Annotated in this window: 37 protein-coding genes (2 of these 37 only partly in view); 19 read left to right on the forward strand and 18 right to left on the reverse strand. The window is 67.8% G+C overall.

Annotated features, from left to right (window positions below; all coding sequences use genetic code 11):
* Positions 1-91, forward strand: partial view of a DUF3892 domain-containing protein gene (locus tag OZ403_RS11410; protein WP_174258717.1) — the 3' portion only. It extends 170 nt beyond the left edge of the window; 91 of the gene's 261 nt are visible here — the last part of the coding sequence; its start codon lies beyond the left edge, outside the window; it ends in the stop codon at positions 89-91.
* A gap of 7 nt (positions 92-98) precedes the next feature.
* Here the strand turns inward: OZ403_RS11410 and OZ403_RS11415 are convergent, their stop codons facing one another.
* A complete protein-coding gene (locus OZ403_RS11415; RefSeq protein WP_237078208.1) occupies positions 99-1181 on the reverse strand; it encodes a helix-turn-helix transcriptional regulator in 1083 nt (360 codons plus the stop codon).
* 473 nt (positions 1182-1654) lie between these two features.
* On the opposite strand from OZ403_RS11415, the gene OZ403_RS11420 reads away from it, so the two are divergent.
* On the forward strand, positions 1655-2971 hold the full coding sequence (locus OZ403_RS11420) for a ferritin-like domain-containing protein (protein ID WP_237081118.1): 1317 nt from the start codon (positions 1655-1657) through the stop codon (positions 2969-2971).
* Positions 2972-3160: 189 nt separating this feature from the next.
* Positions 3161-4186 carry a pirin family protein gene (locus OZ403_RS11425; RefSeq protein ID WP_140853679.1) on the forward strand — a complete coding sequence of 342 codons (1026 nt, stop codon included), beginning with the start codon at positions 3161-3163 and terminating at the stop codon, positions 4184-4186.
* A 23-nt stretch (positions 4187-4209) separates the two neighbouring features.
* Here the strand turns inward: OZ403_RS11425 and OZ403_RS11430 are convergent, their stop codons facing one another.
* Positions 4210-5475, reverse strand: a complete 1266-nt coding sequence (locus OZ403_RS11430; RefSeq protein WP_140789438.1) for an MFS transporter — start codon at positions 5473-5475, stop codon at positions 4210-4212.
* A 6-nt stretch (positions 5476-5481) separates the two neighbouring features.
* Positions 5482-6030, reverse strand: coding sequence for a TetR/AcrR family transcriptional regulator (locus OZ403_RS11435; protein ID WP_140789440.1), 549 nt, complete (start codon positions 6028-6030; stop codon positions 5482-5484).
* Positions 6031-6321: 291 nt separating this feature from the next.
* On the opposite strand from OZ403_RS11435, the gene OZ403_RS11440 reads away from it, so the two are divergent.
* Both OZ403_RS11440 and OZ403_RS11445 read left to right on the forward strand, forming a co-directional pair.
* The gene (locus tag OZ403_RS11440; protein ID WP_268784203.1) at positions 6322-7071 is read left to right on the forward strand and encodes a sulfite exporter TauE/SafE family protein; all 750 of its coding nucleotides are present in this window, start codon (positions 6322-6324) and stop codon (positions 7069-7071) included.
* A gap of 126 nt (positions 7072-7197) precedes the next feature.
* Positions 7198-9129, forward strand: coding sequence for a bifunctional metallophosphatase/5'-nucleotidase (locus tag OZ403_RS11445; protein WP_268784204.1), 1932 nt, complete (start codon positions 7198-7200; stop codon positions 9127-9129).
* An 85-nt stretch (positions 9130-9214) separates the two neighbouring features.
* On the opposite strand, the gene OZ403_RS11450 is transcribed toward OZ403_RS11445, so the two are convergent.
* The gene (locus tag OZ403_RS11450) at positions 9215-9577 is read right to left on the reverse strand and encodes a sulfurtransferase (protein ID WP_268784205.1); all 363 of its coding nucleotides are present in this window, start codon (positions 9575-9577) and stop codon (positions 9215-9217) included.
* Between the two features lie 317 nt (positions 9578-9894).
* On the opposite strand from OZ403_RS11450, the gene OZ403_RS11455 reads away from it, so the two are divergent.
* Positions 9895-10872 (forward strand): NADP-dependent oxidoreductase, encoded by a 978-nt coding sequence (locus OZ403_RS11455; RefSeq protein WP_268784206.1) that lies wholly within the window; start codon positions 9895-9897, stop codon positions 10870-10872.
* A gap of 122 nt (positions 10873-10994) precedes the next feature.
* On the opposite strand, the gene OZ403_RS11460 is transcribed toward OZ403_RS11455, so the two are convergent.
* Positions 10995-12035 (reverse strand): linear amide C-N hydrolase, encoded by a 1041-nt coding sequence (locus tag OZ403_RS11460; protein WP_140797816.1) that lies wholly within the window; start codon positions 12033-12035, stop codon positions 10995-10997.
* Between the two features lie 172 nt (positions 12036-12207).
* On the opposite strand from OZ403_RS11460, the gene OZ403_RS11465 reads away from it, so the two are divergent.
* Positions 12208-12456, forward strand: a complete 249-nt coding sequence (locus OZ403_RS11465; protein ID WP_268784207.1) for a hypothetical protein — start codon at positions 12208-12210, stop codon at positions 12454-12456.
* A gap of 76 nt (positions 12457-12532) precedes the next feature.
* Positions 12533-15001 carry a helicase-related protein gene (locus OZ403_RS11470; RefSeq protein WP_268784208.1) on the forward strand — a complete coding sequence of 823 codons (2469 nt, stop codon included), beginning with the start codon at positions 12533-12535 and terminating at the stop codon, positions 14999-15001.
* Positions 15002-15140: 139 nt separating this feature from the next.
* Here OZ403_RS11470 and OZ403_RS11475 read toward each other — a convergent pair whose 3' ends face one another.
* The 5 genes from OZ403_RS11475 to OZ403_RS11495 all read right to left on the reverse strand — a co-directional run bounded on the left by OZ403_RS11475 (position 15141) and on the right by OZ403_RS11495 (position 23047).
* Complete coding sequence (locus tag OZ403_RS11475) at positions 15141-16661, reverse strand: Vgb family protein (protein ID WP_268784209.1); 1521 nt, start codon at positions 16659-16661, stop codon at positions 15141-15143.
* Positions 16662-17151: 490 nt separating this feature from the next.
* Positions 17152-17880, reverse strand: coding sequence for a class I SAM-dependent methyltransferase (locus OZ403_RS11480; protein WP_140789451.1), 729 nt, complete (start codon positions 17878-17880; stop codon positions 17152-17154).
* An 81-nt stretch (positions 17881-17961) separates the two neighbouring features.
* Positions 17962-20136: a methyl-accepting chemotaxis protein gene (locus OZ403_RS11485; RefSeq protein ID WP_328285522.1), complete on the reverse strand. Its 2175-nt coding sequence runs from the start codon at positions 20134-20136 to the stop codon at positions 17962-17964.
* A gap of 229 nt (positions 20137-20365) precedes the next feature.
* Entirely contained in the window at positions 20366-21592 is a 1227-nt protein-coding gene (locus OZ403_RS11490) for a methyltransferase (RefSeq protein WP_268784211.1), read from the reverse strand.
* 99 nt (positions 21593-21691) lie between these two features.
* Positions 21692-23047 carry an FAD-binding oxidoreductase gene (locus tag OZ403_RS11495; RefSeq protein WP_268784212.1) on the reverse strand — a complete coding sequence of 452 codons (1356 nt, stop codon included), beginning with the start codon at positions 23045-23047 and terminating at the stop codon, positions 21692-21694.
* A 444-nt stretch (positions 23048-23491) separates the two neighbouring features.
* Between OZ403_RS11495 and OZ403_RS11500 the strand changes: the two genes are divergently transcribed.
* Both OZ403_RS11500 and OZ403_RS11505 read left to right on the forward strand, forming a co-directional pair.
* The gene (locus OZ403_RS11500; RefSeq protein ID WP_268784213.1) at positions 23492-25828 is read left to right on the forward strand and encodes a TonB-dependent receptor; all 2337 of its coding nucleotides are present in this window, start codon (positions 23492-23494) and stop codon (positions 25826-25828) included.
* A 287-nt stretch (positions 25829-26115) separates the two neighbouring features.
* Positions 26116-28197: a WD40 repeat domain-containing protein gene (locus OZ403_RS11505; RefSeq protein WP_268784214.1), complete on the forward strand. Its 2082-nt coding sequence runs from the start codon at positions 26116-26118 to the stop codon at positions 28195-28197.
* 101 nt (positions 28198-28298) lie between these two features.
* Here OZ403_RS11505 and OZ403_RS11510 read toward each other — a convergent pair whose 3' ends face one another.
* The gene (locus tag OZ403_RS11510) at positions 28299-28775 is read right to left on the reverse strand and encodes a hypothetical protein (protein ID WP_268784215.1); all 477 of its coding nucleotides are present in this window, start codon (positions 28773-28775) and stop codon (positions 28299-28301) included.
* Positions 28776-30189: 1414 nt separating this feature from the next.
* Here OZ403_RS11510 and OZ403_RS11515 point away from each other — a divergent pair.
* The 4 genes from OZ403_RS11515 to OZ403_RS11530 are packed head-to-tail and all read left to right on the forward strand — an operon-like array spanning position 30190 to position 34238.
* Positions 30190-31284: a hypothetical protein gene (locus OZ403_RS11515; RefSeq protein WP_174260149.1), complete on the forward strand. Its 1095-nt coding sequence runs from the start codon at positions 30190-30192 to the stop codon at positions 31282-31284.
* 8 nt (positions 31285-31292) lie between these two features.
* Entirely contained in the window at positions 31293-32477 is a 1185-nt protein-coding gene (locus OZ403_RS11520; RefSeq protein ID WP_268784216.1) for a quaternary amine ABC transporter ATP-binding protein, read from the forward strand.
* Between the two features lies 1 nt (position 32478).
* Complete coding sequence (locus OZ403_RS11525) at positions 32479-33312, forward strand: ABC transporter permease (protein WP_140789467.1); 834 nt, start codon at positions 32479-32481, stop codon at positions 33310-33312.
* A 14-nt stretch (positions 33313-33326) separates the two neighbouring features.
* Positions 33327-34238 carry a glycine betaine ABC transporter substrate-binding protein gene (locus OZ403_RS11530; protein WP_268784217.1) on the forward strand — a complete coding sequence of 304 codons (912 nt, stop codon included), beginning with the start codon at positions 33327-33329 and terminating at the stop codon, positions 34236-34238.
* A 27-nt stretch (positions 34239-34265) separates the two neighbouring features.
* On the opposite strand, the gene OZ403_RS11535 is transcribed toward OZ403_RS11530, so the two are convergent.
* Positions 34266-35291: a phosphagen kinase gene (locus OZ403_RS11535; RefSeq protein WP_268784218.1), complete on the reverse strand. Its 1026-nt coding sequence runs from the start codon at positions 35289-35291 to the stop codon at positions 34266-34268.
* Between the two features lie 235 nt (positions 35292-35526).
* A complete protein-coding gene (locus tag OZ403_RS11540) occupies positions 35527-37416 on the reverse strand; it encodes a S28 family serine protease (protein WP_268784219.1) in 1890 nt (629 codons plus the stop codon).
* 218 nt (positions 37417-37634) lie between these two features.
* Here OZ403_RS11540 and OZ403_RS11545 point away from each other — a divergent pair, with 218 nt between their 5' ends.
* Entirely contained in the window at positions 37635-39209 is a 1575-nt protein-coding gene (locus tag OZ403_RS11545; RefSeq protein ID WP_268784220.1) for a DUF4419 domain-containing protein, read from the forward strand.
* On the opposite strand, the gene OZ403_RS11550 is transcribed toward OZ403_RS11545, so the two are convergent.
* Positions 39155-40711, reverse strand: coding sequence for a serine/threonine-protein kinase (locus OZ403_RS11550; RefSeq protein WP_268784221.1), 1557 nt, complete (start codon positions 40709-40711; stop codon positions 39155-39157). The genes OZ403_RS11545 and OZ403_RS11550 overlap by 55 nt on opposite strands.
* A 512-nt stretch (positions 40712-41223) precedes the next feature.
* On the opposite strand from OZ403_RS11550, the gene trxA reads away from it, so the two are divergent.
* Both trxA and OZ403_RS11560 read left to right on the forward strand, forming a co-directional pair.
* Positions 41224-43521, forward strand: a complete 2298-nt coding sequence (gene trxA, locus OZ403_RS11555; protein WP_140874147.1) for a thioredoxin — start codon at positions 41224-41226, stop codon at positions 43519-43521.
* Positions 43522-43523: 2 nt separating this feature from the next.
* The gene (locus tag OZ403_RS11560; protein ID WP_140874149.1) at positions 43524-44888 is read left to right on the forward strand and encodes an FHA domain-containing protein; all 1365 of its coding nucleotides are present in this window, start codon (positions 43524-43526) and stop codon (positions 44886-44888) included.
* 178 nt (positions 44889-45066) lie between these two features.
* Here the strand turns inward: OZ403_RS11560 and OZ403_RS11565 are convergent, their stop codons facing one another.
* Positions 45067-48087 carry a DEAD/DEAH box helicase gene (locus tag OZ403_RS11565; RefSeq protein WP_268784222.1) on the reverse strand — a complete coding sequence of 1007 codons (3021 nt, stop codon included), beginning with the start codon at positions 48085-48087 and terminating at the stop codon, positions 45067-45069.
* A 91-nt stretch (positions 48088-48178) separates the two neighbouring features.
* Complete coding sequence (locus tag OZ403_RS11570; RefSeq protein WP_237078220.1) at positions 48179-49840, reverse strand: hypothetical protein; 1662 nt, start codon at positions 49838-49840, stop codon at positions 48179-48181.
* 315 nt (positions 49841-50155) lie between these two features.
* Here OZ403_RS11570 and ybaL point away from each other — a divergent pair, with 315 nt between their 5' ends.
* Positions 50156-51907: a YbaL family putative K(+) efflux transporter gene (gene ybaL, locus OZ403_RS11575; protein WP_268784223.1), complete on the forward strand. Its 1752-nt coding sequence runs from the start codon at positions 50156-50158 to the stop codon at positions 51905-51907.
* 169 nt (positions 51908-52076) lie between these two features.
* Entirely contained in the window at positions 52077-53876 is a 1800-nt protein-coding gene (locus OZ403_RS11580) for a DUF4215 domain-containing protein (RefSeq protein ID WP_268784224.1), read from the forward strand.
* A gap of 94 nt (positions 53877-53970) precedes the next feature.
* Here OZ403_RS11580 and OZ403_RS11585 read toward each other — a convergent pair whose 3' ends face one another.
* Positions 53971-57438, reverse strand: coding sequence for a methylmalonyl-CoA mutase family protein (locus OZ403_RS11585; protein WP_268784225.1), 3468 nt, complete (start codon positions 57436-57438; stop codon positions 53971-53973).
* A 76-nt stretch (positions 57439-57514) separates the two neighbouring features.
* Positions 57515-57671 carry the 3' portion of a methylmalonyl Co-A mutase-associated GTPase MeaB gene (gene meaB / locus OZ403_RS11590; protein ID WP_268784226.1) on the reverse strand. 827 nt of this gene lie beyond the right edge of the window, so the window shows 157 of its 984 coding nt (coding positions 828-984); its start codon lies beyond the right edge, outside the window; the stop codon is at positions 57515-57517.

The raw sequence follows: 57671 nt of genomic DNA on the forward strand, positions 1-57671 counted from the left end.
GGTCGAGGTCGTCGACGCCAGGCCTCCGTACCTGCGCACGAAGGCCAATGGCATCCTCACGGACAACCTGCTGGAGCTGCCGCGCTTCTGACGTTGCTTCAGACGGGCTTGTTGAGGTGGGCCGCCTGATAGAGGAAGTCCATCCGGTTGTCGATCTTCAGCCGGCGGAAGATGTCGCGCACGTGCGTCTTCACGGTGTCCTCGGAGAGGCCCAGCTCGCTGGCGATCTGCTCGTTGGACCAGTTCCGGAGCATGCCCCGCGCGATGTCGACTTGCCGGGCCGTGAGCTGCACGCGCATGGTTTCGGGGAGCGGAATCGACAAGGGAATTTCGTTCAGAATCAGGGCCCACTGACGCGGGCCCTCGGATTCAGGGAGCTCGACGAACCGCACCACCTGGTACGCATCCCCGTGGAGGGATACCCAGAGGTCGCACTGGAGCCGTGCGTCCGGCGTCATCCGCGTCAAGGCCTCCAGCCGCTCCATGAGGACGAGCGGAATCCCCGAGGAATGAAGGTCCGAGGGCTTGAACCACCGCTCCAGCAGTGTGGCGGCCCGGCGTGAGCGCAGCACCTCGTGCGAGGGCGGCGCCACCACGACGTAGGCGGCGTCGGGCCGGCTGTAGAGCTCCTCCAGGAGGCGGGAGCCCGTCGAGGCCGTCTGCATGTCGCGGCAGTTGCGCACCGCGTTCAGCAGGTGGGGTGTGAGGCTCGTCAGGAAGGCGGCGTCCTTCTCCGAGAAAGCCAGCCGGCGGTCCCGGTAGAGCGTGAAGGCGCCCAGGAGCTGGGGATAGACAGGCAGGAGCACCGCCATGACGTGCTCCAGGCTCAGGTCCAGTTCCTTGCTTCGCTGGTAGAGCGCGCTGCGCTCCAACTCCTTGCGGGTAATCATCTCCGAGTCCCGGAGGACCACACTCGGCTGGGCGAAGATGGGTGCCCGCACGAAGTCGGAGTCGACCCACTTGGAATACTCATCCAGGAGGGCCAGCCGGTAGCCGGGGACCAGCCATTGGAATTCGACGATGGGGCCCAGGTTGATGAGACACAGGCCCACGTAGTCGGCGGGCGTCAGCTCCAGCAGGGGCGCCCGGGCGGATTCGAGCGCTTTGGGGAGGGACAAGGTGCTGTTGAGTGCCGCGATGACTTTGTCCCGGAGCAAGAATTCATGGGAGGAGAGGTTCATCGACGCGAGCTTCCTTCCTGCCTGGTCAGGCAACCCTGCGGGTCAGTTTCTGTGTCAGGCCATTCAATAGGCTCCGACTGAAAGGCTGTCCCTCACCCTCCAGTGGTAGGCCCCGAGCTTGACAGGAGGTTCCCTCGCCTGCCGGTGGTCATGCAAGGGGCTGTCGATGGCTTGACAAGACGCGGCCAGCCTCAGCAGCCGTTCCTTGAAAGGCGTCCTGCGCTTGAATGGCGTCCAGGGATTCGCGGCGGGCGTTCAGCTCACGCACCGCTTGGTTTTTGTTTCGCTCCTCTGGCCGGGAATGGCGCTCTTGAGGTCACCCAAGCCGAGAGGAACCACCCCCTCAGGTTTCTGAGCAGGGCAGGCAGAAAACGTCGGCATTTCGCGACACCTGTCAGGCGCTCCCTGACGTGCAGGTGTTGGCATCTTCATTGCTGAAGTGCGGGTTCCCAATCGCAGGAGGCTTTGCACCCATGGATTCGAATCGCTTGCGTCTGCTCTTCTCCCGGGCCCTTCGCGCCTCACTCTTGTCGCCCCTGACGCTGGCCGGATGTGACGGTGAGGTGGACCTGACGGGTTATTCGCCACCCGCATGCGACAATGGCGAGCTGGCCATGACAGGATTGTCGCCTGCGGCCGCGCCGGACTTCGTGCAACTGCGGAGCTTCCATGCGGCGGGCGAGCCCGTGGCAACGAGCCCTGTCACCTCCGCGGGAACACCTTGCGCGACGGCGACCCAGACCCAGGCATGTCTGTCAGAGCTCGAGGCATTGGCGCCTGCCCGTGGGTTCCGCGACGCCTGCGGTTTCATCTGCACCGACTATTTCCTCGCGACGACCCGGGGCGACGTGGTGTCTGCCATCTCCTCGCTGGAGGCCCTGAAGTCGTTCCTGGGGCCGATTGATACGGCGCAGGAGGCCGCGCTGACTGCCTTTGCCGCGGGCTACGAAGTGCGCTGTGGCGGGCTCAAGTATGGGGCGGTGAAGGAGTTGGGCGACGGTGCGTTCGGCGTCGTCGGCACCAAGGGCATGGCGTGTGGTAAGGGGACGGCGTTGACGCAGTATGCCCTGCGCGTGTCGTCAACGGGCGAGGTGGTGGAGGAGGAGCGCAAGGTGTTGGAGCGGGGCACGGACAACTGTTCCGTGGGGCGCAGGCCCGAAGGACTGCGCTCACAAGGCTCGGTGGCGTGTGGCGATGTGCTGGGAAAGCACTTCGCCGCCATTGCCCACCTGGAGGCCGCGTCCATCCAGGCCTTCCTGCTGCTCCGGGAGGAACTGGCCGCGCATGGCGCGGACCTCGCGCTGCAGGACGCGGCGCTGATGAGCGCCCTGGAGGAGGTCATGCACACGGAGGTCAGCGCCCGCCTGGCGGGGCGGCACGGCGCGACGCCCCAGGCTCCCCGGGTGGACGCGGCGGCGCCCCGTTCCCTGTTCGCGGTGGCGCTGGACAACGCGGTGGAGGGCTGTGTGCGGGAGACGTTCGGCGCGCTGGTGGCTCGGCACCAGTCGCTTCATGCCCAGGACGCCGAGGTGCGCACCTCCATGGCCCGCATCGCGGAGGACGAGACGCGGCACGCGGAGCTCTCGTGGAAGATTGATGCCTGGGCGCAGGCGCGGCTGTCGGAGGGGGAGCGCGAGGTGCTCCGGCTGGCGAAGCAGCGGGCCGCGGCGGCCCTGCGCGAGGAGGCCTCCGTGCCGGTGAATCCCGTGCTCGTGTCCGAGGCCGGGCTGCCCCCGCCCGAGGTCGCCGTGGCGATGGTGGACACGCTCGCTCAGGAGCTGTGGGCCTGAGGCTCGTGGGACGGTGGGGCAGGTGACGTGCCCCACTCGCCGCGCCCGCTGTGCGCCCAGCGGGCGGCCCGGCATTCGGACGGAGGCCCTATGGGGCAAGCGGCGAGGGGGGCTCGTTGTTACGCTCAGCGGAGGGAGTCCCGGCGCAGGGAATCTTCATGGGGCTCGGGAAGGGATGAGGCGTAGGAGATGAGTCAGCAGCCAGAAGCCGTCCTTCGTGTGGAGCCGCTCGGGATGCCGTGGCGGACCCCGGATCCATTTCTTTTTTGCGTCCACCACGACGACAAGTACCCCGTGGGGAACGAGCGCCTCGGGCCGTCCGCCTCGCTGGCGGGCCGCAACCTGGGCCAGGACTTCGATGGGCGGGATGGCTGGAACATGTATCACGGCACCGTGGTGCCCGGTTTTCCCCAGCACCCGCACCGAGGGTTCGAGACAGTCACGGTGGTGCGTAGCGGGCTGCTCGACCACGCGGATTCCCTGGGGGCGGCGGCGCGCTTCGGCGGTGGGGATGTGCAGTGGCTCACCGCGGGCGCGGGCATCAACCATTCCGAGATGTTCCCGCTGCTCCATCGCGACCAACCCAACCCGGTGGAGCTTTTTCAAATCTGGCTCAACCTGCCGCGGGCGAACAAGCTCGTGGAGCCGCACTTCTCCATGATGTGGAACCACGTCATCCCGCGGCACGTCGCCCGGGACGCGGAAGGGCGCGCCACGGAAGTCACGGTGGTGGCCGGAAGCCTGGGAGACGTGAAGGCGCCACCGCCGCCGCCCAAGTCGTGGGCCGCGCAGGCAGCGGCGGACGTGGCCATCTGGACGCTCAAGCTGGCCCCGGGCGCGCGGTGGACGCTGCCAGCGGCGGCCCGTGGCAGCAACCGGATGCTCTACTTCTTCCTCGGCTCCAGCCTGCGCGTGGCGGGGCGTGCCATCCCGCCGTCGCATGGCATCGAGCTGCGGGCGGACGTCGCGGTGGAGCTGGAGAACGGCGCGGACGAGGCGGAGTTGTTGATGTTGCAGGGCCGTCCGATTGGAGAGCCCGTCGTGCAGTACGGCCCGTTCGTGATGAACTCGCGGCAGGAGATTCAGGATGCCTTCGCGGACTACCAGCGCACGGGCTTCGGGGGCTGGCCCTGGCCGGCCAATGGACCGGTCCATCCGCGAGAGGAAGGGCGCTTCGCCCGGCACGCGGATGGACGCATCGAACGTCCGGCCTGAGGAGGAACGGCTGGCCTATCGCATCAATGGGTCTGCGGGAGTGAGGGGTCTTGGCCACACTGCGCGGTGGCGTGGGCGCGGACGGTGGCCAGGACTCCAGAGAGCAGCACGACGATGGTCCCCGCGAGCGGCACCACGAGCAGTCCCACACGCAAGCCCACGGCGTCGGCGACGAGCCCGACGAGCGGGGGCGACGCGAGGAACCCCAGGCGCATCAGCCAGCTGACGACGGTGAGCCCTGTTCCCGGTCTCAGGCCGGGCAGCTCATCGGCGCCGTGCATGGCGGCGGGGACCAGCGTGGCGACGCCGAATCCCGCGAGCGCGAAGCCCGCGATGGTGCCCGGTATCGAGGGATACAGGAGCGCCGCGCTCATGCCCACCGCCGTGGTGGCCCCGCCCGCCCGAGCGACGGCGCGCTGACCGAACCGGTCCACCAGTCCATCGCCCAGCATCCGGCCCACGAACTGCGCGCCCACCAGGGCGACGAACCCGAACGAAGCGACGGCGGCCGTGGCGCCGAGTGTTCCGGAGAGGTAGACGGCTGCCCACGTCATGCCCGCGTCCTCGACGAGCGTGCCGCCGACGGCAATCAAGACCAGCGCGGCAATCATCAGCCAGATGCGCCCGCGCCCCGTCGGCTGGCGCCGCGCGGGAACGCTGTCCAGGTGCGCCGCCGCAGGCTCGGGCTCGACGGTGACGATGGGCTCGGGGCCGGGGAGCGTGTAGCGCAGCGCCATCAAGGACACCCCGGCGAAGAGCAGGGCGGAGAATCCCAGATGCAGGCCCCGGTGCACGTTCAGTCCCGCAGCGAGCCCACCCATGAGTCCGCCGACCACCGCGCCGACGCTCCAGACCGCGTGGAAGGAGTTGAGGATGGACCGGCCATAGAGCCGTTGCACCCGCAGCGCGTGGGAGTTCTGCGCCACGTCGGTGATGGCGTCCATGCCGCCCGCGAAGAAGAGCGAAACGGCGAGCACCCACCATGACGACGCGAGGCCCGCGACCAGCACGCCCAGGCTCGTCAGCAGCGTGCCGGCGACGGCGACCCGTGAGGAGCGGAAGCGGCGGATGAGCGCTCCGGCGGCGAGCCCCGCCACCATCGCGCCACTGGGGAACGCGGCGACCGCCAGCCCGTATTGAGCGTTGCTGAGGCCCAGATCGGCTTTGATCTGCGGATAGCGCGGCAGGAGGTTGGCGAGGATGGCGCCGTTGGTGAGGAACAGCGCCGCGACGGCCGCGCGGGCCGCCCGGTACTCGCGGGGGGCCAGTCGAGGGGAGGTGAAGGGCATGGCAGGTCAGGGGGAGCGCGAGAGAAGGCGGCGCAGGGCGTCCCGGGTCAGGTCGCGGCTGCGTGGGGCGGGGTCGAGGCTGATGTGGATGAACAGCCCCTCAATCAAGGCGTCGAGCTCGTGCGCCATCCTGGCGTCGACGAACCGTTCCAGCACTGCGCGGCTGCGGCGCATCCAGTCGTGGGTGATTTGCCGGAAAGCCCGTTGGCGCGCCGCGAGCGTGTAGAGCTCGAGCGTGAGCACGAGCTCGTCCTGGCCCGCCGCGAGGTCGTCGTGCACGATGTGGACGATGGCGGAGACCAGCGAGTCAAGGTCGGTGGCCGCGGCGATTCGCTCGGCGAACCGCTCGCTGATGCGCTGGGCGAAGCGGCTGAACGCCTCGTGCAGCAGTTCGTCCATGCTCGTGAAGTGGTAGGTCATCGAGCCCAGGGGCACGCCCGCGCGCTCGGCGACCCGGCGGTGCGACGTGCCGGCAACGCCCCCTTCGGCGATGACCGCCAGCGCGGCATCGATGATGCGATCCCTTCGCTCGGGGTCGTGTCTACGCGTGGCCACGTGGGTCTCCGGGGATGCGGCAGGAGGCATGAGGCCTCGATGTGCCGCTGGCGATATGTACGATCGTACATATCCCATTATTCCACCGGGCCGTGGCGCTTCCCTGGTGGGTCACCGCGCTAGCGGTTCGGGGGCCACGGCGCGGTCTTCCCGCAGTGCGCCTTGGTGGCAGGTTGCACGCTGCCTCAGGTTGGGCCTGAGGCGGCAGCGGGCAATTCCGAATTTTCAGTCCGGAGGGCGGCACCCAGAATCAATGCGTCGCGTGCCTCTCTCCCGCTCGGAGCTTCCCTCATGCCATCGTCCGACAGCCTTCTGGTGACTGTTGCCGTCTTCGTGCTCGCGGGCCTGGTCAAGGGCGTGGTGGGGCTGGGCCTGCCCACCATCGCCATGGCGCTGCTGGCCCTGGTGATGCCTCCCGCCCGAGCGGCGGTCCTGCTTATCGTGCCCTCCCTGGTCACCAATGTCTGGCAACTCCGGCCCTGGTCGACCTTGGGGCCTCTGCTGCGGCGACTGGCGCCGATGCAGGTGGGCGTTTGCGCCGGCACGCTCGTCGGAGCGTGGCTGCTGGGCGCGCCCATGGGCGCGTGGGCCACGGTGTCCCTGGGCGTGGCGTTGGTGGCCTATGCGGCCTGGGGGCTCAGTGGGGCCCGACTCATGGTGGGCCCGGTGGCGGAGGCGCGCCTGGGGCCTTGGGTGGGCGCGCTCACCGGCTTCGTGACGGCGGCGACGGGCGTCTTCGTCATCCCCGCGGTGCCGTATCTGCAAGCGTTGGGCTTCGAGCGAGAGGAGCTGATTCAGGCCATGGGTATCTCGTTCACGGTGTCCACGCTGGCCCTGGCGGCGGGGCTCTATGTCAACGCCGCTGGCGTGGGGACGCAGCTGAGCCAGTCTCTCCTGATGTTGCTGCCGGCGCTCGTCGGGATGCAGATGGGGCAGTGGCTGCGCCAGAAGCTCTCACCCGTGCTGTTCCGGGCGTGTTTCCTGGTCAGCTTGATGCTCCTCGGAATGCACATGGTTGCCCGCGAAATGCTGGCGGGGTGAAGGTGCTGGGTCCTGGGGCTCGGACAATCGCCATGAAAGTGTCACCGGCCGCGTAGGAAGGCGTAACCGGGCTGTCATTCACGCCCGACACCATGCCGCCTTCCGAAAGGCACCTGGGAGCGGTTCATGCGATTGAAGACGGAGAAGGAAGTGCGCAGGGGTGCGCGTTCGTCGAGCCGGACGCGCTGGTTGACGGTGACGTGGATGGCGGCCAGCGTGCTGTCCGCGTGTGGTGATGACGATGACGTCGACCCTGGCGAGCTGCCCGCGCCGCTGGACCTGACCATCCTCCACATCAACGATCACCACTCGCACCTGGCAGGCTCCAGCCTGGAGCTGAACGTGACGAACGCCGCGGGTGACACCGTGGCCGCGGAGGTTGAATCCTCGGGTTTCGCGCGTGTGACGTCCGCGATGAAGGAGCTGGTGGCTGGCAAGGAGAACGTGCTCAAGCTCCACGCGGGTGACGCCCTCACCGGCACGCTGTACTTCAACCGCGCGGGCCAGATTGGCGAGGCCGACGCCGCGATGATGAACACGGTGTGCTTCGACGCCTTCACCCTGGGCAACCACGAGTTCGACAAGGGCGACACTGAGCTGAAGAACTTCATCGACCGCCTGCATGCCGGCCAGTGCCAGACGCCCGTCATCAGCGCAAACGTCCAGTTCGGCGCGGGCTCCGCCCTGCACACCTCCAGGGCAGCCGGCTACGTGGAGCCCTTCACCGTCGTCGAACGGGGTGGCCAGAAGATTGGCCTCGTCGGCCTGACGATTGCGGGCAAGACGAAGGAGTCCTCCAGCCCGGACGTGGACACCACGTTCGAGGCCGAGGTGCCCGCCGCCCAGCGCGCCATCGATGCGCTGCGGGCCCAGGGCATCAACAAAATCATCGTGATGAGCCACATCGGGTACCAGCTCGACCGGACCATCATCCCGCAGCTGAGCGGGGTGGACGCGGTCATCGGCGGTGACTCCCACACGCTGCTGGGGCCTGCCGCCATGGAGACCTTCAACGTCGGAACGCCCGCGGGGCCCTACGCGGAGCCGCTGCGCAACCGCGACGGCGAAACGGTGTGCCTGGGGCAGGCCTGGCAGTACTCGCAGGTCGTCGGTGAGATGACCCTCCGCTTCGACGCCGATGGCGTGGTCACCTCCTGTGGTGGCACGCCCCACGTGCTCATCGGCAACCAGTTCTCCATTGATGGGACGCCCGTCTCCGAGGCCGACAACGCCGCGATGCTGGCCAGCGTGGCCACAAGCGGCTTCCTTCGGGTGACGCAGCCGGATGGCGCCGCCGCGCAGGTGCTGGCGCCGTTCCAGGGCCGGATCGACGAGTACAGCCGGACGGTGGTGGCCACGGCGGGCGACGAGCTTTGCACTCGCCGCGTGCCAGGAAACACGGAGCCGGGCCGCTCCAGCGTGAGCTGCAACGCCCTGGGCGAGGTCCACAGCCGGGGCGGCGACATCCAGCAGCTGGTGGCCCAGGCCTATCTGGAGGTGGCGAACGCGGATTACGGCGGCGCGGACATCACGCTGCAGAGCGCGGGCGGCGTGCGCCGGCCGCTGCAGGGACCGGTGACGGCGGCGGACGTCATCGAGGTGCTGCCCTTCGGCAACATGCTGTTCCGGCTGGACGTCACTGGCATCGAGGTGAAGTCGATGATTGAGGACGGGCTGCACGCCACGTTCCGGGAGGGCGGCACCACGGGGCCCTATCCGTACACCGGCGGCCTGCGCTTCGACGTCAACGCCGCCCAGGCTCGCGGCCAGCGCGCCAGCAACCTGGAGGTGCTGGACCAGACGACGGGCCAGTGGAACGAGCTCCAGCCGACCGCCACCTATCGCCTGTTCGTGCTGAGCTTCAACGCAACGGGTGGTGACGGCTACGCGACGCTGGCCAACGTGCCCGCCGAGCGCCGCTCCGACATCGGCGTGCTCGATGCCGACGTCCTCCAGACGTACATCGACCGTCAGGCCGAGCGCGAGCCCGGCACGAACCTGCCCGTCCTGCGCAAGGTGGATGCGTCGCTCTACAGCACGAAGTCGTTCGTCGAGTAGCGCGTCGAAGGGACACGCCCGCCTGTCATCAGCCGGAGAAACAGTTGTCCCGTGGCGGACATCGCATCCGCCACGGGACGTGCTCTCAAGGCGTCACTTCGAACGGTCGCTGCGGGTCCTGCGACCACTCCGTCATCGAGCCGTCGTACACCGCGACGTCGTCGCGGCCGAGCCGCGCGAGTTGAAGCGCCGCCACCGTGGCGGCGATGCCTCCGCGGCAGTGCATGACGGTTTTCTTCGCCGCGTCGAGCGCTCCGATTTTCTCGAAGAGGGGCTTCACGTCCGCGGGCTTCCGGTAGGCCCCCGTCGCTGGGTCGATGAGGAGTCCGAAGAACACGTGCTCACTCGACGGGATGCGCCCGGCTCGCGCGTAGGTCTTTCGGCGCCGGTGGAACGTGTCGTCGTCGAGCGCGTTGATGCGCGCGGCCTTGGGGGCGAGCTCCGCCACGAGTGGCGGTGTGTCACGCCGAGGCCACCACCGCCGAGCGCCGTCCCGCCCACCGTCCGCTACCCGGCAGTCCCTTCAGGCAGGCACCAACCGGTGAACGGTCACGAAAGGTGTTCTGGCCGTGCTTTTCGTGCTCGCACGGTTTCTTGCTGGCCTGCGACGTGGCCTTGCGAAGTGGAAGGGCCGCCGCGGTAGCGGGCATGCGGGCGGCCCCTGGCTCGCGGCGCCGTGGGTGTCCTCTGCATTCCGCGGGAGGCGTGCCCACGCTCCGGAAGAACCCTGTCGGGGCGTGAGCTCCCCGCCCCCGAGGAATCTCCATGAAGACATCCATTCCGTCGCAGATGAAGGCCGCCGCCATCGACCGCTTCGGTGGGCCGGAGGTGCTTGGCATGAAGACGGTGGCCGTTCCGGCCGTGGGCGCGGGAGAGGTGCTCATCCAGGTGGAGACCGCGGGCGTCGGCAGCTGGGACGCGGCGGAGCGCGAGGGGGAAATGGAGGCGCTCAAGCCCGGCAAATCATCCTTCCCGTATGTGCTGGGGACGGACGGGGCCGGCACCATCGTGGCGGTGGGCGAAGGCGTCACGTCCCGCAAGGTGGGCGACCGGGTGTACGGCTCCGGCTTCCTCAACGAGAAGGGCGGGTTCTTCGCCGAGTACGCGGTGGTGAAGGCCGATAATACGGCGCTCGTGCCTAAGGGCTTGAGCGCCGAACAGGCGGGCGTCCTGGCCACGGATGGAATCACGGCGCTTCAAGGCGTGCAGGACGCGCTGAACGTTCGTCAGGGCATGACGCTGCTGGTGTACGGCGCGAGCGGCGGCGTGGGCCATCTGGCGGTGCAGCTCGCCAGGCGACTGGGAGCGCGGGTCCTGGCGGTGGCCTCGGGGCCGGACGGCGTGGAGTTGGTGAAGCGCCTGGGGGCGGAGAAGGCGGTGGACGGGCGGGGTGGTGATGACGTGGCGAAGGCGATTCGGGACTTCGCGCCGGACGGGCTCGACGCGGCGCTGGTGCTCAGGGGCGGCGAGGGCAACGGCCCGGCGCTGCAGGCCGTGAAGAAGGGAGGTCACATCGCCTACCCGAATGGCGTCGAGCCGGAGCCACGGGCTCCCGAGGGTGTGAAGCTCACGGCCTACAATGGCGAGTCGAACGCTGACGTCCTCGCGCGCCTCAACCGGCTCATTGAAGCAGGGCCTTTCCATGTCGAAGTCTTCCAGGTGTATCGGCTGGACGACGCGGGCCGTGCGCTCGACGCCGCGGGCAAGCACCATCTGGGCAAGCTGGCCCTGCGCATCCACTGAGCCACCGCGCGCTACACCCAGTGCGCTCGGGTGGGACTCGCGGCGACGCACGAGGACTGCCGGGCACCCACCTTTGGATGCCCGGCGTCACGCCTCGGGGTGTCCGCGGCTGTGCGGTGGGCTCAGCCCGCCAGCGCCGCGGTGATGTCGATGCCCTTGGTGATGGACTCGACCTTGATGTTCTTCCGCTTCGCGGCAGTGGCGAAGTCGAGCGTCCTCAGGTCCACCGACTGCACGGCGAGGCTGTCGTAGAAGCGGATGTTCAGGACCTTGTTCGTCAGGTCCTTGGCGACGGCCCATAGGGTGTAGTCGCAAAGCTCGTCCTTGTCCGGCTTCGCGTGCTTGCGGCTGGTTCCGTTCGGGATGTCCACCGTGTTGAGCAGGTGGAACGCGAGGGTGCAGGCCGCGGCCGCGTCTTCGGGCTGCTTGGCGGCTTGCCGGAGGTAGGCGATGCGGACGAAGCGCGAGGGCGGCGTCGAGTCGCCCGGCAGTCCGAGCATGCCGCTGCCGCAGCCATGGGGTTCGAACGTGGCGGAGCCGAGCGTCACCTGGTCGATGTCATACGCCGTCAGCTTCGCGTAGTTCTTGAGGTTCTCCAACTGGTCGGGGAAGGTCGGGTGGTTGGTCAGGACACCCACTGGATTGTCCTTACCTGTGTAGAGATTCACCTCCCCGTCGATGAACTCCACGACGAGGCTGTTGCCCTTCGCATCGTGGATGGGGAAGTGCAGCGGCGCGAGCTTCGACAGCCAATCGCTGTGCCAGATCTGGACCTCCTTGCGCACGAGGACGTCATACAACTCGTCCACGGTGGCGAAGTTGCCGAGCGCCCATGTCACGAAGAACTCCGGCGCCAGGGCCTTGGACGGATCGGTTGCAGTGGGGAAGTGGGAACCGGGCATCCACAGCGCGCCAGCGGACAGTCCCTCCGAGTTCATGCCATCCGCGATGACGGTGAGATCGAAGAGCGTGGAGGTGATGCCGACGAAGCCATACTTCGACTTCCACGAGAGGCCCTTCAGATTCACCATGGACGCGGGCGACTGGAACTCCTCTCCAGGTGCGTGGACCCTCAGCATGGGGTTGAGCGGCTTACCGAATTCCATGCTGCGGCCAACGACGACGGACGAGTCCTTGGCGACGACGATGAAGTCAGTGCACATGCGGCGGGCTCCTTGGGGAGGTGTCGGTGTTTGCCCGAGCCAAAGCATTCCGCATGCCATGTGCTGTGCGCGCGGCGCCACAGTACTTCCCGCTGGTTGGCGCGCGCAGCCACTCAGCGGCGCGTCCGCTGACGCGTTCCGCGGGGGGCGTGACGTGTCAGGAATCCTCGTCATGGTGGGTTCGTACGACGGCAGCGGGAATCCGCTGTCCGGCTCCATTCAGGCCCGGGGGACGGCGGCGGCGCCCACCCGCTTCGGCCCCGAGGATGCAACGGCGACCAAGGGCCATTGGGCGGGCTTCCAGTTCAGCAGGGATGCCGACTCCACGCTGGAGCACATCACCATCACCGCCTTCACCGAGGCCTCCCGCCAGAACGTCTTCGCCAGCAACGACGTTGGCACGCAGTGCAACAACCCGTAGGCCCCGCTGGACTGGGAAGGGGCCCCGCCGCCGCTGGAGCCGGGCGGAGGGGCCCGCCCAAGGTTAGAATCCGCGGATGAACTCCAGCCCATCCAGCCGGTCGTCCGTCGTCGTGGCGGAGCTGGGGCCCACGAACACGGGGAAGACCCACCGAGCCATCGAGCGCATGCTCGAGCACGGTTCGGGCATCATGGGGTTGCCGCTCCGCCTGCTCGCCCGTGAAGTCTATGACCGGGTGACCGCTCGGGTGGGTGAGGGCCGCGTGGCGCTGATGACGGGGGAGGAGAAGCGCGTGCCCCCGCGCCCCGACTACTGGATTTGCACCGTCGAGGCGATGCCGACCGACAAGTCCGTCGACTTCCTCGCGGTGGATGAAATCCAGCTGGCTGCTCACCGTGAACGCGGACATGTCTTCACGGATCGGCTTCTCCATGCCCGGGGACGCAAGGAGACCTGGTTCCTGGGCGCGGACACGATGCGGCCCATGGTCCAGACGCTCATCCCCCATGCGTCGGTGAAGCGCGCCACCCGTCTGTCGCAGCTTCGGTATGCGGGGCATCGCTCCCTGAAGAGCCTCCCGCCTCGGTCGGCGGTGGTCGCGTTCTCCGCGGACCGCGTCTACGAGCTGGCCGAGTCGCTGCGGCGCCTCCGAGGCGGCGTGGCCGTGGTGCTGGGCGCGCTGTCTCCCCGGACGCGCAACGCCCAGGTGGCGATGTACCAGTCTGGAGAGGTGCAGTACCTGGTGGCCACGGATGCCATTGGCATGGGGCTGAACCTGGACCTCAACCACGTGGCCTTCGCCGCGCTGTCCAAGTTCGACGGCGCTGACCAGCGGGAGCTCTACCCGGACGAATTGGCACAGATCGCGGGCCGTGCCGGCCGCCACTTGAACGACGGGAGTTTCGGCACGCTGAACACGTTGCCGGAGCTGCCGCCGCGGGTGGTCTCCGCCATCGAGACGCACCGCTTCCCGGCGGTCCGGAGCCTCATCTGGCGCAATGCCTCGCTCGACTTCGCGAGCCCGGAGGCCCTGCTGGATTCACTGGCGCGCGCGCCGGGCCACAGTGCCTTCATCCGGGTGGAGCGCGCGGATGACTTCGATGCGCTGAAGGACCTCTCGCGTGTTCCAGCCATCCAGGACCTGGCCACCGGGCCGGCCATGGTGGAGCTGCTGTGGCAGGTCTGCCAGATACCCGACTTCCGCAAGGGGCTCTTCGGCCAGCATGTCGCGTTGCTGCGTGAGACGTTCCTGCAACTCACCGCCGGGGACGGAAAGCTGGACGCCGTCTGGCTGAACAAGCAGGTGGCGCCGCTCGACGACGTGTCCGGAGACATCCACACGCTGATGGACCGGCTGGCGGCCATCCGCATCTGGACGTACATCAGTCATCGGCCGGGCTGGCTGCATGAGGCGGAGCACTGGCAGGAGCGGACCCGCGGCATCGAGGATGCGCTGGGGGACGCGCTCCATGAACGGCTCGTCGAGCGCTTCGTGCAGCGTGCCGCGAGGCGCAGCACGCGTCGCTTTGTGAAGGCCACCGCGCGGCCGTCGTCCGGTTCGGCCAGTCCCTTCGCCAAGCTGGGGCAGATGCTGGAGGTGATGCCGGGCGCCGAGGGCTTCGCGATAACGGAGGAGCAGTTCGTCCAGCGGGTGGTGGACGCGAGCCATGACGCCTTCCAGGTGGATGCGACTGGCGCCATCTCCTTCGAAGGCGAGCCCCTGGCACGCCTCGTTCGCGGGACGGACCGCCGCTCCCCTTTGCTGGCACTGGCGGAGCCGGAGGTCTGGACGGGCGGCGCGCGGCAGCGGCTGGAGCGGCGTCTGCTGGCGCTGGCTCGGGACCTCGTCACCGAGGCCATGGGCGGCTTTCCCGCCGAGTCCTTCTCCGGAGCGGGGCGGAACGCGGCGGCGCGTGGGCTCGCGTATCGCCTGTCCGAAGGGCTGGGCGTGATTACGCAGGGCGAGGCGCATGAGCAGTGGCGGCTGTTGGATGAGGAGGCTCGTGCGCGCATGAAGGAGCAAGGCGTCTGCGAAGGACACCGCTTCGTCTACGCCGCCGAGGCCCTCAGCCCGCATGCGCTGGAGCGGCGCTGCATGCTGACGTCGCTGTTCCTCCAGCGGCCATGCCCCACCGGGGTGCCACGAGAACCCGTGCTTCAACTCTCCGAGTTGGACCGCCGGGACGCACGTGCCTATGGGTACGAGGTGCTCGGGAGCGTGGTTCTGCGCATCGACATCGTCGAGCGGCTGTGCGAGGCCCTGCGCCACCCGCACGGGGGCCGGCAGGTGCAGGTGCTCATGCAGGAGCTCCGCCTGGAGGGGGGTATCCGGGCTCGGGTGCTGCGCGAGCTGGGAGGCGCCACTGGAAACCCTCCGCCGCGTCGGCGCCGTCGCCGACGTGGCGGCTCCGCGCAAGTGTCCGGCACGAGCGCCGCTCACCCAGGTTCGCCTCGGAGCGGGGCCTCGGAGCGGGAGCGACGGCGGCCCCGGGAGGGGGCGGTCCGGAATGCCACGGAGTTTCGAGACGAACCCTCGGAGTCATGAGGCGCTGGCGCACCCGTCTGCGTCGGAGCTCCTCGCCTGAGGGGACGGCTCGCGCAGGTGCTCGGCGACTGGACGTCCGCCGAGCCGGGAGTGAGTCTCTACTACCCCGACCCCGCCAGCCTTCGAGCGCTGGTGGCGCTCAGTTCGCTTCGTGCCCGTGCGGCTTGTTTCGCTTCGAGGGCATGAACGTCAGGGTGGCCGCGTTGGCGCCAGTTCCAGCGGGTACGAAGACGTCAATGAAGTTCCCCGTCTTCCCGCTGAAGCGCAACACCGTGGCCGGGAGGAAGTCCGGGATGTACAGGTTGCCGTCGGGACCGAACTCCATGTCCACGAAATCAGTCAGGCCACCGCTCCCCGACTCGACGAAGACGTCGATGAAGGCGCCCGTCTTGGCGTTGAAGCGCAGGACGTCATCTCCGGCCGTGGTGCCAACGTAGAGCTTGTGGTCCTTGCCAATGGCAATCGTCACCGCGTCGATGTCCGGGATGAAGATGGCACCGGGCTGTCCGGCCGCGGGGAAGGGCGCGCCATTCTCGTCGTAGCGCACCACGTTGTTGCCGATGATGCTGACGACGAACAAGTTCCCCTTCTTGTCGAACGCCATCTTCTGGGGAACGAGCAGTCCGCCGCCCGAAGCGAACACGTCGATGAAGGCGCCTGTCGTCCCGTCGTAGCGCAGCACGCTGTTGGTGCCGCCAAAGCTGTCGGCGACATACAGGTTGCCATCAGGACCGAAGATGAGGCCGCCGGGGAAGCCCAGCCCGCCACTGCCCACGGGCACGAAGATGTCGATGAAGGCGCCCGTCTTCCCGTTGAAGCGCAGCACCTCCCTGCTGGCGAAGCTGGCGATGTAGAGGTTGCCGTCAGGGCCGTAGACGAGCTCCTGCGGGTTGTTGAGTCCGGCGGCGCCAGGCGGGATGAAGACGCCCACGAAGGCTCCCGTCTTCCCGTCGTAGCGCAGCACGCTGCTGTTCACGTTGTTGCTGACCAGCAGGTCGCCTACCTTCTTCTTCCGGACCTTCACCTTCACCGAATCCAGGCCCCACTGTTCGTTGGCCTCGCCTCGAGGCGGGTCCGCGAAGCGGAGTGTCAGCCGGTCTCCGGTGTGCCTGAAAGTGAAGGACAGGGGATAGATGGCATCCCCGCGGCTGCCGTAGCCGGACTCGTCGCGGTACCCGAGCTTGCCCTTCATCGATGCGCCGGTGAGGCCCGGGTAGCTGCCTTGGAGGTAGGGCTTCGGGTACGACTGTCTGTAGCGTGCGTCGAACGGCGCGTCGTCATTGGAGAAGGTGGCATCCAGCAGGACGGGACCGCCGTCCACGCTCGCGACCCAACGGTCGGGCCCCTTCGTCGTGTCGTTACCGTCCCACGACTTGAGGACGAACAGCTCCAGTTGGACCTCGACCTCGTCATGGTCCGGCAGGTCGGCCAGGCTGAGCGTGACTTCCTGCTCGTTGAAGGGCCCCAGGAACTTTCGCTCTCCCTTCGGCGTCCGGGACACGGTGCGGTGGCTCCACTCGGGGCCCGCCCCTTCTCCGAAGTTCTCTGAATAGACTTTCTTCTCCGGGGCCTTCCACTGCGCTTCGACGCTTTCCTGTTCGACGGACTCCGACTCCGCCTGCTCCCCGAAGCTGTCTGCCTGCTCGTCGGGTCCTCCCATGCACCCAACCAACCACCACGCCGCGAGTGCTGCACAACCCAGCCGCCAACCCTTCATGAGCTGCCTCCCCTTTGACGCGAGCCCAGGGTGAGGACACGGAGGGAGGGCTGCCATTGACTGGGAGGGTTCCACGCGTCCGTGCACAGGACGCTTCAATGCCCGGCAATCCGGAGCCGGAGCTCCGGGATGGGCCGCTCATGCGCGGGGAGGGCCAGACAGGGGCTCGGGCGCCGGGCCTGGCGACAAGCTTCAATGCGCTGGCATGGATGCCAATGCTCAGTCTCTCGCCGAGGCGGTCTTGGTGCTCCGGCCCCGGCTCATGCGAACGGCTCGTTGCGCCCACTGGCAAGAGAAGGAATGCCAAAGAGGAAAACGAGACGAAGCAGCACAGGCTGCTTCAAGCCTACCCCCATCATTTCCGTGGCGGCCACATGACATTTCGCCAGGGCAGGGCGCTACTGGGGGGCTGGGTGGACGTCGCCGCGTTTGTCTAACGCCGCGCGGACACGAGCAACATCATGGGGCGCTCCCGCTCCTCGGCCAATTCCGGCTGGGCGGAGAGCTGCGCCTCGGTCGGACCCCATTCGTTGACCTGGCGCAGACTGAAACCGGTGTGAATCAGGGCGTTCAACAAGGTGCCCAGCGTGCGGTGGTACTTGATGACGCCCTTGGCGAGCCAGTCCGTGGTGCGGGGCCCCTCGGCCTGGTAGCCATTGAGGGGCCATGTCTTCTGGCCTTGTTCATCCACCCGCCAGCCCGGGTGGGTGGGAGCCATGTAGATGGGATGCTCGATGGAGAAGACCAGCGCGCCACCCGGAACCAGGGTGGCGTGCACCTTCGCGAGCAGGCACGGCAGGTCTTCGATGTAGTGAAAGGCCAGGGAGCTGTAGACGAGGTCGAAGCTGACTCGAGGAAGTTCCACCGTCTCCAGGTCTGCCTGGGTGTAGACGATGTCGCGGGTGGACGTCAGCTGCCGGGCCCGTTCCAGCATTCGCGCCGAGACGTCGAGCCCGTGAACCTGCAGTGCCCCTTGTTCCCGGGCCCACCGGCTGAACCAGCCGTAGCCGCAGCCGAGGTCCATCACCCGGAGGCCCCGCAGCTCGGGCAGCATCGCCCGCAGCGCGGGCCATTCCGGTGCACCTGCGAGCCCTTCCATCGAGCGCCGCAGCTGGCTGTAGCCTTCGAAGAAGCCGGGGTCGTCGTAGATGTTCTGCGCCATGCTGGCTTTTGAGCACCCTTGGCGCGGGCCTGCAACCGGTGCGCTCCCATCCGTCACGGCGCGGACGTCACGGGACGCGGCTCAGTCATCGAGCGTTCCCGCCTGGAGCGCGATGCGGGCCGTGCCCGCCATGTTCTCCGCCAGCGCCTGCACCGAGCCCGACACCTTCTGAGTCTCCTCGACGGTGCGCAGCGTGTGCCGCATCTGGGCGGACAGGTCTTGAATGGCCTGGGCAATCTGGGAGGTGCCCGTGTCCTGCTGCGCCACCGCCGCGGAAATCTGCCGCACGCTGGTGCCGGTGTCGTCGATGATGCCCGTGAGTCGCTGGAGCTGGGTGCCGGAGACGCGCACCGCGTCCAGGCTCGCCTTCACTCGCTGCTCTCCTTGTTCACTCATCTTCGCGGCCTCACGCATGCTCAGGCTCACGCCGTCGAGCACCTCGCGGATGCGATGGGTCGCCAGAATGGACTGGTCGGCGAGGCTGCGGACCTCTCGCGACACGACGCCAAAGCCCCGGCCGTGCTCCCCGCTGCGCGCGGCCTCGATGGCGGCGTTGATGGCCAGCATGTTGGACTGGTCCGCAAGCCCCTTCACGGTGTCCACGATGCTGGAGATTTCGCGGGTGCGTGCGTCCAGCGCGAGGATGCGGCTCGACATCTCGGAGACCTCCTGGCGGATGGCTTCCAGGTTGGTGAGCGTGCGGGTGATGGCCGCGCCGCCATCGCGCCCCGCCTCCTCGGCGGTTTCGATGGAGCCCGCGAGCCGCCGCGCCTTGTCCGCCGTCACCAGGGAGCCCTGCCGGATTTCCTGGACCGTCTGCTCCGCCTCGCGGAGCGCCGCGGCCTGCCGGCTGACACCCGCCGTCTGCACCTCACTGGACGTGCGCAGTTGTTGCGCCACCGCGGCCAGCTCGCCAGCGCCGCTCCCCATGTCCTGGGCGAGCCGCTTCACTTCATGACGACGCTCCTCGAGCTGGCGCGTGTGCGACGCGAGCGCGCGCACCACCAGCACCGAGCGGCGCACGACGATGCCCACCAATGAGAGCGTGAGCGCCAGGAAACCCCAGTGCATGAGCGAGTCCGTGGCCTCCACCAGCCCGAACACCGGCAGCGTGGTGTGGATGACGACACCGAAGAACACGCCCAGGCCAATGGAGAAGAGTCGCGCGTCGGGGTTGCCCCGCCACGCCGAGATGCCCGCGACGATGACGCACCCGAGCAGGCAAGGCACCGAGTAGAGGACGAAGATGCCAAGGTTCCGCTGCGCCATGCCCAGGTCGGCCATCACGATGATGACTTGAAGGGAGGCCGGCACGCACGCGGCCCAGGCACTCAAGCGGAACCAGCGCATCCGGTTCTCCAGGACGCTGTCGGAGATGAACCAGGCGAGCGCGGGCAGGATGCAGTGCGAGCCCACCAGCGTGAGCTGGCTCCCCAGCAGATAGCCGCCCCAGAGCGCGGGAATCAGGCCGCTCGTGCCCAGAAGCAGGGCCGCCGAGCCGCTCGTGAAGATGACGAGCGGTAGGAGCATCTGCGTCTGGCGCCGTACCAGGGCACCCAAGGCGGCGGCACTGGCGATGGTGAGCAGCAGCATGCCCATGACGAAGGGCGCCAGCCCCGTGCGCGTCACCGTCGCGAGCAGTTGATGGTGTGCCCCCACCCGGGCCGCGCCTCCCACGCCGATGATTGGACCGCTGCCCTGGATTCGCAGCAGCAGGCGCGCGCCTTCCACCGTGGGGGGCAGGGGAACGAGCCGCCACGCGAGGTTGTCCGTCTCCTCCGTGCCCGAGGGATTCAGCCGCCCGCTCGAATGGACGCGGTGGCCGTTGGCGTAGACCTCGAAGGCGTTGGCTACCGTGCCCAGGTAGAGCGCGGGCTCCAGCCACTGCCCCTGCGGGACGGGGATGCTCAGCCAGAGGAAGGTGTTCGCTCCCCGGCCCGGCGGCTCGCGGAGGGCCGCCACGGGCTGCCACGCCTGCTCATCCCCTGACTCCAGTGCCCAGGCTGGTACATCGGCGGGGCCCGGCGGTGAGTCTCCCCAGCGGTATCGCCAGCCCTGATTCAAGTCGATGCTGGGCCGTCCTGTGTCCGCCCACGCGGAGGTGGAGAGTATCAGGAGGAACGGCAGCACCCAGCACCACGACGTGCGTCGTGAAGACATGCATGCGCCGGCAGGTGAAACAGGTGAAACACCGGGGACTGCGTGAATCGCCGGCGCGTGAGTCGGAATGCGGATGTGACGCATGGATGCGTCCATCCTCAGGTGCGGGAGACGCCCCTGTAAAATGGGTCTGCTTCACCCCGCCCGGCCGCTCGAACTCTGCCCGTATGTGTTTCATCGACAGGCGGTGAGACTTGGGTTCGGGATTACCTGGTTTTTGTGTTTCGCGGGCTTCGTCAGCAAGGCAAAGTTCCGTGGGGATGCCGGACGGCGCGGCGCGTGTATCACTGCGCCGCCCGGCTGGGAGCCCTGGGGCCGCGAAGACTCAGCGCGAGCCGCGCTTGACGCGGCCCACCGACCATTCAATGAGCTTCCGGGCCTGACGGTGAAGGGCCGTCTGTTTGAGGGCGCCGTTGAGCTGATCGGCGAGCTGGTGTCGCAGGGGCGGGGTGGCGATGTGCTCTTCCAGTTCCCGGATGCGCTGGGCCTGCTCCTGGAGTTTCCGCTCGTCCGCGGAGACGCGCTGTTCCAGTTCGTGGAGGCGTTGGGCCTGGGCCGGGTTCGACGTCTCGTTGATGAGGTGTCGAACCGGAGGCGGCGAAGGCCGGCGGGCGATGAGGTCGGCGTTGTCACCCTTGCGAAGAACGAAGTTCAGCGTGTTCCGGGTGAGGGCCTTGGGTACGCGAGCGCCGCTCTTCTCCACGTATAGACGCAGCACCTCTTCGTCGAGTGTGACGGGGAACATGTCGAGCACTTCTGGCTCGAAGCCCGTCCCCACCAGCAAGGGGTCGATGTCCCCCAGCGCCAGCTCGAGCTCATGGTGGCTGACGCCCAGGCCCCATCGGGTCAGCAGCATGGGGGCATCTTCGGCGGACGCCTGGGCCATCGAATCTCGGAAGTTCTCGCGGGGGGAACGTGAGGCATACGGCCACCCGAGTTCAGGCGGCAGGAAGTGGAAGAACGGCATCAGGGACGTGTGCGCGTCGAAGTACACGAGCCGGTTGGGCGTATCCACGACGACGAGCAGTCCTCCGGGACGCAGCAGGTCCCATCCGGTGCGGAGCGTCTCCAGTCGCTCGGCGGGCGTCTGATGTTCGAGCACCGCGTACAGTACGAAGATGTCGGCGCCCCCGGGGTTCTCCTGCCTCAGCTGTTCCAGCAACTTCGCGGGCTCCACGACGCGCGTGTCGACGTTGCGCAATCCCAGGGCCTTCATGCGGCTTTGGGCCGCGCGCACGGAGGGCGCGTGGATGTCGTATCCCGTGACGTGGCGGGCAACCTGGGCAAAGGCCGCCGTGCTGGAGCCCGTGCCACAGCCCAGCTCGACGACGTTCGCCTTGCCCAGCTTCGTGTATCGCGCGAGCCAGGGCAGTACGTGGTCGACGCACCGGTTGTAGCGGCCATCCACATGGTCCGCGATGTCCGACTGGCCCGCCGGCGTCTTCAGGAAGCCCACATCGAAGTCCGCGAAGTAGGATTGCAGCAGGGCCTCGCGCACGTTCGCCAGGAGCGTGGGGTCCTCCATCCTGTAAGCCTCGAAGCCCGTCGCCATGCCTCAGTCTCCTCGCGGTTGGTGGTGGAGCGAACTGCGGGCACGGAAGGTACCAACCGAGGCCGCTCCGAGCGAGCAAGGGCGCGTGCGAATGGTGGCTTAATGGCGAAGCGGCGTGCCGGTGCTGGGGCGGATGTTCTGATTCACGCGGAAAAGGTTGGTCGGGTCATAGCGGTCCTTTACTTCCACCAGCCTTGCGTAGTTGTCTTGGTACGTCGCCTGTACGCGTTCCTGGCCCTCGTCCATGAGGAAGTTCACGTAGGCGCCGCCCGCGGAGTAGGGATGCAGGGCTTCCCAATACTCCTTCGTCCAGGTGGTGATGTCCCCGGCCTTGTCAGGAGATGGGTCCACTCCGACGATGACCTCCGCCCACCGCGCGTCCCGGAAGCTGAAGGCGGTGTCGCCTGGTGCCGCCCGGTGTGCCGCTCCGTCGATGGGATAGAGGTGCATGGTGGAGTGCATCGTGGGCAGGCGGTGGGCGAACGCCACGTGCCGGGAGATGGCTTCATCCCCCAGCTCCCGCACGAAGTCCGCGCGCCAGTACCATTGGAGGCCCGGCGGATAGAGCGCATCGAACATGCTCTGCAGCGCGGGGTAGGGCATGGTCTGCACGCCGTCGAGCGCGGGGGCCATGGCGCGCACGGGCGCGAAGAGCGTGTCGGCTTGAGCCGGGTCTCCGGTGTAGCACCACACCACCGCGCACATCTTCTGCAAGTGCAGGTGGGGCGGGAAGGGCGCCGCGGGCGGGACGACCATGAAGGCGAAGAAGCCGGTGAGTGTCTCGGGCGCGGTGGGGATGAACTCGCGGTACCACCGCATCACCTCCTCGGCGCGTTCCAGGGGCCAGAGCGTCGGACCTCCCAGGATGGTGTCCACCGGGTGGGCCTGGAAGAGGAAGGACGTGACGACGCCGAAGTTGCCGCCGCCGCCGCGCACGGCCCAGAACAGGTCCGGGTGCTGCTCGGCGTTCGCGGTGACGAAGCGCCCGTCCGCCAGCACCATGTCCACGGCGAGCAGGCTGTCGATGGTGAGGCCGTAGCGGCGTGAGAGGTGGCCCAGGCCGCCACCCAGGGTGAGGCCACCCACGCCCGTGGTGGAGATGATTCCCGAGGGAACGGCGAGCCCGAACGCGTGCGTGGCATGGTCCACTTCGCCCCAGACGCTTCCTCCCGCGACACGCACGGTGCCCGATTCGGGGGCGACCCGGACGCCGCGCATGAGCGACAGGTCGACGACGAGCCCCCCGTCGCAGGTGCCCAGGCCAGCACCGTTGTGCCCACCCCCACGGACCGCGAGCATGAGGCCGTGCTCTCGTGCGAACTCCACCGCCGCGAGGACGTCCGCCACGTCGGCGCATCGGGCAATCAACGACGGCCGCTTGTGAATCATGGCGTTGTAGACGCGGCAGTGCTCCTCGTAGTCCGCGTCCCCGGGGCGCACGAGCCGACCGCGCAAGCGGGCCCGTAGCTGCTCGACCCGGCCTGGAGGCAGCCCGGGCGATCGTCCTTCGCCTGTTCGCGCAGGCTCACTTCGAGGGTCCAGGGGCATGGCTTTCTCCTCCGTGGGGCCGTGATGGGAGAGGCCCCCTACAGCCAAGCTAGGGACGGTCGGCGAGCGCGAAGGCGCGTTCACGGCAGGTGGGCGGGAGGGGGCGCCCAGGCACGCGTTGGCGGAGGGACGAGGACGTGGCGCTTGGCAGGCCCGATAGGGGAGAGGGGGCAGACCAGGAGCTTCGTCTTCCTTCGTAGCCACAGGGTTTGAGTTCGAGGTCTGGGGGGCCCTACTCCCGGATGGTTGTCTGGTGATGGCTATGTCCAGAGCGGCAGCGCGGGATGGAGATTGTCAATCCAAGGGCAAGTCGCCGTGCCATGCTGGCTTGAAAGGGAGGGTGCTGCCATCATGGGCATGAGGGGGATTCAGCGGCTTGCGGGTGTCATCCTGGCCGCGGCGTTGTCCATGGGGGCTGCGGAGAGACCTCGGGCTGCCATTGTCGGAACAGTCTTTGATTCCGAATGGGAACACCCTCTTCCAGGCGTCAGCGTGACGGCAAATTCATCTACGGCGCCGGGAGAGATACGGACGGAGACGGATGCCGCTGGCGCCTATCGCTTGGATGGAGTTCCGCCTGGGACCTATTCGATTCGGTTCGAGCAGGAGAAGTACACGGCCCATTCTCAGGAGCGCTTGGAGGTCGCTGAGGGCTCGACCCTGCGTGTCGATGTCGGGCTGAGTGAAAAAGCGCCCACCTTCCACGTGCGCTGCGGGGGAATCTCCAGCGATCTGGCTCACACCCCCAGGTCATATACCGCACCGCGTGTGGTTGTAGGCCTGCCGGTGGGCAGGCCGCGAGGCGGGAGCGGAGGACTGCGCGCCGCGGAGAGTCTTGCTGAACTCAGTCCTGTCACGCTGCTTGACGCATCTGGCTTCGCCATCCGGGGAGCCTCTGCATCCGAGAACGGCTATCTGCTGGAGGGCTTCTCCACCCGAGATGCCGTCACGGGATTGAACCTGGTGCCCCTCAGCATGGAGTTCGTTTCCCTCGTGACGGTGCATGCGGGAGGCTCCATGCCGGACCAGGGACGTGCGAACGGTGGTGTCATCGAGGCTCGATTGCCGACAGGGTGCACCCGCATCTCCGGCTCCGCCTTTGCTTCCTGGACCCCAGGCGGGCTGGAGGGGCCGCGTGAATCCATTCCGAACGCGGGTTCGGTGGGCACCAGCCGGAATGGGCTCAAGAACCTGGGAGACTTCGGCATAACCCTGGGCGGTCCGCTCGTGCGGAATCGTCTCTCGTTCTTCGCGGGCGTTGTGCCGACGCTCAGTCGCAACGGGCGGCGCGATGACCTGACGGACCACCGTGGAATCCAGGCGGTGGGCCGGCTGACGTACCATGTCGCTCCTGGTCATGATGCGTCACTGCTCGTCCTCGCCACGCCTTCGTTGGTACGAGGGACGGATACTGCCGACCGACCTTGGGAGTTCGACAGTGAGACGGTCCTGGGGATGTTCGATTACAACGGCATGTTCCTGGACAATCATCTGCTCCTTTCCTTCAAGGCGGGATGGCTGAATCACAAAGCCGTCAGCCGCGTATCGACTGGCGATGCGCGGCGAGCGCAGCGCCGCTTTCACGCGAAGACCGAGGGATATTACTTGCTGCACGCCGTGGGGACTCACGTGTTCAAGGCGAGTATTGACGCGGAGCACTCCATGCACGACTCGGTACATCCGGTCGCATCCCGTGCGGCAAGCACAGTCTTGGGGGGATTCGTGCAGGACACATGGACCGTGAGTCACTTGCTCACGCTTCAAGGCGGCGCTCGCTATGATGTGCAGTCCCTGTGGGAGGGATTGAACGGGCGCCGGGCGCTCACGACCTACCTGCTCTCACCGAGGGCTGGCGTGGTCATCAATCCACGGCCGATGTATCACTCGCAGCTCTTCGCATCCTTCGCGAAGTACCACGACTTGGTGCCGCTCGGGCTCATGGATGCAGAATCGGGCCAAGGCGTCACCTTCGATCCCAACCTCGTCCCGACGTCCTCTCGTGAGGTCATCGTGGGGGCTTCGCATGAGTTTCGTCCAACGCAAAACGGAAATCTCTGGTTTCAGTTGGCTGCGCATTACGCTCGGCGTCGGCTTGATGCCGCGCTGGCGTCCCTCGACAACCCAGACGATGCGGGTGTGCTGATTGGCAATCCGGGTGTCGGGCTCGCAGCGGCGCTTCCGAGGGCTGTTCGTACTTATGATGCCGTGACAGTGTCGGTACAGCCGAATTTCCATTGGATGCGCACCCAATTCAGCTACACATGGTCGAGATTGCACGGAAACCAGACCGAGCCACTCGGCGCCGATGCAGGGCGCCCCTTGGCCCGGCAGCAGTTGCTTCCGGCGGACCGCACTCATTCCATCAAGGCCACCGGTATCCGTGGTTTCGATCTGGCTCGTAAGCTTCTCCTGCTCACAGGGGTTTCCTACCAGGGCGCATCTGGAACGCCACGGGATGACTTGGGGACCCGGAATCGTTGGGTCCACGTCCTCGATGCCCACGTGGACTTGAAGTATCAAGTATCGAGGTTCGAGTCGGTGTCCTTCGAACTTGCTGCACTCAACCTGTTGAATACGCAGCCGGGGGCGTGGTTGGGAGAGGGGCGCTCGGTGGAGTCTGACGGGGTGCCCCCCTTGTATGTCCTGCCGCCGCTACAGGTGCGGTTCGGAGTGCGCTACGCGTTCTGACGTCGCTGCCCTGTCCGCCCATGCGCGTAGGCTGAATGTCGATAGAGGTGTCCTCGATGAGCGCGCCCGCCGTGCCGTTCGTCAGTCCGGTGACGTCGTACGTCGTGGTGGCTCCCGTTCCGATTGAGATCCACAGGCCAGTGGGAGCGCCAGGGCGCCCACGACCAACCACCCTAGAGAAGGCGAAAGCAGTAAAACGAGTAATGCCCAGTGTCGGTTCCGCCACGGGCTCATGTGCTGGGCGAAGGGGATTGTGCCGGGGCCGTGCCCCGGGTGATGAATCCGGAATGCGCCTGCGTTCGTGGTGGTGGGTCCTGGTCCTGCTCACGGTGTCCTGCGTGGGGCGGCGCTCCTCGTCCGAGGTCCCTGGGGTGCGAGACGCTCGGTCCGAACTCTTCCGGGCCCGCGGTGACGCGGCCATCGAGACGAAGCAATGGGCCCTGGCGGCGGGCTACTTCGCGTCCGCGAGACACACGGAAGACTCACCCACGGCGCGCTGGGGACAGGTGTGGGCGGAGAAGCGTGCCTCGTCGCTCGAGTGGGCAAAGCAGTTCGAGGGTTCCGTGCTGGCGCTGGCCTTCTCACCAGACGGCAGGCTGCTGGCATCGGGAGGATATGACGCGGTCGTGCGCGTCTGGGACGTCGAGGCCGGAACGCAGGTGGCGGAGCTGAAGGGCCACGAAGCCGAGCTCCATGCCGTCGCGTTCTCTCCCGATGGCCGGTGGCTGGCCGCCGCGGGCAGGCCCGGCGCGCTCTGGCTCTGGGACTGGAAGCAGGGGCGCAGGGTGGCCTTGCTGTCCGGGCACACGGATGTCGTGCGGGGCCTGGCCTTCTCCCCGGATGGTGAGTGGCTGGCGAGTGGTGGACTGGACCGGACGATTCGTGTCTGGCGTATCCGTGGTGGCGCGGAGGTGCTGCGGTTCACGCATGACGACATCGTCATCGCGGTGGCCTTCTCCCCCGACGGAGGACGGCTCGTGTCGTCGAGCATGGACCGGACCGCGCGGGTGTGGGACCTGATGGCGCGTCGCGAGCTGCACCGGTTGACGGGACACGGGGACAATGTGGAGTCCTGTGCGTTCTCCGCGGATGGCGAGCGGGTGATGACCGCGTCCGCGGACCGAGCCATCCGTCTCTGGGATGCCCGGACCGGTGCCCTGCTGGACGTGCAGCGCAACACGGGGGCGCTTTCGGCCGTGGCCATCGATGCTGGTTTCCAGCAGCTCGTGCAGGCGGGGTGGGAGGGACGCGTGCAGCGCGTGGACGTGCGCGGCGGTGGCGAGGTCCTGGAGCGGCTGGATGCACACCGGACCTTCGTGATGGCCGTGGCCCTGTCACCGGACGGACGCACGTTCGCGTCCGGTGGCATGGACGGCGTCCTCAAGGTCTGGTCACGGTCCGAGGTACCTCCGGACGTCATGCTGCGGGAGGTGCCCGCCTGGCCTGAGGTGCTGGCCTCCGTGGGGCCAGACGGCTTTGTGTCGGGAGGGGAGGACGGTCTGCGGAACTGGTCGGTCTCGTCCGGCGGCGAACTCCACTCCCGCCTGGAGGCACCGGACGCCGTGGGGGCCGTGGCCGTGAGCGCGGACCGGCGGTTGCTCGCGGTGGGAACGTTGAAGGGGGAGGTGCGCGTGCGAGACGTCCGGTCCGGAAATCAGCTGATGGTGATTCCGGCCGCGCGCGAATCCATCCGGGCGTTGGCCTTCAGCCCAGACGGCGCATTGCTCGCCGCGGGGGTGGCGCAGGACGTCGTGCTGTGGGCTGTCCCCTCCGCGACCCAGGTGGCCCGGCTGACAGGGCACACCGGGAAGGCGTGGGCATTGGCATTCGATGCCACGGGGCAAAGGCTGGCTTCGGGCGCAGCGGACCACACGGTGCGGATCTGGGACGTGGCGCGAGGCGCGGTGATTCGCGTCCTGGAGGCGGGCGACCGAGTCCGCGCCGTCACGTTCCTGGCGTCCGGGGAGTTGCTGACCGCGGGAATGCGCCAGCCCATCCGGCTCTGGAGCCCAGATGACGGCCGCGTGCTGACGTCGATGGATGCGCGAACGGTAGGCGTCTTGTCGCTCGCGGTGGCGCCTCAGGGGGCGTTCGTGGCGTCCGGCGGAATGGGAGGAGAGATGAAGGTCTGGCGGCTTCCCGACGGGGCGTTCATGGGGGAGGTGCCCGGGCTGCAGGGGTTCGTCTCCGCCGTGGCCTTCTCTTCCGATGGCGCGTGGCTGGCGGCAGCGGCTTCCGACCGGACGTTCCACCTGCTGAGCTTCGATGCCTTCGCACACCCGCCGCCCGTGGAGCCGGACCTGACGCGGATTCTGCGGCGCCATGGGCTGGCCTGGGATGATTTGCGGGGCGTGTTCACCCTCCACTGACACTGATTGAAGTAATCGCCCGTGGGCTTGAAAGGCATCGCCGGCAACAGCGGCGGGGTGTCTGAATTTGACGCCCAGGCCGCTGAAGCGTCACGGAGTGGCTACCACTTCTCGATGGAGGTGACAGACAGCGGGTAGTAGGGACCCACGAAGTTGCCGTCGGACGTGCAGGGACGCTCCGTGATGTCCAGCAGGCTGGCGGCGTAGTAGCCCCAGGTGGAGCCGTTGCCCTTCTCGTAGAACTCGTGGCCGTTGGGGAGCACGACCTTCCAGACGAAGTCGAAGTGCTCGTACCACTTGGGCGAGGTGCGATTGGAGATGATGCTCGTCACCGTGGTGCTCCACGTGTACGGCGCGGACGCGGAGACTTCGATGGTTTGCGTGTTCTCCCAGTCGAACGGCACGAAGCTGTTGAGGCCGCCCCAGCCGTGGATGAGATAGACGGAGGTTCCCCAGGGCAGGGAGTAATTCCGGTAGTTCAGCTCGAGGTGGGCTTCGTAGGCGCTGGCGTAGACACAGGCGTGGAGCACCGCGCGGCCCTGGACCCACGTCTCAGAGGCGAGCGCGGTCGAGGACATGAAGAACACAAGGAGGGTGAGCACTTTTCGCGAGAAAAAGGTCATGATGGATACTCTGGGTTGGTAGTGAGTTCGATGACTCCTATCTTTACCATGATGGCAGGCCTGGGTGCACGTCATGGCCATAGCGCATGGTTCGCCGTGCTTCCGATTGTCAGGTGTCACATCTGAGACATCCTCCCCGTGAAGGTGGTTCATTCCAGAGGGCGTTCTCACATGTCTCGATTCGCACCATCCTTCCTGGTGCGTTGTGGCTCGCTGACCGCACTCCTGAAAGCGCGAGGACGCTCCCGCGCAGGCGGTTCCCGGGGTGGTGGTAGACACGGAGGCGAACACCGTCAGCGCCTCCGTGCCACGGCTCGGCCGCTACATCGTCGCCCCCCGCTGAACGTCGCGGGAAGGCGCCGGGCCTCAGTCGCACACGTCCGCGTCGGACAGGAGGCGGCCCACGCGGACGTGGTAGAGGTCACCCGGGACGAACGGCTCGTACTGGTGGCGCACGAAGTAGAGCGTGTCGTGGTCCGGCGACAGTGACGGGGGGTACTCGTCCAGTTCGGTGTTCTCCGTGGGCCCCAGGTTGCGGGCGGGCTGCCAGCCCCACCTGCCGTGCTTCGCGACGTACAGCTCTCCCGAGCCGAAACTGTCCGGCCGGTTGATGGACGCGAAGAGCAGCGTGCGGCCATCCGGGGCCGCGACAGGGCGTTGAACTCATCCCGCAGCGAGGCCTCCAGGTCGAATGACACGGACACCGCCGCGAGCTTGTCCTGCACGAAGACGAAGTCCAGCGTGGCCGGACGCTCCGCCACCTGCGTATGGACGCGCAGGTCCCCTTGGGGCGACGTCATCCACGCCTCCGGATACAGGGCCTTCACGTCCTCGGGGGGGCATGCCCCAGCGCGTGTCCTGGAGGCCGTCATTGCTGCGATACATGCGCCCGCGAGCGCGAGCTGGGCGCGCCAGGCAGCCCCGCAACGCTCCTTATCCGCAGGGCGTCTCGGACCTATCCCGTGACGGTGACACGGGCGCCTTGAACCGCCCGTGTGGGTTGGCGGGCGCGCCGCTCATGCCTCGCGAGCAGGCGGGCGGCGCCCGGTACGCACATCGTTTGAGCTCAAAAGTATAGACGTAATCCATCTGACCTGTTAACGACTGACCGCACTGTTCCCTGGGTGGACTGTCTCGCGCGCCAGCGTCCTCGCTGTGTGTGGCCGGGAGAGGACCGCCCCTTGTGCCAAGTCTGGCGCTCAGGACGAGTGTGGCCCGTTCTGGTCCGCTCGCGCCTGTCGTCCATTGCCAGGAGTTGCGGTTGTCCACCCGTCTTACCCGTTTCTCGCATGCGCTTTTCCTGTCTGGATTGACCTGCCTGCTCGCGCCCGACGCACGCGCCGAGGAGGAGGTGGTGGAAGACCCGGACATGCTCAAGGTCGGCGGTGCGCTGCGCCTCAATGCCTTCTTCAAGACGTGGCCTGGAGAAGAAGACAACCGCAACCGCGGTGGCGACGTGGCTTTCGATACATTCCGGCTCAACGTCGACGCCAGACTTTCCAAGATGTTGCTGTCCGCCGAGTACCGCCTCTATTCGGGCTACTCCATGCTCCACCACGGCTGGGTGGGCTATGAGTTCACGAAGGCGACCCAGCTCCAGTTCGGCGTGCACCGCGTGCCCTTCGGCGTGCTGCCCTATGCCTCACATAACTGGTTCTTCTCCCTGCCCTACTACATGGGCATGGAGGACGACTACGACCTGGGACTGAAGCTGGTCCACACCCAGGGTCCGTGGGACCTGCAGGTCGCCTTCTACAAGAACGACGAGGGCAGCTTCACCGGCCGGAGTACGGACAGCGCGCGCTACTCGTATGACGTGGTGCAGGTGAACAGCGCCAATCCGGGCGAGGCGTACCTGGGCGTGGACAGCGCGAACCACGAGAGCAACAAGCTCAATGCACGCGCGGCGTACACCTTCCAGCACGGGGACCTGGGCCGCACGGAAGTGGGCGTCTCCGCGCAGACCGGGCAGATCTACAACAGCGTCACCAAGCGCAATGGCCTGAACTGGGCCGGCGCGGTGCACCTGGACGGCTACTACGGCCCGTTCAACCTGCGCATGGAGGTCCTCAGCTACGGCTACGACCTGAAGAACCCCGAGGGTCACGACGACTCCATCGTGACGATGGGTGCCTATGACGCGCCCTACAAGATGGCCACCCGGGGCACCGTCTACGCGGCGGGCCTTTCGTACGACGTGCCCGTGTCGTGGGGCCCCATTACGAAGCTGACCTTCTACGACGACTTCAGCCTCTTCGACAAAGCCAACGCCGCGTTCGAGACGTCGATGCAGAACGTGCTCGGCATGCTCGTCACCGCGGGGCCCGTCTACACCTACGTGGACGTGGCCAGCGGGAAGAACCAGCCCTGGCTGGGGCCTGCTTATGGCCACGCGCTCGCGGAGGGCGACCCGAACGCCCCGTGGGACACGCGCTTCAACATCAACGTCGGCTACTACTTCTGAGATGCCCCATGGAGAAGATTGAAGTCCGTGGTTTGCGGAAGATCTACGGCGGCAACCCGGAGCGGGCCATTGCCCTGCTGGAGAAGGGGCAGAGCAAGCAGCAGATCCTGGAGGAGACGGGTTGCACCGTCGCCATCCAGGAGGCTTCGTTCGATGTGAAGGCCGGCGAAATCTTCGTCATCATGGGCCTGTCCGGCAGCGGCAAGTCCACGGTGCTCCGCTGCCTCAACCGCCTCATCGAGCCCTCCGCCGGCAGCGTGCACGTGGACGGCGTGGACGTCACCCGGGCGGACAGGGCGGGCCTGCTGGACGTCCGGCGCCGGAAGATGGCCATGGTGTTCCAGAACTTTGGCTTGCTGCCCCACCGCAGCGTCATCCGGAACGTGGAGTACGGGTTGGAGATGCAGGGCCTGGAGCGGCGGGAGTCGCGGCCCAAGGCGATGCAGGCGCTCGAACTGGTGGGCCTGAAGGGTTACGAGGAGAAGCTGCCTCGCGAGCTCAGCGGCGGCATGCAGCAGCGCGTGGGCCTGGCGCGGGCCATTGCCACCGACGCGGAAATCCTGCTCATGGACGAGGCCTTCAGCGCGTTGGATCCGCTCATCCGCCGGCAGATGCAGGACGAACTGCTTGAGCTCCAGTCCCGGATGAACAAGACCATCGTGTTCATCACCCATGACCTGGATGAGGCGCTGAAGCTGGGGGGACGCATCGTCATCATGAAGGACGGTCGCATCGCGCAGCTCGGCACGCCGGAGGAAATCCTCAGGAGCCCCGCGGACGACTACGTGCGCGCCTTCGTGGAGCACGTGGACCGCACCAAGGTCCTCACCGCGCGGGCCATCATGCGGCGGCCGGAGTCGGTGGTGCACCCGAAGGACGGGCCCGCCCTGGCCGTCAAGCGCATGCGCGAGTCGGGCACCTCCACGCTCTTCGTGACCAACCAGGCCCGCAAGCTGGTGGGCGTGGTGCGCATCGAGGACGCGCTGCGGCTCCTGGCGGAGAACAAGCACAGCCTGGAAGGGGCGCTCGTCACCGACTTGCCCACCACGTCACCGGACACGCCGCTGGCGAAGCTGGTGGCGGTGGCGGCCACGACTCAGATTCCCATCGCCGTCGTCGCCGAGGACCAGTCGTTCCTGGGCATCGTGAGCCGCGCCACGCTGCTGGCCAGCATCGCGGGGGAGCAGAGCTGACATGAGCACACTGAAAATCGGCGAAGGCTTCGAGGAGCTGATTGACTGGCTGGGCACGCGTGGCGCGCCGGTGTTCGACGCCATCCGTTCGGTGCTCACGGCCTGCATCAACGGCCTGGAGAGCGCGCTGCTCCTGCCGCCCAGCTACGCCATCATCGCGGTGTTGATGGTGCTCGCCTGGCGCCTGTCCGGACTGGGCACGGCCGTCTTCACGGCGCTGGGCATGCTGCTCATCCAGGACATGGGCCTGTGGAAGGCCACCATGGAGACGCTGGCGCTGGTCCTCAGCTCGGCGATGGTGGCGCTGGTGCTGGGCATCCCCCTGGGCATCTGGGCCGCGTACAGCCGCGTCGTGGAGCGGGTGCTGCGGCCCGCCCTGGACCTGATGCAGACGATGCCCGCCTTCGTCTACCTCATCCCCGCGGTGCTCTTCTTCCGGCTGGGGAAGGTGCCCGGCGTGGTGGCCACCGTCATCTTCGCCATGCCACCCGCGGTGCGCCTCACCAACCTGGGCATCCGGCAGGTGCCCGCCGAAGTCGTGGAGGCCGCCATCGCGTTTGGCGCGACGCCGCGCCAGACGCTGCTCAACGTCCAGCTCCCCATCGCCGTCCCCACGCTGCTGGCCGGAGTGAACCAGACCATCATGCTGTCGCTGTCCATGGTGGTCATCTCCGCCATGATTGGCGCGGGGGGACTGGGCGAGCAGGTCCTGAAGGGCATCACCCAGCTCCGCATCGGACTGGGCTTCGAGAGCGGCATCGCGGTGGTCATCCTGGCCATCGTGTTGGACCGCCTGACTCACGCGCTGGGCAAGCCCCGGACGCGCTCATCATGAAGGAGACCCGTCCCGTGAAGACTTCCTCTCTCAATCGCCTGCCCCTGCTGCTCACGGCCGTGGCGGGGCTGCTCGTCGCCCCCGGATGCAAGCAGGAGAACAAGGCGCCCGCCGCGGGTGACACCGAGTCGCCCGCCCCCGCGAAGAAGCCCGTGGTCCGGCTGGTGTACGTGAACTGGGCCGAAGGCGTGGCCATGACGCATCTGGTTCAGGCCATCCTGGAGGACCGCATGGGCTACGAGGTGAAGACCACCATGGCGGACGTCGCCCCGGTGTTCGCCGCGCTCGCCAACGGCGACGCGGATGCGTTCCTGGATGGCTGGCTGCCCGTCACCCACCAGAGCTACATGGAGCGCTTCCAGGGCAAGGTGGTGGACCTGGGCACCAACTACGAGGACGCCCGGATTGGCCTGGTCGTCCCCGCGGACCTGGACATCACCAGCATCGAGCAGCTCAACGGCAAGGCGAAGGACCTGAGCCAGTCCATCGTCGGCATCGATTCCGGCGCGGGCATCATGACGACGACGGAGAAGGCCATCGCGGAGTACAAGCTGGACCTGAAGCTGGTGCCCTCCAGCGGCCCGGCGATGACCGCGGAGCTCAAGGACGCCATCGCCAAGAAGCGCCCCGTGGTGGTCACCGGTTGGAAGCCGCACTGGAAGTTCGCGCGCTGGGACCTGAAGTTCCTGGATGACCCGAAGGGCGTCTATGGCGCCAAGGAGTCCATTCACACGCTCACCCGCGTGGGCCTGGAGAAGGACCTGCCCGACGTCGCGACGCTGCTGCGCAACTTCAAGCTGGATGACCAGCAGCTCGGCAGTCTGATGGGCGCCATCGAGGAGGCCGCGGCCTCGCCGGAGAAGGCCACCCGTGAGTGGGTGAAGAAGAACCAGGCGCTCGTGGACGGTTGGATTCCCAAGTCCTGAGCGCGATGCGAGGCGCTCCGGGGGCTTTCAGTTCCCGGGCGCCGCGCCCGGGTGTCCGCGCTTGCGCGCCGCGGATTCCATCGCCATGAGCGCGTGGATGCCTGTCCGAAGCTGTTGGTAGATGTCCCGCTCGGTGACGCCCAGCCGGACGGCATTGGAGATGTCATGGATGCCGTCCCGGGCTTCGGAGTGTTCGCCGTGCAGTCCCCGCACCGCGAGCCCCAGGCGGGCGCACCGCGCACGGAAGTCCGGCCGCCGTGACAGGTGGGGCAGGCGGATGAGGACGGATGCGCGCATGGCGGTGCCCAGGTTGGTGGGGCACGCCGTGAGGAAGCCCAGCCGTGAGTCCTGGGCGAAGTCGAGCTGCTCGTGGAGTTGCTCGAGCGCCGTCTGGAGCCTCAGGAACGCCTGCGCCAGCCCTGAGCCGGGCTGCATGCTGATGATGCGCAGGGCGTCTTCCTCCCCGACCCAGACGATGAAGCGCATGTCCGCGGAGTGGAAGATGCCGCGGTTGCGCGGCCAGTCGCGGTTGACGCCCGCGCTGTCCAGGAAGCGGTCCGACTGCTGGAACAGGACGTGGTGGTGCACCAGCTCCCGCCGCTCCGCCTCGGAGAGGCTGGCCAGGGGATGGTATTCGCCCGCGAGGTGGCCCCCCAGGCCGGAGAGGACCTGGACGACCTCGGCTTCCAGCGCGGCCCTGTCCCTGGCGCGAATGGCCGGAGGAAAGGCATACCGGGCCAGGTTCCGTCCGACGCGGACCCGCGTGGAGAGGATGAACTCGCCCGTGGGGTCCAGGTCGTCCTGGGGCAGCCCGTCGAGTGAGAAGTCACTCGTGTGTCCACTCAGGTCATGGCCCGAATGGTCCCGGATGATGGGATGCAGCAGCGGGGAGAAGAGCGCGTAGGACTCGCTGTCACCCGCGTAGACACCCATCTGGGAGTCCCCGTGGTCCAGGCCACTCTGGATGGCCTTCCGGAGCGTCCAGCCGTTGCGTGTCGTGAGCCGTTCGAGCCGGGACTTCAGCTCGGAGGTGAGGTGCTTGTGTAGCAGCATCGCTCCGCGGCCTGAGCACGACACATGCCACGGTGGTTGCTGCTCAAATGTATGTGATTTTCGATGTTTGGCGCGCGGGCCGCCGTGTATCACGCGGCGCTGACGCGTCAGCTGGAGGGATGACACGTCAGCGCCAGCGCGCCGGACACCAGGGCGGTGCCGGCCCCTGGGGCGGCTTGGATGGACTCAGCCGCTCACCGGAATGGCTTCTCCGGTGAGCGGTGTTCGCCGCGGGCTACCGGGCCGTGGGCGGTTGCAGCCGGGGCGGCAGGTGCGGGCCGAACTCGATGGTGTCGGCCTCCGGGAGCGGCACCGGGGCGTGCTTCAGTGACGGGACGCCTGCCCAGCGCCGCACGATGTCCTGGGCCTGGGCCCGAAGGGTGGTGGGGAGCTGGTTGATGGTGCTTCCGTGGTTGCCGCCCGGAACGGTGAACACGAAGGAGTCCTGCGCGTTGCCGAGCGGGAACGCCGCCGCCGTCCACGGGTCCAGGTCGCCATAGATGAACATCACCCGCTGGCCATGCGTCACGAGCCAGTCCTCGATGTCCTGCATGGCCTGGGGCCGGAACACGACGGGCACGCCGGGCGTCGAGTACACCGGCGCGATGTTCGTTCCGGGGTGCTGGATGAGGCTGCCCAGGTGCGCCTCGTAGGGCTTGGGCCAGCCCAACTCCAGACTCGCCTGGTAGTAGTAGGGGTAGTACGGGGCGATGCCGGAGTTGCTGTTGTCGGAGAACGTGGCAAGGCCCACCGCCCAGTCAATGATGTCCAGCATGTATTCACTCGACGCCGTGTCATCCGGGAACGCGTCGCAGTACTGGGGGATGGAGTACTGCCAGAAGGCGAAATACGTCTCGATGACGGCGTGCTCCAGGGCCCGCTCGAAGCCGAGCTGGTTGTAGGTGAGGCCCTGGTTCACGGCATAGTTCCGGAGCAGCGCCACCATCTCCTGGCGGCGGTTCAGCACGGCGCGCTGGAAGGTATGGAGTTGCTCGCGGCACCACGCCAGCTCCGGGCCTCCCACGGTGGCTTGGAAGTCGGGGAAGCGCTCATCTTCGCCGAGCACGAGCGGCGCCACATAGGCCACCGTCGCGTCCACGTCCTCCGGGTGGAACCGGCGGTAGAACACCATGGTCTCTCCGCCCTTGCTGACGCCCGTGGACACCCAGGACGCGGAATAGATTTGCTTGATCGCCTGAGCGACCCGGTGGAAGTCGTCCGCCGATTGCTTGATGGTGAGCTGGCTCCAGTCCGCGGGCTCCGGACGGCTGGGCAGGAAGAAGCGGTGCTCGATGGAGAGCTGGTTGGCGGCAAGCAACGTCGTCAGCTCGCGGCGGCCCGCGGTCAGGGACACGTAGTAGCCGCTCGTGTAGAAGACCACGGGCGCCGTGACCGAACGGTGCAGCAGGACCAATCGCTGCTTGAATCGCTGGCACTCGGGACGTGCGTGGTCGGCGGGCTGGTCGTACTCCATGACAAAGAAGCGGTGACCCGCGGGGACCGTGACGCCGTTGGGGTTCTCCGCGACGGTGAGGCCGGGAATGGCCCGCAGCCGGTCCAGGATGTCCGCGGTCGGGTCCTGGACGACGGTCGGGTCGCCCGGGTTCGAGACACCGCCATCCGGCGGCCCGAACGGGCACTCTGGTGGTTCCGTGCCCCCGTCTTCGCTGCCCCCGTCCGTCGGGCCCGAGCCTCCGTCCTCCTCACCCGTGCCCGCGTCGTCCGTCCCCGCGTCATCGGTGCCCGCGTCGTTGGTCCCCGCGTCGTCCGTGCCCGCGTCGTCCGGCTCCGTGCCCGCGTCTCCGCTGCCCCCGTCCGTCGGGCCCGAGCCTCCGTCCTCCGCTCCTGTCCCCGCGTCTTCCGGCTCCGTCCCCGCGTCGTCCGTACCCGCGTCTTCCGGCACAGTGCCCGCGTCGTCGGTGCCCGCGTCTTCCGGCTCAGTGCCCGCGTCGTCGGTGCCCGCGTCGTCCGTCCCCGCGTCGTCCGGGGAGGGCCCCGCGTCGTCCCTGCCTGCGTCGGGCGTCTGGATGCCTGCGTCCTGGCTGGGCTCGGGCGTGTCGCCGCCGCAGGCCGTCTGGGTCAGGGCCAGCAGCAGCGGAAGTAGAAGCAGGATGGAGTGGGACAACCTTCTTGAACGGAGCATGAACCCCTCAGTTGATGGTCGCGGTGCCGCAGATGCCATGGCTGCGAGACATTAGCGCATCGGTCTGCCATCGCCGTGCCCCGTTGTGGTGCGGGTGCCAGTCCCCGCGCGCAGTTGGAGATTTCCAGCCGGAGCCCTGTCTGCCTTCACGCTCGCGAGGGCGCTTGCCGCCATCCGAGCACGCGCGATGTAATGCGTGCATGCCCCATCGCGTGACGTTCGCCGTCGATGCCGTGAAGCCCGCCGTCCTGCCCCTGGAAGAGGTCGGACTCACCGAGGCCCTGAGTGGGCGACTCGACGCCAAGGTGCTCGGGGCCTCCCATCGCGAGGCGCGGTTCGTGCGTCCCGAGGCGACCCATCCACTGCTCGCCGCGGTGCATCTGGCCTTCAGCGGGCACCGCCCGTTGGTGCTGTCTCCGGACATCCTCTGGATCACCATCGCCCAGGGGCTGGCCCTGCACATCACCCGCAACGCGGAGGCGCTGCGATTTGACCTGGTGCGTCACCAGGGGCGAAAGCAGTTGATGGTGACACGCGACGCGTCCCAGACGGACCTCGCATCGGATGATTTCTGGCCCGGCGTCGTGGACGACTTCTCCGGGATGATTCAAGGACACTCGCCCGCGCTGCACGACCTGATGGTGTGCGACTTCTCCACGACGGGGCCGGTGGAGCGCGTGGTCAGTCAAATCGTGCTGATGGATGCGATGCGGGAGTACTTCGACTACGTGGTGATGTGCATCTGCGGCATTCCCACCATCACGCTCGAGGGCTCACCGGAGGACTGGCGCAAGCTGCGGGACAAGGTCGGGCAGCTTCCTCGGTACGGCATGGACACCTGGGCCCGGCACCTGCTGCCGCTGTGCGACCAGTTCATCCGAGCTTCCGAGGGACGGGAGGACCGCAAGTTCTGGCAAGCCATCTACAAGCTGCACCACGCCTATGGCAGCGATACCTTCAATGGCTGGATTGGCAAGCTGTTCCCCTTCCTTCGCAATCAATTGACGGGCGAATATGACTTTCCCAATCCGATGCTGGAGGCCCAGGCGCTGGGCAAGCCCGACGCCACGGAGAAGGGCGAAACCCTTTCCAGTGACAGATTGCCCACCGGGCTGTCCCGGGTGTCGCTCCTGCTCGCGGTGGCCACCGATTCAGGGATGGTGAAGGCGCGGATGGCCCTGACGGCGGGCTTCATGGGGACGCTCCAGTCCGCGGAAACGCTGGCGCTGCGGCCGGTGCCGGGTTGGGTGGTCCACGAGGACCTGGGGCTGGATGCGATGCTCCGGCGCATCAAGGATGAGCACCGCATGGCCGAGGCCCTCTCGGAGGCTCGTCACAGCAATTGGCGCGACCTGTGGGGGGAATGTGGAATCCCGGCGGACATCAGCCAGTTCTACGCCGCATGCGACGGCGCGTCGCTCTTCGGCCAGGGGGACGCGGCCGTGTACCGCATCCGGGCGTCGGGGGCGCTGGAGTTCCACGACGGGACGCGCTGGAACAAGACCCGTCTGGCAGATCCGCAATCCAGCGGCTACCCGCACGGCTGGACGCGCTTCTGTGACGTGGGCGAACACGGCTTCCTGGCCTACCGTTTCAACCCACAGCAGCCTGGGAAGCTCCCGCTCTACTCGGTGGAAAGCGCTCAGTCGCGGACTGGCGTGTGCGTCGCCGACTCGCTGGCGGAGTTCCTTTACAAGGCGCTCAATTCGCAGGGGCGCGTCTACTTCCAGGAGCCGGGCTTCACTCCGGGAGCGGTCGAGGAGTTGTGGTTCTGATTCCCTTGGGAGGAATTACTCCCGCCTGAGCAGGACCGTGGCGGTGCCGGCGATGGCTTCGCGTGGCTTGCCCAGCGCGAGCCCCCGGAGCACCTTGTTGATGCACTGCGCGAGCGGGATGGGCTGGGGCGGGTGCATGCGTGCTCCGAGGACGATGCCTTGGGAGAGTAGACCAGGGCGTAGGTGTCCTGACGGCACGCGGCGTCCTCGCCGATTCGCGCGTAGCAGCTGTCGAGCGCGGGCAGGCGCCCTTCAATGGACTCGGCGATTGAGCCGTCACTGTACCCGTGTGGCGCGGGTGCGGCGGCGCCGTTCTCCGTCAGGCGGGGCAGCTCGACGACCCGGAGGCGGGCGAGGTCCTCCGAGGGCGTCATCCCGGAGGCCGTCAAGACGAGTCCTCCCGTGGCGGCGAGGCCCACCGCCAGCGCGCTGGCGACCATGAGGACGGTCTGCAGGCGGGAGCGTGTGTGCGGTGTGACGACGTGTTCCGCCGCGGCGAGGACGGGCTGCGGGCCGGGCGTGTGGGGTGTGGCGACGTGTTCCGCCGCGACAGGCGTTGAGGGCGCCAGTGCTGTGCTCGCGGGCTCCGTGGGGACGGCGCTCGTGACTTCAGGCGGAGGGGCCGAAGGGGGCGCCACGGAGGCGGTGTGAATCCAGGGCTCGAGCGCCTGGGCCAGCTCGTGGGAGTCCGCGTAGCGCGCGGCCGGGTCCTTCTTCAGCGTGCGCTCCACCACCTGGGAGAAGCCATCCGGCACGTCCGTGCGCACGCCGCTGAGCGGGGCGGGCACATTGTGCAGAACGGCGGAGAGCAGGGCCACGTTGTCCGCCACGTCGATGGGCCGCTGTCCCGTCACCATCTGATACAGGCAGGCGCCCAGCGAGTAGATGTCCGCGCGTCCGTCGACAGGGCGGCAGCGGATCTGCTCCGGGGCCATGTACGATGGCGTGCCGACCCAGGCGCCTGACTCCGTGCCCAGCGCGGTGGCGTCGTCTTCATGCATGAGCCGCGCGACGCCGAAGTCCAGCAGCTTCACCTGCAGGGCTTCGGTCCCCGTGTCGACCAGGAAGATGTTGTCGGGCTTGATGTCGCGGTGGATGACGCCAGCCTGATGTGCCGCCACCAGCGCGGTCGCCAGCTGATGGGCAATGGCCGCCGCGCGTCCCACAGGCAGGGGGCCTTCCTTCTTCATCAGCGACTTCAGCGTCTGCCCTCGGAGCAGCTCCATCACCAGGAAGGGCGGCTCATCCGGTGCGTCGTGAAAGCCCATTACCTCGACGATGTTCGGATGCTTCACGCCCGCGGTGGCCTGGGCCTCGCGGCGGAAGCGCGCGTGCACTGCCGGCTCGCCGAGGAGGTGCTGCCGGAGCACCTTGACGGCCACGGTGCGGCCTACGTCGAGTTGCTCCGCCTCGTAGACGGTGCCCATCCCCCCCACGCCAATCCGCTGGCGCAGTCGATACTTCTGCCCCAGCACTGTTTCGACCAAGGATGAGCGACTCATGACGCAACGTGTATACCCGAGCCTGATGAAGAACGTTGGCGCCGATCCACCCGATGACGGATGCAGCCGCCGTTGAATTCGCGGAAGGCCCTTCGCTCAGCGACCTGTCGGGATTGTAATTGTTTCAGGAGTTTCTCGGAGCTGTTTCACCCGGGGTCGTGGTGACCTCTCCCAGGTGGGACGGACCCCATCGAGCCAGGGGCGCAGCATCTTGCCGACGGCCTCCGTCGTGTGGCCCTGGGGCGTGCGCCGGAAGAGGGCGTAGGGCTCGTCGTCGGCTTGCATCCACGGAGTCTACTGGCGGTGTCCCTCGCTCCGGGAGGCTCACGCCGTATTTCGTGGGCACGTTCTTCTCAAGGCTTGGGCTTTTTCGCTTTCTGAGACGGGAGTCGCGAGTGGATTCCCGGGCTTGGCGGTGTTCGAGCGTCGCTTGTGCCGTTCGCGAACTGCACCGTTGACGTGAGGGCCCCCGCTCATTTCTATCGTCCCACGCACCTCGCAAGGGAGTCGCCGTGGCAGGACAGACCGTCGAATTGACCCAGGAGAACTTCGAGCGCATCACCCAGGAGGCGGGGGTGTGCGTGGTGGACTTCTGGGCGGAGTGGTGTGGTCCCTGCCGAGGCTTCGCGCCGACCTTCGAGGCCGCCGCGAAAGAGTTCCCGAACATCACCTTCGGCAAGCTCGATACGGAGGCTCAGGAAGAGGTCTCCGGCCGGCTGGAGATTCGCTCCATCCCCACGCTGGTGGCCTTCAAGGATGGCGTCGAGGTCCGGCGCGCCTCGGGCGCCATGTCGGCCTCGGCGTTCGCGACCTGGCTGAGCAAGCTGGACTCCGTGGACCTGGCCGTCGAGCAGCAGCGGGCCGCGAACCGCAAGTTGACGGAGGAGGGGACGCCGCCTCCTGGCATTCCGCCCCACGCGGAATGGGATGATGGAGACGAGGAGTGGTGCTTCGGCGACACCGACGAGGAGGGGGAGAAGCACGGCCCCTGGAAGTACTGGCGCGCCGACGGCACCCTCTGCAACGAATGCATCTTCGTCCACGGCAAGCCCCACGGTCCCTTCAAGCGCTTCCATGAGAGCGGGGAGGTGTCCCAGGACGGCGCTTTCGAGCAGGGCAACCTGCACGGCCCGCGCACCTGGTATGCCTCCGACCAGTTCACCACCGAGCGGATGCATGAGAATGGCGTCTGCGAGAAGGTCCGCCGCACGGTGATGGTCTATGCGCATGGCCGCGTGACGCAGGTGCTGCACTACAACGGCGACGGTGAGCGGGTGGTGCCCAGCACTGGCGTGCCGTACCCCACGCGTCCCGCGAACCTGCCGGAGAAGGCAGAGTACCGGGAGGACCAGGACCAATGGGCGTCCGTGTCGCTCAACGCGAAGGCCCAGCGCCACGGGCTGTGCCGGTTCTGGGACCGGGAGGGACAGCTCCTCTGGGAGAGCGAATTCCACGAGGGCAGCCGGCACGGGCGCTACCACTCCCGCGCCGTGAACGAGTACGCGGACGCTCGGGTGCGGTTCGACGAAGGGGAGATGGAGGACGACTTCGCGTGCGGCACGTGGAAGTTGCTGGATGCGGAGGGCAACGCCGTCGTCACCCGGGACCTGGGCATTGTCCAGGACCACGAGGCGCTGGATGCCTCAGAGGTGTGCTCGAACCTGCCGAAGAGCGCCGCTGAATGGCGTGAGTTCGCCGACCAGGCTCGCGCGGACCGGCGGTACCGGGAGGCGCTGCTGGCCATGGCGCGGGCGAGCGCCGTGTCGCTGGATGCGGGCCCGCTGAAGGCGTGGCTGGAGTCGCTCACCCTGCCTCGCACGGAGGCGAGTGCTCGCGAGCATGCCGAAGGCGTGATGAACAGCGCGGGGGATGAGCGGGCGGCGTTGGCGGATGCGTTGATGCGTGGCGCGGAGGCCGCGACGTTGCTTCGGGGCTTCGCGGTGCTTCACGACCAACAGGACCGGCCCCGGGCGGCGTTGGACTTCATCCTGGCCGCGATGCTGCTCGCGCCGGAGCGCTCGGCGTACCTGTTCACCCGGAGCCTCATCATGGCGAACCTGGGGCTGGGCGAGCAGATGCAGAAGGATGCGGAGGCGCTGGCGCCGTCGGAGCCAGATTCGTGGAAGTTCCTCTCGGCCTATGGGCGGGTGCTGTTCCCTCGCTTCGAGTTCTGGCCGGGGCGTGAGCCCGCGCACTGCACGTTCGATGAGGTCCCCGACGGGCCCACGAAGGAACTGGACTCGGTGCAGGCCGTGGTCCGCAAGTACGCCACGCGGCTCCAGTTGCTGCGCGCGGAGATTCTCTCCCGCTTCAAGCCCGGCGCGAACGTGCCCTGGCTGCCGCCCGATGTGTCGTCCCTGCTGCCGGACGGGCCCGCCGAGCTGGAGCAGACGGAGGTCGAGGACGCGGATGGCGACTCGGTGGCCGTCGACGAGACGCTGTCCTTGAAGGGGATGGGCATTCCGGCCCTGTCCCGTGCGGTCCGTGGGGACTGGAGCGCGCTGACCTGGCTCTTGTGGGCGTGCGGGGAGGATGCGATTCGGATGCCGGATGCGCTGACGCCTCCGGCGGACTTCGGTCATGCGGCGGGTCAGGCCACGCAGCGGCTCTGGCAGTGCCGCAACCGGCGGACCCGTGGTCGCATCGACCCGGACCTGCCAACGTTCGATTTCGAAGGAGTTGCCCTCCAGGAGCTGCATCCCAATCTGGCGGGGATTGCCGAAGAGCAGTACGCGGAGACGCAGGCGATGTTCTTCTGGCTGACCGACGCGAACCACGTGTCTCCGTGGCAGGCCAATCTGAGGGGGTAGTCATGAAGCGGATTCGTCAGACGATTGAAGTCGCCGAGCCCCTGTGGCGGGCGCTGGAGTTGATGAGCCGCGACATGGGCGTGGACCGGGATGCGCTGGTGGCGCAGGCCTTGTTCCAGTTCGCGCGCCAGAATGGCTACGTGGCCCCCACGGTGGTGTCGCTGGGTGGGGAGGCGCAGGGGGTTGGTGGGGCCATGACGGGTTCGGAGCCCGTGCTCCAAGCCGCTGCACCCGTGGCGGCGCGTTCCGCTGTGGAGGCACCGAGCGTGGTCGCGCCTCCGGTCGCCGAGCCGGTGGCAACGGCTGTACCGCTCGTTAGTCCAGGGGCCGGTGCGCAGGAGTTGGTGTCTGCCGCGGCTGCGGTTGCTGGCCCGGCAGCGGCTCCTGCTGCCCCGGCCGTGGACACGTTCTCGGCGGACGACGCGACGGAGGAGCCCGCGACGGAGCCTCCTGGCGTCACCTCGGTGCCTCTGGCCGCGGCGCAGGTGCCCCCTACCGAGCTGGTGCTCGCGCGGATGCAGGAGATTCTCGCGGAGGTCGACGCATCCGTGCAGCCGTCGGAGGGGCTGGCCGCGCAATCGGATGACGCCGACGATGATGAGTCCGACGACTCGGATGATGAGGAGTCCGACGACGCCGACGACGATGAGCCCGACGACTCGGATGATGAGGACTCTGACGACGCCGACGATGAGGAGTCCGACGAGGATTCGGATGAGGACTCGGAAGACGATGCGTCTGATGCGGACGACTCGGACGAGGAGTCCGTCGAAGACTCAGACGATTCGGAGTCCGAAGAGGCCGCGGACGACTCGGACGATGAGGCCGAGGCATCATCCGTCAGCGGCGTGAAGGGGGATGTGTCCAGTGACGATATTGCCGCGGAACTTGCGGCACTGGGCGTCGTGGAGGACCCGAAGGAGGATGCCGGGGTGGAGGCACCCGTCGCGACGCCGATTGCGGCACGTCCGCTGGTTGCGCGCCCTGTGCCGAAGATCCGGCTGCCTGACGAAGCCGCGACGATTCTGGAGGACCAGTCGGCGGAGACCACCAACATCGTGAAGGCTCCCGCGCCGCTGGAGGTCTTCGTCCGGTGGGCGCAAGGCACGCCGGTGGCCGTCTCCTCGGAGCGCTTCACGATTGGCCGAGGGCCCCGCTGCAGCCTCGTCGTGAAGTCGGAGCGCGTCTCACGCGAGCACGCCGTCGTCACCCGCGTGGGGGATGAGGTCTTCATCGAGGACCTCAACTCCTCGAACGGGACCTGGTTCAACAACGAGCGCATCACGCGGCAGCAGGTCTCTGACGGTGACGAGTACATGCTCGGCACGGAGGCCGTGTCCTTCACGATGCGTCCCGTGGGCGGCTGATCAAGAGGGGGCGATAAGGGCGTTGGGACTTCCGGCACGGGTGGAGCGGCCCCAGGCGGCCCTGGTGCTGTTGGCGGCAGTCCCTCCGATTTGGGCTGCTTGGTGGTACCGGCAGCACGGAGCATCCGAAAGGCATCGGCGGACTTGCGGCGTGCGCTGAGTGAACCGGAGGCGACGGCTACGCAAGGAGTTGCATCAGGTCCGCACGCGTAATCGCGGTGGCCCCAGAGCCGCCGCCGAGCGCGGCCTCGAACAACTCCCTCTTCTTCGCCTGAAGCGTGAGGATCTTCTCCTCGACCGTTCCCTGAGACACCAGCCGGTACACCATGACGGGCCGCTGCTGCCCGATGCGGTGCGCGCGGTCCGCGGCCTGGGCTTCCACGGACGGGTTCCACCATGGGTCCACGAGGAAGACGTGGTCCGCCGCCGTGAGGTTGAGTCCCGTGGCGCCCGCCTTGAGGGAAATCAACATCACCGGTGGGCCCTTCGGGTCCTGGAAGGACGCCGCCACCGCGCCTCGGTTCGCCGTGCTGCCATCCAGCCGGATGAAGCCGATGCCCGCCTCCTGGAGCGCGGGCTCGATGAGGTCCAGCATCGACGTCCACTGAGAGAAGACGAGCGCCTTGTGCCCGTCCTCCACCGCCGTGCCCAGTGCCTCCACCAGGGCCTGCACCTTGGAAGAGGTCTTCGCCTGCTGTCCCGGCACGAGGGCAGGGTGGCACGCCGCCTGCCGCAGCCGCAGCAGGGCCTCCAAGGCCTTCAATACGCTGCCGCCCGCTTCGAGCTGTGACACCACTTCCTCGCGCGTCGCCGCGTAGACGGCGTCGTAGACGGCGCGCTCCCGCTCCGTGAGCGTCACATGGCGCACGGCGTCCGTCCGCGGCGGCAGCTCCGGCGCCACGTCCCGCTTGAGCCTGCGCAGGATGAAGGGCCGGATGCGCGCCCGCAGCCGCTCCGCCGCGCCCTTGTGGTTGTCCGCCACTGGCCGCGCCCAGCGCTCCTCGAAGTCCTTCCGTCCGCCGAGCAGGCCCTGGTTGGTGAAGTGCATCAGGCTCCAGAGCTCCTCCAGCCGGTTTTCGATGGGCGTGCCACTCAGCGCCAGCTTGAAGTCCGCCTGCAATCCATACGCGGCCCGCGCCACCTGGCTGTCTGGATTCTTGATGGCCTGGGCCTCGTCCAGCACGACGGTGCTCCACTGCTTCGCGCCCAGGACCTCCGCGTCCAGGCGCATCAGGGCATACGTCGTCAGCGTCACGTCGGCCGCCTCATCCAGCGCGCGTCCGGGGCCGTGGTACACGGAGACCCTCAGCGAGGGACGGAAGCGCTTCACCTCCGCCTCCCAGTTGGGCAGCACGCTCGTGGGCGCCACCACCAGGGTGCCCGGGCCCAGCGTGCAGATGGTCTGCAGCGTCTTGCCCAGACCCATGTCGTCCGCGAGCACGCCGCCCAGCCCCGCCTGACGCAGGAAGGTGAGCCAGCTCACGCCCTGGAGCTGATACGCGCGCAGCGTCGCCGTGAGGTCTTCCGGCAGTTGCGGCTCGGGCAGCTTCTCGAAGCCCTTCACCAGGGGCGCCAGCCGCTCCAGGCCCGGCGGGGAGGGGTGCTCCAGCGCTTCACACAGGCCGGTGAGCTGCGGAATGGCGTGGTTGGCGAGCCGGCCATCCCGGCCTCGCGCGGACAGCAGGTCCGCCACTCGCTGGCCATGGGACTTCAGCCACTCCGCGGGCAGGGGCGCCCAGCCGCCGCCCTCCAGCGGCACCAGCCCAATCCCTTCTTCCCAGGCGCGCATGACCGCCGCCGCATCCACGGAGCGGGGCGACTCCCGGTCCTCGCCCTCCACCTGGAAGTCGAATGAGAAGCCCACGTGCGGCACGCCCTCGGTGCCAGCGCCCGTGTCCACCTTGAGCACCGGGCGCAGTTGCACGTTCGGGTTTGTCACCACCGCCGCGCCATCCCCCGTGAGGCCACCGCGCCAGCGCCGCAGCTTGTCGGCGAGTTGGACGGCTTCCTTCCCCTGCACCGTGACGCGCCGCCCGGGGGCCATGTTCAGCTCGTCGCGGAGCTGGTGGACGAGCATCTGCTCGGCGGCCTCGTCGCGCACGGGCGCGGCGCCCTTCAAGTACACCATGCGTCCGCTGTCGATGCGCACGGTAGGCGGCGAGCCATACACCAGCGTCGGTAGCACCGAGAGGCCCGCGTCGAGCTGGTTCAGCTCCAGGGAGATGCGAGGCTTCAGCGTGCGGTCGATGGGCGGCAGCCGCTGACTCCGCACGTCCACCGGCATGCGCCGCGCGATGTCCGGCAGCACCTTCCCCGTCAGGTCCCCCATCTGGTGGGGCGCGAAGGCGCGCTCATGTGGCAGCTTCTCCAACCAGGGCCCCGTGAGGCCCTGTTCCCCCAGGGGACAGAGCGTCCCGCTGCACAGCGCGAGGCCGGGGCTCACCACCTCCGTGACGCGCGGGTCCTTCTCCACCTTGAGCACCGTGTTCTCACCGCGGTCCTCCACGGTGACGCGGGGCATGAGGGGCTCGCTCGTCACCGACACCAATGCGCCGTCGAAGAGCACGGTGCGCGCGGGCTCCAGGACGCGCAGCAGCGCGTTGAGCCGCTCGGGTGGCAGCGCGCCCCGGGTGGGCTTCAGCAGCAGCTTGTCCGCGAGCAAATCGCACGGCTGCGTCTGGATGCGAGCGGCCTCCACCGGATTGGTGAGCAGCGAGGCCAGGCTGCGCGCCAGCAGTCGCGCGGTGTTGTCCGGGCGTACCACCAGCCGCTCCAACTGGAGCCCGCCGTCCACGCGCTTGAACCGGTACACCATGCGCTCTGGCTTGGGCGCGCCAGCCGAGGGGGCGCCGGGCCTGGCGACGGTGTTCGCGCCCGGGCGCGCGGCGGGGGCGGCCGGGCGCTGCGCGGGGGCTCGCCGCGCCGTGGAATGCTGATGGAGGACCAGCGCCGCGGCGACCACGTGCTCGCAGGGGTCCACCCGGCCGCGGCAGTCGCACTCCCAGATGGCTTCATCCAGGTAGAGCACCGTCTTCACGGGGGCGGGCCGGCTGGGCACGCGCACCCGAAGCACGGCCTCTTCCTCATCCACGGACTGCACCGAGACGGCGCCCGCGCGAGCGAGCCCCGTGCCGGCAGACCAGGTGTCCGGGCGCGCTTCCTCCCGGACGGCATCGAGCAGCTCCGCGGTCGCAGACATACGAGGCCTGCTTCCCTATCCCCATGCGGAGCCTCGTGCAACCCGGGCATCGTTCCGGGTGCGGCGGGGTGTCAGGGTGTGTCCCTTGCCATCAGGGCGCGGTGGTCGTGAGCGGAAAGTCCGCGCGCGCCCAGGCCGTCTCGAAAGCGGCGCGGGTGCGAGCCGCTTCCTCCTGACGTCCCTGCGCTTCGAGCGACTGCGTCAAGCCGAACAGGCCCCAGCCATTCTTCGGGTTGCGCCGCAGGTCCTCGCGGTAGACGGCCTCCGCTTCCTGGCTGCGCCCGGCCTCCAGCAGTGCGGCGCCCTGGTAGTGGCGCACCGGATAGAACCAGTCCGCGGGCTCGGCGTAGGAAAGCCGGTCCGCGGCGTCGACGGCTTGACGCCACAGCGTCAGGGCCTGGGGCCGGCCCTCGGCCTGGGCCACGCGGGCCTCCAACACGCGCACCGCGACGCCCAGCACGTCCTTCGCGGTGTTGAGGTTCGCGGCCATTGTCGGAGGCACGGTGCGGGCCAGTTGTCTCAGCTCGGCCAGCTCCGCGCGGGCTTGTGGCAACTGCCCCGTGGCCGCCAGCGCCATGCCGTGCGCGTGGAGCCAGAGGCCCGTCTGGACGGGGTACTTCGGGTTCGGGCGGGGCTCGGCCAGGAGGCGCTCCCAGTCCCCGAAGCGCACCATGGCGAACAGCGGCTGGGCCACGAAGAAGTCCATTCCCGGCATCATCGTGAGCAGCTCCGGCGGGAAGTGTTGCGCCGAGGCCCGGGCCGCCTCCAACGTCTCCTGCTTCCGCCCCTCCATGGACGCGGAGTACGCCAGGAAGCCGAAGTTGTGGGACGTGTACATGGGGTAGACGTGACCGAGCGGCTTCGCCTCCTTCTGGTAGGCTAGGTCCGCCGCCGCCGCCTTCCGATTGCTTTCCGAGGCATCCGCGTAGCGGCCCACGCGCTGGTAGATGTGGGCCGGCATGTGGACGATGTGCCCCGCCCTGGGCGCCAGCGTGCCCAGCCGGTCCGCGGAAGGCTCCGCCTTCTCCGGGTGTGGCGAGGCCTCCACCGCATGGATGTAATAGTGGTTCGCGCCCAGGTGGTTGGGGTCCCTGGCGAGCACGGACTCCAACGTGGCGACAATCTGCTCCGTGCCCGGGGCCGGCGCCCCATCCAGCGACCACAGCTTCCAGGGATTCCGGTCCATGAGGGCCTCGGCATGGAGCGTCTGCACGTCCAGGTCCTCTGGGTGGCGCGCGGCCACGCCCGCCATGGCGCTGGCATAGGCATCATTGAAGGGGGTCATCTTCTCCGGTGGCAGGGCCTCCGGGCCGGGATAGCGCTGGACGAGCGCGGCGATGAGGGACTGCTCCACTGGCGTCGTGCGGGGGGCGAGCCGCCGGGCGCGCTGGAGAGCGTCCCAGGCGGCGGGCGCATTCTCCGCCAGCATGGGCATGTTGTAGTTGGGGCCCAGCACCAGCGCGACGCCCCAGAAACACATGGCACAGGTGGGGTCCAGCTGCGTGGCTCGGGCGAACGAGCGTGCGGCCTCGTCGTGGTTGAAGCCATACGCCAGCCGCAGGCCCTGGTTGAAGAAGGCCTGGGCCTGGGGTGAGGCCGTGGTGACCTGGCGTTCGTGCGTCCCCAGCCCGTCGAGCAGCAACGCGCCGTCTGCCAGGGAATCCAGGGTCGGGGCCGAGTGCTCCGCGGCAGCGGCGGACGTGCCGGCGAGCGCCAGGGCCAACATCAAGACACAGGGCAGGGGGGCACGCATGGGGGACCTCCGCGGGGATGTGCTCTTTCCTCAAGCTGGGGACACGCCGACGCACCGCCTATGGGGTGACATGGCGCGTTGCCTACTCGAAGTGATGCTTGGCGAGCACATCACTCACCGCCTGCGGATGAGGGTTGGGAACGAGCCCGCGCCGTAGTAGATTCCCGCCCGGCGGAATCTCACTGCATCAGCGCGAGCGTCCGCTCAAGACCACCCATGCTCGAAAGGTGTTCGAGGGTTCCGCCCCAGGGCCGGATTCCTCGCTGCGCCGCTTTTTCATACCCCCTTCCGCGTAACGCCCAGGGAGATTCCGCCGTGCCTCACGACACCACGCTTATCGCCACCATCGCAGTTGGACTCGGACTGGCCTTCGTTGGTGGGTTCGTCGCACGCTGGCTGAAGCTGCCACCTTTGGTGGGCTATCTCCTGGCGGGCGTGGCCGTGGGGCCGTTCACGCCGGGCTTCGTCGCGGATGGGGGCCTTGCCGGTCAGTTGGCGGAGATTGGCGTCATCCTGCTGATGTTCGGCGTGGGGATTCACTTCTCCATCAAGGACCTGCTCGCCGTGCGCAATATCGCGGTGCCGGGCGCCGTCGTGCAGATCGCGGCGGCCACCGTGATGGGGACCGTGGTCTCGTACTGGTGGGGTTGGGGCCTGGGCGCGGGCCTGGTGTTCGGCCTCGCGCTGTCCACCGCCAGCACCGTGGTGCTGCTGCGCGCCTTGGAGGAGCGGGGCATCCTCGATTCGGTGAATGGCCGCATCGCGGTGGGTTGGCTGATTGTGGAGGACCTGGCGATGGTGCTCGCCCTGGTCCTCCTCCCCGCGCTGGGCAACGTCCTTGGCTCCGCCGACACGCAGACGTCCGCGACGGCGGCCACTGGAGACAGCCTCATCTGGACCCTGGCCCTCACGCTGGGGAAGGTCTGCCTCTTCGTGGCGCTGATGGTGGTCGCCGGCACGCGGCTGGTGCCCTGGATGCTGACCCAGGTGGCCAAGACGGGCTCCCGCGAGCTGTTCACGTTGTCGGTGCTGGCGGTGTCGCTGGGGATTGCGTTCGGGGCCGCCGCGCTCTTCGGCGTCTCCTTCGCGCTGGGCGCCTTCTTCGCGGGCGTGGTGGTCAGTGAGTCGGAGCTCAGCCACCGGGTGGCGGAGGATTCGCTGCCGCTCCAGGACGCGTTCGCGGTGCTGTTCTTCGTGTCGGTGGGAATGCTCTTCGACCCGATGGTGATGGTGAAGCAGCCGCTCCAGGTCCTCGCCGTGCTGGGCATCATCGTCCTGGGGAAGTCGCTGGCCGCCTTCTTCATCGTGTTGGCGTTCCGCTACCCGGTGAACACCGCCCTCACGGTGTCCGCGAGCCTGGCGCAGATTGGGGAGTTCTCGTTCATCCTGGTGGGACTGGGCGTCACGCTCGGGCTGCTGCCGAAAGAGGGGCAGAGCCTGGTGTTGTCGGGGGCCCTGCTGTCCATCACCCTCAACCCGCTCGTCTTCAAGACCATTGATCCACTGCTGGCGTGGCTGCGCCGGCACCCAAGGTTCGCCGCGCGCATGGACCCCGAGGAAGACGAACTGTCTGACCTGCCCATTGGGATGGGGGACGTGCAGCTGCGCGATCACGCGGTGTTGATTGGCTACGGGCGCGTGGGCGGCGTGATTGGCCAGAGCCTGACGGAGCGGAAGATTCCCTTCGTGGTCGTGGAGCAGAACCGCGAGTACGTGGAGCGCCTTCGTGAGGAGGGCGTGCCCGCCATCTATGGGGACGCCGCGGTGCCCGGCATCCTGGAGCACGCGCACCTGGATACGGCGTCCATCCTCATCGTCGCCACGCCGGACGCGTTACAGGCCCGCGCCATCGTGGAGCAGGTGAAGGGCGTGAATCCGTCCCTTCCCGCCGTGGTGCGTACGCATGGCGACGAGGAGCGGGACTACCTGGAGTCGCTTGGCGTGGACCGGGTGGTGATGGGCGAGCACGCGCTGGCACGGGGCATGTTGGACTATGTGCTGGAGCGGCTGGCCGCACTGAAGGCCCGGCCTCTGCTGCCGGCACCCGCGGACGCCGTGGTGCCTTGAGGCCCGCGGGAACTGGGGTGCTGTTCCCTCGCGAGACGTCGGGCGTGCAACCGCCTCGCCCGGCGTGTGGTCGCTGACCGCCAGCGGCTGCTATTGACAGTCCGTGCGGGCTGCTTTCACCATCGGTTTCATGGTGAACAGCGAGAGCCGATTGTCGGCCGCAAAGCGAATGCTTGCGGTCTTGGCGCTGGTCCTTTCGGCGTGTGGTGGAGACACGTCTCCGGAGCCAGATGGCGGTGTGACGCCGGATGCATCCATCCCCTCCGATGCTGGCGAACAGCCGGAGGATGGAGGCGCTGACGTCGATGCTGGCTCCGAGCCCGACGCGGGTGCCGAGCCCGATTCCGGGACGGAGGGTGATGCAGGGACAGAGCCCGATGCAGGGACGGAGCCCGATGCAGGGACGGAGTCCGATGCAGGGATGGAGTCCGATGCAGGGACGGAGTCCGATGCAGGGACGGAGTCCGATGCAGGGACGGAGTCCGATGCAGGGATGGAGTCCGATGCAGGAACGGAGCCCGATGCGGGCTCGCACGTCTGTGGTGACGGCGTGGTGCAGGCGTCGGAGCTGTGTGACGACGGCAATGCCGCGGCCGGCGATGGCTGCTCGGCCACGTGCCGCGACATTGAACCCGGGTGGGTCTGTCCGGTCGCGGGTGGGCGCTGTTCCGCGGCCATGTGTGGTGATGGCATCCTCGCTGGCGCCGAGGAGTGCGAGGACGGAAACGTCATCAATGGCGATGGCTGCGACTCCATGTGCCGGCTGGAAGATGGCTGGCACTGCCCCACGGTGGGCACGCCTTGCTCACGTACCGTCTGTGGTGACGGTCAGGTCCAGGGCACCGAGCAGTGCGACGACGGCAACCACGACTTTGGTGACCGCTGTCTCCCCGACTGCCGTCGCGAGCCGCGTTGCAGCGGCGGTGTCTGCGAGGACGTTTGTGGCGATGGAGTGATCCTGTCGGGCAACACGGAGGAGTGCGATGACGGAAACCTTCGTGCGAATGATGGCTGTTCGCCGGAGTGCAAACTCGAGCCGGGCTTCGCCTGCGTGAGCATCGAGGAGGAGCCGCCCCAGGAGGTTTCCCTCCCCATCGTCTACCGGGACTTCCGAGGGTACGACCTGCCGGCCGGGCAGGGGCTGACGCGTGGGCACGTCGACTTCCAGAACAAGAATGGCGTGGAGCGGGGCATCGTCCAGAGCACGCTCGGCGTGGATGGAAAGCCCGTCTACGCGAAGGAGGGGCAGCCCTCCACGACGACCCACGGCCGGACTGCGTTCGACCAGTGGTACCGCGACGTCCCTGGTGTGAACCGCGCCGTGGTCTCTTCGATGACCCTGGCGCATACGGGTAATGGCGCCTACCAGTTCGACGACCAGACCTTCTTCCCGCTGGATGGGCTGGGCTGGGTGGCGGCGGGATTCGAGCCGACGCGCCCCGATTTCGATTCGGCACCGCGCAACTTCCACTTCACCAGCGAGACGCGCGCCTGGTTCGAATACAAGGGCACGGAAGTGCTGTCGTTCCGCGGCGACGATGACGTGTGGGTGTTCATCAACGGCCGCCTGGCATTGGACCTGGGCGGTGTCCATGGCGCCGAGGCGGGGGCCGTCACGCTCTCCGCTCGGGCCGCGGAGCTGGGACTGGCGCCTGGCCGAATCTATGAGGTCGCCCTCTTCCAGGCCGAGCGCCACACGAGCGGGTCGTCCTATCGGCTCACGCTCAACAGCTTCAGCACGCGCCGCACGGAGTGCGTCCCGTTCTGCGGTAACGCGGTCATCGACGAGGGCGAGGCGTGTGATGACGGGCTGAACACCGGGGCCTACGGCGGGTGCACCGCCGCATGCCAGTTGGCGCCCCGCTGCGGCGACTCCGTCGTCCAGCAGTCTGAGGGTGAGGAGTGCGACGACGGCAACACCGCCAGCCGCGACGGGTGCAGCGCGACCTGCAAAGTGGAAGTGGGCTGAGTCGTCGTGACACGAAAAAGGCCGAGGCGCGGCAAGCGCCTCGGCCTGTGAGTCTCATCGCCGCCTCCGCCCGGACGGGGACGCGGCATCAGGGCTACATGTTGCGCCGGTACTGCCCGCCCACCTCGTACAGCGCGCGAGAGAGCTGGCCGAGCGTGCAGACCTTACAGGCGTCCATCAGCGCGGCGAAGATGTTGCCGTTGTCCAGCGCCGCGCGGCGCACGGCCTCCAGGGCCTTGGGCGCCGTCGCCTCGTTCCGCTTCCAGAAGGCATCGCGCGAGGTGATGGCGTAGTTCTTCTCCTCCGTCGTCGCGCGGATGACCTCGGGCGGCGTCACCGTCGGAGAGCCCTTGGGGTCCAGGAACGTATTCACCCCGATGATGGGCAGCGTCCCGTCGTGCTTCAGCGTCTCGTAGTAGAGGGACTCTTCCTGAATCTTGGAGCGCTGGTACATGCGCTCCATGGCGCCCAGCACGCCACCGCGCTCGGAGATGGCGCGGAACTCCGCCAGCACCGCCGCCTCCACCAAGTCGGTCAGCTCCTCGATGATGAACGCACCCTGGCTGGGGTTTTCGTTCTTGGAGAGGCCGAACTCCTTGTTGATGACCAGCTGGATGGCGAGCGCGCGGCGCACGCTCTCCTCGGTGGGCGTGGTGATGGCCTCGTCGTAGGCGTTGGTGTGCAACGAATTGCAGTTGTCGTTGAGCGCGAGCAACGCCTGCAGCGTGGTCCGGATGTCGTTGAAGGCAATCTCCTGCGCGTGCAGGCTCCGGCCAGACGTCTGGATGTGGTACTTCAGCTTCTGCGAGCGGTCATTGCCGCCGTACTTGTCCCGGATGGCCTTGGCCCAGATGCGGCGCGCCACGCGGCCCAGCACGGCGTACTCCGGGTCCATTCCGTTCGAGAAGAAGAACGAGAGGTTGGGCGCGAAGTCGTCGATGTCCATGCCCCGCGACAGGTAGTACTCGACGAAGGTGAAGCCGTTGGCCAGCGTGAAGGCCAGCTGGGAGATGGGGTTCGCCCCGGCTTCCGCGATGTGGTAGCCGGAAATCGACACCGAGTAGAAGTTCCGGACCTTCTGGTCGATGAAGTACTGCTGGATGTCGCCCATCACCCGCAGGGCGAACTCGGTGGAGAAGATGCAGGTGTTCTGCGCCTGGTCCTCCTTCAGGATGTCCGCCTGCACGGTGCCGCGCACCGACTGGAGCGTCTTCGCGCGGATGCGCTCGTAGACGTCGCGCGGGAGCACCTCGTCGCCGGACACGCCGAGCAGCAGCAGGCCCAGCCCGTCGTTGCCCTGCGGCAAGTCACCCTGGTAGCGGGGCCGCGGCAGGCCGCGCTCGCGGTAGAGGGCATCAATCTTCTTCTCGACCTCGTCGACCTTGCCGTTCTCGCGAATCCACTTCTCGCACTGCTGGTCCACCGCGGCGTTGAGGAAGAACCCGAGCAGCATCGGCGCGGGGCCGTTGATGGTCATGGACACGGACGTGGACGGGTCCGCCAGGTCGAAGCCGGAGTAGAGCTTCTTCGCGTCGTCCACGTTGGCGATGGACACGCCCGAGTTGCCCACCTTGCCGTAGATGTCCGGCCGGTGGTCCGGGTCCTCGCCGTACAGCGTCACCGAGTCGAAGGCCGTGGACAGGCGCTTGGCGGGCAGGCCCCGCGACACGTAGTGGAAGCGCTTGTTGGTGCGCTCCGGGCCGCCCTCGCCGGCGAACATGCGCGCGGGGTCCTCGCCCTCGCGCTTGAGCGGGAAGACGCCCGCGGTGAAGGGGAACGCTCCCGGGGCATTCTCCCGCAGCAGCCAGGTGAGGATGTCGCCCCAGTCTTCATAACGGGGGAGGGCAATCTTGGGGATGCGCAGGTGGGAGAGCGTCTCCGCGTACAGGTCCAGCTCGATGACCTTGTCGCGGACCTGGAACTGGTACTTGGACGCGGCGTACCGGCGCTTCGTCGCGGGCCACTCGGCCAGCAGCCGCCGGCAGTCGGCGTGGAGCCGCGACTCCAAATCCTTGTACAGCTCCACCAGCTCGCTCAGGTAGGCGGGCTCGCCCTCGACGTGCTCGGTGACCTGCACCGTGTCCGAAGGGCCCTTGGGCTCGACGATTTCCAGGCGCTTCTTGCCCACGTTGGTGCGCAGCGCCTCGATGGTGCCGTGGAGCTGGTACATGCGCCGGGCAATGGCGGCCTGGGCCTTCACGAAGCCGTCATAGGACTCACAGGCCTCGACGATTTCCGCCAGGTAGCGCGTGCGCTCGGGCGGGATGATCCACTTCTTCTCGCTCATCCCCGGCGTGAGCTCGAAGCCGGACTTGAGCGGCGCGCCCGTCTTCGCGGAGATGGTGTCCATGAGCGCCCGGTAGAGCTGGTTCATCCCCGGGTCGTTGAACTGCGAGGCGATGGTGCCGTACACGGGCACCGCGTCATCGGCGGTGGTGAAGGCGTTGTGGTTGCGCTTCCACTGCTTGCGCACGTCGCGCAGCGCGTCCAGCGAGCCGCGCTTGTCGAACTTGTTGATGGCGATGACGTCCGCGAAGTCGAGCATGTCGATCTTCTCGAGCTGCGTCGCCGCGCCGTACTCCGCCGTCATCACGTAGAGCGCCACGTCGGAGTGCTCGGTGATTTCGGTGTCGGACTGGCCGATGCCGGAGGTCTCCACCACGATGAGGTCGAAGCCGGCGGCCTTGCAGATTTCGATGGAGTCGCCCACGTGCTTGGACAGGGCGAGGTTGCTCTGGCGGGTGGCCATCGAGCGCATGTACACGCGCGGGTTGTCGATGGAGTTCATCCGGATGCGGTCGCCCAGGAGCGCGCCGCCGGACTTGCGCTTGGACGGGTCCACGGAGAGCACGGCGAGCGTCTTGTCGGGGAAGTCCGCCAGGAAGCGGCGCACCAGCTCATCCACGAGGCTGGACTTGCCCGCGCCGCCGGTGCCGGTGATGCCCAGGATGGGCACGCGCGGCCCCTTGGCCTGGATATGCGACATGGCCTCGCGCAGGGGCTCTCCCTGGGACGCGAAGTTCTCCGCGATGGTGATGAGCGGGGCAATCCGGGACGGCTCACGCATCGAGGGCGCATCGAGCAGGGGCGCGAAGTCCGCCGGCCGCTTCTCGAAGTCACACTGGGAGATGAGGTCGTCAATCATCCCCTGCAGGCCCATGGCCCGGCCGTCGTCCGGCGAGTAGATGCGCGTGACGCCGTAACGGTGGAGCTCTTCAATCTCCGACGGGAGGATGGTGCCGCCGCCGCCGCCAAAGACCTTGATGTTGGCCTTCCGCTCGCGCAGCAGGTCAATCATGTACTTGAAGAACTCGACGTGACCGCCCTGGTAGGAGGTGATTGCGATGCCCTGCACGTCCTCCTGGATGGCGCAGTCGACAATCTCAGCCACCGAGCGGTTGTGCCCCAGGTGGATGATTTCCGCGCCCGAGGCCTGCATGAGGCGGCGCATCACGTTGATGGCGGCGTCATGCCCGTCGAACAGGGAGGCGGCCGTCACGATGCGGACGTGGAAACGAGGCTTGTAGGGCTGGGGAACGGGTGTCTGCTGGACGTTTCGCACGGCGCGTACAGTAAGAGCGCCGTTTGCGTCGAGGCAAGGGATTGGAGCGTGACTGACCGCTCCTCGACGCGGGCTGTCAGGCCCTCGTTTCAGGGAGGAACGCGCCCAGCACCCGCAGTGCGGCCGACGTCGGTGTCGTACGCCCTTCGCGCACGTCCGCCTCCAGCGTGGGCACCAGTGCGGACACCTCGGGGTGCGCACGCAGGGCCGCCCGGAGGCCGTCCTGCACCATG

This window comes from Myxococcus sp. NMCA1 (assembly GCF_026810205.1).
GTDB lineage: Bacteria > Myxococcota > Myxococcia > Myxococcales > Myxococcaceae > Myxococcus > Myxococcus xanthus_A.

Bases quoted from the DNA above. Each gene is read 5' to 3' on its own strand.
- OZ403_RS11570 (WP_237078220.1), bottom strand. From the start codon at position 49,840: ATGCGTGCCCCCCTGCCCTGTGTCTTGATGTTGGCCCTGGCGCTCGCC.
- OZ403_RS11515 (WP_174260149.1), top strand. From the start codon at position 30,190: ATGCTCAAGGTCGGCGGTGCGCTGCGCCTCAATGCCTTCTTCAAGACG.
- OZ403_RS11455 (WP_268784206.1), top strand. From the start codon at position 9,895: ATGAAGACATCCATTCCGTCGCAGATGAAGGCCGCCGCCATCGACCGC.
- OZ403_RS11490 (WP_268784211.1), bottom strand. From the start codon at position 21,592: ATGGCGACGGGCTTCGAGGCTTACAGGATGGAGGACCCCACGCTCCTG.
- OZ403_RS11445 (WP_268784204.1), top strand. From the start codon at position 7,198: ATGCGATTGAAGACGGAGAAGGAAGTGCGCAGGGGTGCGCGTTCGTCG.
- OZ403_RS11510 (WP_268784215.1), bottom strand. From the start codon at position 28,775: ATGTCCTCGACCGCGCTCGCCTCTGAGACGTGGGTCCAGGGCCGCGCG.
- OZ403_RS11520 (WP_268784216.1), top strand. From the start codon at position 31,293: ATGGAGAAGATTGAAGTCCGTGGTTTGCGGAAGATCTACGGCGGCAAC.
- OZ403_RS11460 (WP_140797816.1), bottom strand. From the start codon at position 12,035: ATGTGCACTGACTTCATCGTCGTCGCCAAGGACTCGTCCGTCGTCGTT.
- OZ403_RS11500 (WP_268784213.1), top strand. From the start codon at position 23,492: ATGGGCATGAGGGGGATTCAGCGGCTTGCGGGTGTCATCCTGGCCGCG.
- OZ403_RS11430 (WP_140789438.1), bottom strand. From the start codon at position 5,475: ATGCCCTTCACCTCCCCTCGACTGGCCCCCCGCGAGTACCGGGCGGCC.
- OZ403_RS11475 (WP_268784209.1), bottom strand. From the start codon at position 16,661: ATGGGAGGACCCGACGAGCAGGCAGACAGCTTCGGGGAGCAGGCGGAG.
- OZ403_RS11505 (WP_268784214.1), top strand. From the start codon at position 26,116: ATGCGCCTGCGTTCGTGGTGGTGGGTCCTGGTCCTGCTCACGGTGTCC.
- OZ403_RS11560 (WP_140874149.1), top strand. From the start codon at position 43,524: ATGAAGCGGATTCGTCAGACGATTGAAGTCGCCGAGCCCCTGTGGCGG.
- OZ403_RS11470 (WP_268784208.1), top strand. From the start codon at position 12,533: ATGAACTCCAGCCCATCCAGCCGGTCGTCCGTCGTCGTGGCGGAGCTG.
- OZ403_RS11480 (WP_140789451.1), bottom strand. From the start codon at position 17,880: ATGGCGCAGAACATCTACGACGACCCCGGCTTCTTCGAAGGCTACAGC.
- OZ403_RS11545 (WP_268784220.1), top strand. From the start codon at position 37,635: ATGCCCCATCGCGTGACGTTCGCCGTCGATGCCGTGAAGCCCGCCGTC.
- OZ403_RS11535 (WP_268784218.1), bottom strand. From the start codon at position 35,291: ATGCTGCTACACAAGCACCTCACCTCCGAGCTGAAGTCCCGGCTCGAA.
- OZ403_RS11550 (WP_268784221.1), bottom strand. From the start codon at position 40,711: ATGAGTCGCTCATCCTTGGTCGAAACAGTGCTGGGGCAGAAGTATCGA.
- OZ403_RS11580 (WP_268784224.1), top strand. From the start codon at position 52,077: ATGCTTGCGGTCTTGGCGCTGGTCCTTTCGGCGTGTGGTGGAGACACG.
- OZ403_RS11465 (WP_268784207.1), top strand. From the start codon at position 12,208: ATGGTGGGTTCGTACGACGGCAGCGGGAATCCGCTGTCCGGCTCCATT.
- OZ403_RS11420 (WP_237081118.1), top strand. From the start codon at position 1,655: ATGGATTCGAATCGCTTGCGTCTGCTCTTCTCCCGGGCCCTTCGCGCC.
- OZ403_RS11485 (WP_328285522.1), bottom strand. From the start codon at position 20,136: ATGGACGCATCCATGCGTCACATCCGCATTCCGACTCACGCGCCGGCG.
- OZ403_RS11565 (WP_268784222.1), bottom strand. From the start codon at position 48,087: ATGTCTGCGACCGCGGAGCTGCTCGATGCCGTCCGGGAGGAAGCGCGC.
- OZ403_RS11440 (WP_268784203.1), top strand. From the start codon at position 6,322: ATGCCATCGTCCGACAGCCTTCTGGTGACTGTTGCCGTCTTCGTGCTC.
- OZ403_RS11425 (WP_140853679.1), top strand. From the start codon at position 3,161: ATGAGTCAGCAGCCAGAAGCCGTCCTTCGTGTGGAGCCGCTCGGGATG.
- OZ403_RS11525 (WP_140789467.1), top strand. From the start codon at position 32,479: ATGAGCACACTGAAAATCGGCGAAGGCTTCGAGGAGCTGATTGACTGG.
- OZ403_RS11415 (WP_237078208.1), bottom strand. From the start codon at position 1,181: ATGAACCTCTCCTCCCATGAATTCTTGCTCCGGGACAAAGTCATCGCG.